Annotated in this window: 36 protein-coding genes (1 of these 36 running past the window's edge); 19 read left to right on the top strand and 17 right to left on the bottom strand. The window is 71.9% G+C overall.

The features are described from left to right. Positions 1 to 383: 383 nt before the first annotated feature. Positions 384 to 2,039: a FumA C-terminus/TtdB family hydratase beta subunit gene (locus ACFY9V_RS16635; protein ID WP_391049208.1), complete on the bottom strand. Its 1,656-nt coding sequence runs from the start codon at positions 2,037 to 2,039 to the stop codon at positions 384 to 386. Between the two features lie 132 nt (positions 2,040 to 2,171). On the opposite strand from ACFY9V_RS16635, the gene ACFY9V_RS16630 reads away from it, so the two are divergent. Further along, complete coding sequence (locus tag ACFY9V_RS16630) at positions 2,172 to 2,867, top strand: DUF1707 domain-containing protein (RefSeq protein WP_355347952.1); 696 nt, start codon at positions 2,172 to 2,174, stop codon at positions 2,865 to 2,867. A gap of 333 nt (positions 2,868 to 3,200) precedes the next feature. Continuing rightward, positions 3,201 to 3,554, top strand: a complete 354-nt coding sequence (locus tag ACFY9V_RS16625; RefSeq protein ID WP_188281299.1) for a WhiB family transcriptional regulator — start codon at positions 3,201 to 3,203, stop codon at positions 3,552 to 3,554. Between the two features lie 138 nt (positions 3,555 to 3,692). Here the strand turns inward: ACFY9V_RS16625 and glpX are convergent, their stop codons facing one another. Beyond that, positions 3,693 to 4,724 (bottom strand): class II fructose-bisphosphatase, encoded by a 1,032-nt coding sequence (glpX, locus tag ACFY9V_RS16620; protein ID WP_355347954.1) that lies wholly within the window; start codon positions 4,722 to 4,724, stop codon positions 3,693 to 3,695. A gap of 164 nt (positions 4,725 to 4,888) precedes the next feature. On the opposite strand from glpX, the gene ACFY9V_RS16615 reads away from it, so the two are divergent. Continuing rightward, positions 4,889 to 5,446 (top strand): DUF4245 family protein, encoded by a 558-nt coding sequence (locus ACFY9V_RS16615; protein WP_391049212.1) that lies wholly within the window; start codon positions 4,889 to 4,891, stop codon positions 5,444 to 5,446. 106 nt (positions 5,447 to 5,552) lie between these two features. On the opposite strand, the gene ACFY9V_RS16610 is transcribed toward ACFY9V_RS16615, so the two are convergent. The 3 genes from ACFY9V_RS16610 to xseA form a co-directional block, all read right to left on the bottom strand. Further along, positions 5,553 to 6,146 (bottom strand): malonic semialdehyde reductase, encoded by a 594-nt coding sequence (locus ACFY9V_RS16610; protein WP_391049214.1) that lies wholly within the window; start codon positions 6,144 to 6,146, stop codon positions 5,553 to 5,555. A gap of 118 nt (positions 6,147 to 6,264) precedes the next feature. Then, the gene (locus tag ACFY9V_RS16605) at positions 6,265 to 6,546 is read right to left on the bottom strand and encodes an exodeoxyribonuclease VII small subunit (RefSeq protein ID WP_355347963.1); all 282 of its coding nucleotides are present in this window, start codon (positions 6,544 to 6,546) and stop codon (positions 6,265 to 6,267) included. Between the two features lie 154 nt (positions 6,547 to 6,700). Further along, positions 6,701 to 7,909 (bottom strand): exodeoxyribonuclease VII large subunit, encoded by a 1,209-nt coding sequence (gene xseA / locus ACFY9V_RS16600; RefSeq protein ID WP_355347966.1) that lies wholly within the window; start codon positions 7,907 to 7,909, stop codon positions 6,701 to 6,703. Positions 7,910 to 7,997: 88 nt separating this feature from the next. Between xseA and ACFY9V_RS16595 the strand changes: the two genes are divergently transcribed. After that, on the top strand, positions 7,998 to 8,996 hold the full coding sequence (locus tag ACFY9V_RS16595; RefSeq protein ID WP_355347969.1) for a 4-hydroxy-3-methylbut-2-enyl diphosphate reductase: 999 nt from the start codon (positions 7,998 to 8,000) through the stop codon (positions 8,994 to 8,996). A gap of 30 nt (positions 8,997 to 9,026) precedes the next feature. Then, complete coding sequence (gene ppgK / locus ACFY9V_RS16590) at positions 9,027 to 9,764, top strand: polyphosphate--glucose phosphotransferase (RefSeq protein WP_355347972.1); 738 nt, start codon at positions 9,027 to 9,029, stop codon at positions 9,762 to 9,764. Here ppgK and ACFY9V_RS16585 read toward each other — a convergent pair. Continuing rightward, complete coding sequence (locus ACFY9V_RS16585; RefSeq protein ID WP_391161686.1) at positions 9,685 to 10,248, bottom strand: DUF6542 domain-containing protein; 564 nt, start codon at positions 10,246 to 10,248, stop codon at positions 9,685 to 9,687. The two genes, ppgK and ACFY9V_RS16585, sit on opposite strands and share 80 nt — an antisense overlap. Positions 10,249 to 10,477: 229 nt before the next feature. On the opposite strand from ACFY9V_RS16585, the gene ychF reads away from it, so the two are divergent. Further along, positions 10,478 to 11,566, top strand: coding sequence for a redox-regulated ATPase YchF (gene ychF / locus ACFY9V_RS16580; RefSeq protein ID WP_355347978.1), 1,089 nt, complete (start codon positions 10,478 to 10,480; stop codon positions 11,564 to 11,566). A gap of 49 nt (positions 11,567 to 11,615) precedes the next feature. Here the strand turns inward: ychF and ACFY9V_RS16575 are convergent, their stop codons facing one another. The 5 genes from ACFY9V_RS16575 to ACFY9V_RS16555 all read right to left on the bottom strand — a co-directional run bounded on the left by ACFY9V_RS16575 (position 11,616) and on the right by ACFY9V_RS16555 (position 18,919). Further along, positions 11,616 to 11,744: a hypothetical protein gene (locus ACFY9V_RS16575; RefSeq protein WP_391161685.1), complete on the bottom strand. Its 129-nt coding sequence runs from the start codon at positions 11,742 to 11,744 to the stop codon at positions 11,616 to 11,618. A gap of 433 nt (positions 11,745 to 12,177) precedes the next feature. Then, positions 12,178 to 12,465, bottom strand: a complete 288-nt coding sequence (locus tag ACFY9V_RS16570) for an RHS repeat-associated core domain-containing protein (protein WP_391161745.1) — start codon at positions 12,463 to 12,465, stop codon at positions 12,178 to 12,180. 87 nt (positions 12,466 to 12,552) lie between these two features. Continuing rightward, positions 12,553 to 12,723, bottom strand: a complete 171-nt coding sequence (locus tag ACFY9V_RS16565) for a hypothetical protein (protein ID WP_391161684.1) — start codon at positions 12,721 to 12,723, stop codon at positions 12,553 to 12,555. A 1-nt stretch (position 12,724) separates the two neighbouring features. Then, a complete protein-coding gene (locus ACFY9V_RS16560; protein ID WP_391161683.1) occupies positions 12,725 to 15,937 on the bottom strand; it encodes an RHS repeat-associated core domain-containing protein in 3,213 nt (1,070 codons plus the stop codon). Next, entirely contained in the window at positions 15,938 to 18,919 is a 2,982-nt protein-coding gene (locus tag ACFY9V_RS16555; RefSeq protein WP_391161682.1) for a hypothetical protein, read from the bottom strand. Between the two features lie 772 nt (positions 18,920 to 19,691). Between ACFY9V_RS16555 and ACFY9V_RS16550 the strand changes: the two genes are divergently transcribed. Both ACFY9V_RS16550 and ACFY9V_RS16545 read left to right on the top strand, forming a co-directional pair. Then, entirely contained in the window at positions 19,692 to 20,249 is a 558-nt protein-coding gene (locus ACFY9V_RS16550) for a hypothetical protein (protein ID WP_391161681.1), read from the top strand. Positions 20,250 to 20,447: 198 nt separating this feature from the next. Continuing rightward, complete coding sequence (locus ACFY9V_RS16545; protein WP_391161680.1) at positions 20,448 to 20,615, top strand: hypothetical protein; 168 nt, start codon at positions 20,448 to 20,450, stop codon at positions 20,613 to 20,615. Positions 20,616 to 20,810: 195 nt separating this feature from the next. Here ACFY9V_RS16545 and ACFY9V_RS16540 read toward each other — a convergent pair whose 3' ends face one another. Further along, a complete protein-coding gene (locus ACFY9V_RS16540; protein ID WP_391161679.1) occupies positions 20,811 to 21,554 on the bottom strand; it encodes a hypothetical protein in 744 nt (247 codons plus the stop codon). A gap of 734 nt (positions 21,555 to 22,288) precedes the next feature. On the opposite strand from ACFY9V_RS16540, the gene ACFY9V_RS16535 reads away from it, so the two are divergent. Both ACFY9V_RS16535 and ACFY9V_RS16530 read left to right on the top strand, forming a co-directional pair. After that, positions 22,289 to 25,141, top strand: a complete 2,853-nt coding sequence (locus tag ACFY9V_RS16535; RefSeq protein ID WP_391161678.1) for a hypothetical protein — start codon at positions 22,289 to 22,291, stop codon at positions 25,139 to 25,141. A 95-nt stretch (positions 25,142 to 25,236) separates the two neighbouring features. Beyond that, positions 25,237 to 26,631: a hypothetical protein gene (locus tag ACFY9V_RS16530; protein WP_391161677.1), complete on the top strand. Its 1,395-nt coding sequence runs from the start codon at positions 25,237 to 25,239 to the stop codon at positions 26,629 to 26,631. A 55-nt stretch (positions 26,632 to 26,686) separates the two neighbouring features. Here the strand turns inward: ACFY9V_RS16530 and ACFY9V_RS16525 are convergent, their stop codons facing one another. Both ACFY9V_RS16525 and ACFY9V_RS16520 read right to left on the bottom strand, forming a co-directional pair. Continuing rightward, entirely contained in the window at positions 26,687 to 27,577 is an 891-nt protein-coding gene (locus ACFY9V_RS16525; RefSeq protein ID WP_391161676.1) for an RICIN domain-containing protein, read from the bottom strand. Positions 27,578 to 27,665: 88 nt separating this feature from the next. Continuing rightward, the gene (locus ACFY9V_RS16520; RefSeq protein ID WP_391161675.1) at positions 27,666 to 29,747 is read right to left on the bottom strand and encodes a hypothetical protein; all 2,082 of its coding nucleotides are present in this window, start codon (positions 29,745 to 29,747) and stop codon (positions 27,666 to 27,668) included. A gap of 474 nt (positions 29,748 to 30,221) precedes the next feature. Between ACFY9V_RS16520 and ACFY9V_RS16515 the strand changes: the two genes are divergently transcribed. Then, positions 30,222 to 31,169, top strand: a complete 948-nt coding sequence (locus ACFY9V_RS16515; protein ID WP_355348329.1) for a GntR family transcriptional regulator — start codon at positions 30,222 to 30,224, stop codon at positions 31,167 to 31,169. A gap of 148 nt (positions 31,170 to 31,317) precedes the next feature. Here ACFY9V_RS16515 and ACFY9V_RS16510 read toward each other — a convergent pair whose 3' ends face one another. After that, positions 31,318 to 32,688 (bottom strand): glycosyl hydrolase family 18 protein, encoded by a 1,371-nt coding sequence (locus tag ACFY9V_RS16510; protein WP_391161674.1) that lies wholly within the window; start codon positions 32,686 to 32,688, stop codon positions 31,318 to 31,320. Between the two features lie 92 nt (positions 32,689 to 32,780). Between ACFY9V_RS16510 and ACFY9V_RS16505 the strand changes: the two genes are divergently transcribed. From ACFY9V_RS16505 to ACFY9V_RS16470, 8 genes are all read left to right on the top strand, one after another. After that, entirely contained in the window at positions 32,781 to 33,866 is a 1,086-nt protein-coding gene (locus ACFY9V_RS16505; protein ID WP_391161673.1) for a DUF4190 domain-containing protein, read from the top strand. A 77-nt stretch (positions 33,867 to 33,943) separates the two neighbouring features. After that, on the top strand, positions 33,944 to 34,696 hold the full coding sequence (locus ACFY9V_RS16500; protein WP_355348321.1) for a GntR family transcriptional regulator: 753 nt from the start codon (positions 33,944 to 33,946) through the stop codon (positions 34,694 to 34,696). 212 nt (positions 34,697 to 34,908) lie between these two features. Beyond that, complete coding sequence (locus ACFY9V_RS16495) at positions 34,909 to 35,382, top strand: RpiB/LacA/LacB family sugar-phosphate isomerase (protein ID WP_391127280.1); 474 nt, start codon at positions 34,909 to 34,911, stop codon at positions 35,380 to 35,382. 4 nt (positions 35,383 to 35,386) lie between these two features. Further along, positions 35,387 to 35,581, top strand: coding sequence for an SPOR domain-containing protein (locus tag ACFY9V_RS16490; protein WP_355348316.1), 195 nt, complete (start codon positions 35,387 to 35,389; stop codon positions 35,579 to 35,581). A 59-nt stretch (positions 35,582 to 35,640) separates the two neighbouring features. After that, complete coding sequence (locus tag ACFY9V_RS16485) at positions 35,641 to 36,033, top strand: NUDIX domain-containing protein (protein WP_391161671.1); 393 nt, start codon at positions 35,641 to 35,643, stop codon at positions 36,031 to 36,033. A gap of 23 nt (positions 36,034 to 36,056) precedes the next feature. Beyond that, positions 36,057 to 36,887 (top strand): alpha/beta fold hydrolase, encoded by an 831-nt coding sequence (locus ACFY9V_RS16480; protein ID WP_391161670.1) that lies wholly within the window; start codon positions 36,057 to 36,059, stop codon positions 36,885 to 36,887. Positions 36,888 to 37,715: 828 nt separating this feature from the next. After that, positions 37,716 to 40,244: a SpoIIE family protein phosphatase gene (locus ACFY9V_RS16475; RefSeq protein ID WP_391161669.1), complete on the top strand. Its 2,529-nt coding sequence runs from the start codon at positions 37,716 to 37,718 to the stop codon at positions 40,242 to 40,244. Positions 40,245 to 40,456: 212 nt separating this feature from the next. Then, the gene (locus tag ACFY9V_RS16470) at positions 40,457 to 43,000 is read left to right on the top strand and encodes a SpoIIE family protein phosphatase (RefSeq protein WP_391161743.1); all 2,544 of its coding nucleotides are present in this window, start codon (positions 40,457 to 40,459) and stop codon (positions 42,998 to 43,000) included. Between the two features lie 37 nt (positions 43,001 to 43,037). On the opposite strand, the gene ACFY9V_RS16465 is transcribed toward ACFY9V_RS16470, so the two are convergent. Both ACFY9V_RS16465 and ACFY9V_RS16460 read right to left on the bottom strand, forming a co-directional pair. Further along, positions 43,038 to 43,754, bottom strand: a complete 717-nt coding sequence (locus ACFY9V_RS16465) for a PspA/IM30 family protein (RefSeq protein WP_391161668.1) — start codon at positions 43,752 to 43,754, stop codon at positions 43,038 to 43,040. A 111-nt stretch (positions 43,755 to 43,865) separates the two neighbouring features. Beyond that, positions 43,866 to 45,894 carry the 3' portion of a TPM domain-containing protein gene (locus ACFY9V_RS16460; protein WP_391161667.1) on the bottom strand. It continues 26 nt past the right edge of the window, so the window shows 2,029 of its 2,055 coding nt (coding positions 27–2,055); the start codon falls outside the window, past its right edge; its stop codon occupies positions 43,866 to 43,868.

Below are 45,894 nucleotides of genomic sequence, written 5' to 3'. Positions count from 1 at the left end.
CTGCGGTTACCCAATGGCGCGCGCCCGCCCCCCGCGGCGGCGACAGCGCGCACCCGTGCAAGCCACCGCCCCGCAGGGCGGTACCCGCTCGTGCCCGCGCCGTGCGCGTCCGCGGCTCGCCGCCACCGCCCCGCGGGGCGGTATCCGCTCGTGCCTGCGCCGTGCGCGTCCGAGCATGCCGCCGCTGCGGTTACCCAATGGCGCGCGCCCGCCCCCCGCGGCGGCGACAGCGCGCACCCGTGCAAGCCACCGCCCCGCAGGGCGGTACCCGCTCGTGCCTGCGCCGTGCGCGCCCGCGGCTACCGCCCCCCCCGCGGCGCGCGCCCCGCGGCGCGGCCCCCCGTCGGGCGGCAGAGCCGTAGGCGGTGAGCTTCCCGCAGGGGTCAGGCGCCTTGGCGGCGGGGGATGGTGGTGAAGGTGGGGGAGGGGGAAGGGTCTTGGAAGAAGTCGTTGCCCTTGTCGTCGACGACGACGAAGGCGGGGAAGTCCTCGACCTCGATCTTCCAGACGGCTTCCATGCCGAGCTCGGCGTATTCGAGGACGTCGACCCGCTTGATGCAGTCCTGGGCGAGGCGGGCGGCGGGGCCGCCGATGGAGCCGAGGTAGAAGCCGCCGTGGGCGGCGCACGCGTCGGTGACCTGCTTGCTGCGGTTGCCCTTGGCGAGCATCACGAAGGAGCCGCCCGCGGCCTGGAACTGCTCGACGTAGGCGTCCATCCGGCCCGCGGTGGTCGGCCCGAAGGAGCCCGAGGCGTACCCCTCGGGCGTCTTGGCCGGGCCCGCGTAGTAGACGGCGTGGTCGCGCAGGTACTGCGGCATCTCCTCGCCCGCGTCCAGCCGCTCCTTGATCTTGGCGTGCGCGATGTCTCGGGCCACGACCAGCGGCCCGGACAGCGAAAGCCGGGTCTTCACGGGGTACTTGGTCAGCTCGGCGCGGATCTCGTCCATCGGCCGGTTGAGGTCGACGCGTACGACGTCGTCGTCCAGGTGCTCGTCGGTGGTCTCCGGCAGGAAACGCGCCGGGTCCGTCTCCAACTGCTCCAGGAAGACGCCCTCTGCGGTGATCTTCGCCAGCGCCTGCCGGTCCGCCGAGCAGGACACCGCGATGGCGACCGGGCACGACGCGCCGTGCCGCGGCAGCCGCACCACCCGCACGTCGTGGCAGAAGTACTTCCCGCCGAACTGCGCCCCGATCCCGATCCTCTGCGTCAGCTCGAAGACCTTCTGCTCCAACTCCTTGTCCCGGAAGCCGTGTCCGGCCGCCGAGCCCTCGGCGGGCAGCTCGTCCAGGTAGTGCGCGGAGGCGTACTTGGCCGTCTTCAGGGCGAATTCGGCGCTGGTCCCGCCCACCACGATCGCCAGGTGGTACGGCGGACAGGCCGCCGTACCCAGCGAACGGATCTTCTCCTCAAGGAACTTCATCATCGACGCCTCGTTCAGCACCGCCTTCGTCTCCTGGTAGAGGAAGGACTTGTTGGCGCTGCCACCGCCCTTGGCCATGAAGAGGAACTTGTACGCGCCGCCGTCCGTCGCGTACAGCTCGATCTGCGCGGGCAGGTTGGAGCCGGTGTTCTTCTCGTCCCACATCGTCAGCGGGGCCATCTGCGAGTAGCGCAGATTGAGCTTGGTGTACGCGTCGTAGATCCCGCGCGACAGCGCCTCCTCGTCGCCGCCCGCGGTGAGGACCTGTTGGCCGCGCTTGCCCATGACGATCGCCGTACCGGTGTCCTGGCACATCGGGAGCACGCCGGCCGCCGCGATGTTCGCGTTCTTCAGCAGGTCGAGCGCGACGAATTTGTCGTTGGGGCTCGCCTGCGGGTCGTCCAGGATGCGGCGGAGCTGCGCGAGGTGGGTCGGGCGCAGGTAGTGGGAGATGTCGTGCATCGCCTCGGCCGCGAGCAGCCGCAGCGCCTCCGGATCGACCGTGAGGAACGTACGCCCGTCCGCCTCGAAGGTGCTGACACCCTCGGCGGTGAGCAGGCGGTACGTGGTGGGGTCCTCGCCGAGGGGAAGCAGATCCGTGTAGGCGAACTCAGGCATGGGGCATTCCTCACTCGGCGGCGGCGCTGCGGCCTCCCGATTCTAGAACGCCCCCGAACGGCCGGGCGGGCCGGACCCCTAGGGGGTACTTCGGGGTAGTCGCGATCTATCGCGTCTGTGTACCGTAGGGACGTGGACGAATCGCAGCTCCAGAAGCGCGCGCAAGAGCAGCCCCAGCCGGTGCGTACGGGCAAGCCCACCGCGGAAGCGGACCTGCGGGCGTCGGACGCGGACCGGGACCGGATCGCCGACATCCTGCGCGAGGCCCTGGCCGAGGGCCGTCTGGACTCGTCGGAGCACTCCGAGCGGCTCGACCAGGTCTACGCGGCCAAGACGATGGGCGAACTGGAGCCGCTGGTACGGGATCTGCCGGTGGGCAGGACCAGCGCGCCGGCGCCCGCCCCCGCGGCCCGCGGCGGTTACCACTACGCCCCCGACCCCAGCGGCGAGAACCCGAACCTGGTCGGCATCCTCGGCGGGGCCGAGCGCAAGGGCCGCTGGCGCGTCGGCCACCGGATCACCGCGGTCGCGATCATGGGCGGTGTCGAGATCGACCTCACCGAGGCCACGTTCACCTCGCCCGAACTGGTCATCCACTGCACCGCGATCATGGGCGGCATCAGCGTCAAGCTGCCGGAGAACGTGACGCTGCGCGGCGGCGGGGTCGTCGGCATCATGGGCGGCTCCGACGTCAAGGCGTTCGAGGCGCCGGACGCCGACGCGCCGGTGGTCCGCATCGACGGCTTCGCCTTCTGGGGCGGCGTCGAGGCGAAGGCCAAGCGCGGCAAGAAGGTCAAGGACTGGACGAAGAAGAACCTCGAGAGCTGAGGCGCGGGACCGGTCGGGGGAGCCTCCGGCGCCGGGGTGAGGCGGCCTCGCGCACGGGTGAGCGGGCAGCGGCGGTTTCACGCCCCCCGACTCGGTAACGGCTGTGATTGATGGTGCGTAAGTGCGCCAAGCATCGTGCGTGTTTCCGCCATCCGCAGGTCACAGGCTTGCGGGGCTCTCGCGCCGGGCGAACACGGTGCGCATGAAGTCGCGTACAGCGGGTAGGGGTTCGAGCACGCCGCCGCACTGCCGCCGTTGAGATCCGCGCCCGCCGGGGGAGTGGTCGGTGACGCGCCAGGGTGGCAATCGCCGAGCCGTCGTCAGGAGTATCCCGTGCTTCAACCGATCGAGCCCGTCACGGACACCGCCTACCCGCCCGGTCATCCGCGGGATCTGGGCGGGCCCTGGCACTCGGAGGCCGCCTGCCGCAGTGACGAGGCGGGGCTGTTCTTCGCCCCGTCGAAGGAGCCCACTGCCGCTCGTCTGTCCCGGGAAGAGGCGGCCAAACGCGTGTGCGCGCGCTGCCCGGTGATGCTCGAATGCCGCGAACACGCCCTGCTCCAGCCGGAACCGTACGGGGTGTGGGGCGGCATGACCGCCGCCGAGCGCCGCGTGGTGCTGGCCCGCCGCCGCCGTCGCGAGGTCGAACTCCAGCGCCCCGACCCGCAGATCGCCGCCGCGGGCTGACCGTACGGCTCAGCGGCTCAGGAGTTTCGTCGGCCGGGCGCCGCCCGCCGCGCCGCATCCGGGAATACGGGGCCCGAGTGCGCCGCGGCAGGCGGCAGCCGACGTACCGAAGGACGTACCGAAGGCGGGGAGCGGGCCTCAGCGCGCCCGGTCGAAGTCGATCGCGCTGTACGCCCGCAGTTTGGACAGCCGGTGTGTGGAGTCGATCTGCCGGATCGTGCCGGACTTGGAGCGCATCACCAGCGACGAGGTGGTGGCGGTCTCCGCGCGGTACCGCACCCCGCGCAGCAGTTCGCCGTCGGTGATCCCGGTGGCGACGAAGAAGACGTTCTCGCCGCTGACCAGGTCCTTGGTGTGCAGAATCCGGTCCAGGTCGTGCCCGGCGTCCAGCGCACGGCGCCGCTCGGCGTCGTCCTTGGGCCACAGCCTGCCCTGGATCGTGCCGCCGAGGCAGGTGATCGCGCAGGCCGCGATGATGCCCTCGGGCGTGCCCCCGATGCCCAGCAGCATGTCCACGCCGGTGCCCTCGCGCACCGCCATGATCGCGCCCGCCACGTCGCCGTCGGCGATGAACTTGATCCGGGCGCCGGTCTCGCGGATCTCCTTCACGATGCCGTCGTGCCGCGGCCGGTCGAGCACCACGACGGTGACGTCCTCGGGCGCGCTGCCCTTGGCCTTGGCGACCCGGCGCACATTGACCGCGGGCGGCGCGGTGATGTCGACGTACTCGGCGGCCTCGGGGCCGACCACCAGCTTGTCCATGTAGAAGACGGCCGAGGGGTCGAACATGGTGCCGCGGTCGGCGACGGCGAGCACCGCCACCGCGTTCGGCATGCCCTTGGCGGTCAGCGTGGTGCCGTCCACCGGGTCGACGGCGACATCGCACTCGGGCCCGGTGCCGTCACCGATCCGCTCGCCGTTGTAGAGCATCGGCGCCTCGTCCTTCTCGCCCTCGCCGATGACGACGACGCCGTTCATCGAGACGGTGTGGACGAGGGTGCGCATCGCGTTCACCGCGGCGCCGTCGGCCCCGTTCTTGTCGCCCCTGCCGACCCAGCGTCCGGCCGCCATCGCGGCGGCCTCGGTGACGCGTACGAGTTCCAGTGCCAGGTTGCGGTCGGGGGCCTCCGGGCTCACTTCGAGCTGGGGCGGCAAATGCTGTTCGGTCATCACGCGCACCTTTCTGTACGAGGACGGCCGGAATATGAGGGTGTTCCGACCCTATCGGTTCGGCGCGAATATGAGCAGGGTGCACGTCACATGAGCGCCTGGGGCCCGGTGTGGGCCGGGACCCGTGGAGGGTGCGGACCCCGGCGTCCGGGGCCGTTCCCGGCATGGGGGACGATGGTCGGGTGGCAGCAGACAAACGTGGCAACAAGACCGTGCGGGACCTGGTGCTGTCGATGGCGGTGATCGGCGCCGTCGCCGCCCTCATCTACGTGTTCATCCCGCACGACTCGAAGGCCGACCCGACCAAGCCGGTCACCTTCTCGGTGGAGCTCGGCCAGGCGCGGCGCGACGCGCCGTACAAGGTGGCGGGGCCCGAGGGGCTGCCCGCGACCTGGCGGCCCACCTCGGTCACCTACAGCGCGGCCGACCCGCAGGCGGTGACCTGGCACATCGGCTTCGTCGACCCCGAGGACCAGTACGTCGCCGTCGAGCAGAGCAACGCCGCGGCCGAGCCGTACATCAAGGACGTCACCTTCGGCGCGCACCGCGACGGCGGCCGTACGGTCACCGCGGGCGGCCTGGTCTGGGAGCGCTACGCGGGGCCGAAGTACAACGCGCTGGTCCGCAAGGAGCAGGGCGTCACCACGGTGGTACTGGGCACCGGCAAGGACGCGGAGCTGACGACGATGGCCGCCGCGCTGAAGGAGCGCGGCGGCCAGTAATCGGTAGCCGGTCATACGGACATACGTCCCACCGGTAGCCGGTCATACGGACGTACGTGTGACCAGGTGCCCGGTCATACGGACATACGTCGGTCCGTCGTACGGATCAGACGGTCGTCACGACCTGCTCGTACGACAGGCGCGGGTTGCGGTCGTACCAGGCGGCCTCGCCCGGCTTGCCTATGTTGACCACGGCCAGCACCGAGTGCTCGCCGTCCGCGAAGAACTCCTTGTTGATGCCGTCGGCGTCGAAGCCGGTCATCGGGCCGGCGGCCAGACCGGCGGCGCGGACGCCGATGATGAAGTAGCCGACCTGGAGCGCGGCGTTCAGCGCGGCGGACTGCTCGCGGACCGGGCGCTCGGCGAAGATCACGTCCTTGGCCTGCGGGAAGACCGGGAGCAGGGTGGGCAGCTCCTCGTGGAACTCGTTGTCCGCGGCCAGGATCGCCACCAGCGGCGCGGTCGACGTCTTCGCCTTGTTGCCCTCGCTCATGTGCCGCACCAGGCGCTCGCGCCCCTCTTCGGTACGGGCCAGGACGACGCGCAGCGGCTGCTGGTTGAACGCGGTCGGCGCGTACTTCACCAGGTCGTAGATGGCCTGGACCTGCTCGTCGGTCACCGGCTCGTCGGTGAACGTGTTGGCGGTGCGGGCCTCACGGAAGAGCAGGTCCTGGGCGGCGGTGTCGAGCACGAGAGTCATGCGGGATCCTCAGGTCTTTCGGTCGTGCGAGGGGCGCGCGCCGGGGGGCGGCGCGTCGGAACACTCCGACCAACCTGGGTGAACGTTCAACCATTCCCTGGGGCAAGTGTGACCCCTGTCACTCCTGTGCGGTCCCCGTGACGTCTTCCGCCTCCTCGTCGTCCTCCTCCGCCGCCAGCGCCGCGTCCAGCCGGGCCCGCGCGCCCTCCAGCCAGCGGCGGCAGACCTTGGCCAGCTCCTCGCCCCGCTCCCACAGGGCCAGGGACTCCTCCAAGGTCGCGCCGCCCGCTTCCAGCCGCCGTACGACGTCCACCAGCTCGTCGCGCGCCTGCTCGTACCCGAGGGCCGCGCTGCCGCTCTCCCGGTCCGCCGTATCGGTGGTGCCTGCCGTGTCTGCCATGGGGGCAAGCCTAGGCGCGGGGTGGGACAGGTCAGGCGACGCGCACACCGGCATCACCGCGTGACGACGCCGAACCGCGCGACGCCGACATCACCGCGCGCCGCCGAACCGCGCGAGGCCGCCGCACCGCGCGCCGCCCACGCCCACCCCGGCATCACTCCGTGACGCGCACCGTGAAGTCGCCCTCGGCCACCCGCGCCCGCAGCGCGTCGTCCGGCGCCACCTCCGCCGGGTCCCGTACCACCGAGCCGTCCTCGCGCTGGAGCACCGCGTACCCGCGGCGCAGCGTCGCGGCCGGGGACAGCGCGACCACCCGCGCCAGGGTGTGCGAGAGATCCGCGTCGGCGCGCTCCAGCAGATGGCGCAGCGTACGGCGGGCCCGGTCCACCCGGTCGGCCACCTCCGCCGCGCGGCCGTCGATCATCCCGTACGGCGCCGCCATCGACGGACGGCTCAGCGCCGCCTCCAGGCCGCGCTCCTCCCGGTCCAGCAGCCCGCGCATCACCCGCAGCGCCCGGTCCCGTACCAGCTGGACGCGCGCCAGCTCCTCGCGCACATCCGGCACGATCCGCTTGGCCGCGTCGGTCGGGGTGGACGCCCGCAGGTCGGCGACCAGGTCGAGCAGCGGCGAGTCCGGCTCGTGGCCGATCGCCGAGACCACCGGGGTCCGGCAGGCCGCGACCGCGCGGACCAGCTCCTCGTCGGAGAACGGCAGCAGGTCCTCGACGCTGCCGCCGCCGCGCGCCACGACGATCACGTCGACATCCGGACGCGCGTCCAGCTCCCGTACCGCCTCGATCACCCGCGGCACCGCGCTCGCGCCCTGCACCGGCACATTGCGCACCTCGAAGCGGACGGCGGGCCAGCGCAGCCGCGCGTTCTCCCGCACGTCCCGCTCAGCCGCCGAGGCGCGGCCGGTCACCAGGCCGATGAGCTGCGGCAGAAACGGTATGGGCCGCTTGCGGTCCAGCGCGAAGAGCCCCTCGGCCGCCAGCGTCTTCTTCAACTGCTCCAGGCGCGCCAGCAGTTCACCCACCCCGACCGGGCGGATCTCCACCGCGCGCAGCGAGAGCTGGCCGCGCGGCCCGTACCACTCGGGCTTGGCGTGCATCACCACCCGCGCGCCCTCGCCGACCACGTCCGCGACCTGCTCGAAGACACCGCGGAAGCACGTCACCGTGATCGACACGTCGTGCGAGGGGTCGCGCAGCGTCATGAACACCACGCCCGCGCCCGGCCGCCGCGACAACTGGGTGATCTGCCCCTCCACCCACACCGCGCCCAGCCGGTCGATCCAGCCGCCGATCAGCCGCGACACCTCACCGACGGGGATCGGCGTCTGCGCCGAGGTGTTCAGAGCCATGCCCGCAGCGTAGTGGGCGCGACCGACACCGCCGCCGAACGGCCGCACCCCCGTACGCCCCCGCGCGTGCGATCAGCGCCCCCGTACGATGGACCCCATGACTGCCGCTACGAGCCCCCGCCGCGTCCTCCTCGCCGCCCCCCGCGGGTACTGCGCGGGCGTGGACCGGGCCGTGATCACCGTCGAGAAGGCGCTGGAGCAGTACGGCGCCCCGGTCTACGTGCGCAAGCAGATCGTGCACAACAAATACGTGGTCCAGACGCTGGAGAAGAAGGGCGCGATCTTCGTCGACGAGACGGACGAGGTGCCCGAGAACGCCATCGTGATCTTCTCCGCGCACGGCGTGGCCCCCGTCGTCCACGAGGAGGCCGCCCAGCGCAGCCTCGCCTCGATCGACGCGACCTGCCCGCTGGTGACCAAGGTCCACAAGGAAGCCGTCCGCTACTCCAAGGACGACTACGACATCCTGCTGATCGGCCACGACGGCCACGAAGAGGTCGTCGGCACGATGGGCGAGGCGCCCGACCACATGCACCTGGTCGACGGCCCCGCCGACGCCGCCAAGGTCACGGTCCGCGACGAGTCCAAGGTCGTCTGGCTCTCCCAGACCACCCTGTCGGTGGACGAGACGATGGAAACCGTGGACGCGCTCAAGGAGCGCTTCCCCAACCTGCTCTCGCCGCCCAGCGACGACATCTGCTACGCCACGCAGAACCGCCAGGTCGCGGTCAAGCAGATCGCCGCCGACGCCGACCTGCTGATCGTGGTCGGCTCCCGCAACTCCTCCAACTCCATCCGGCTGGTCGAGGTCGCCCTCCAGTCCGGCGCCGGCGCCTCGTACCTGGTCGACTTCGCCGAGGAGTGCGACGAGGCGTGGCTGGACGGCGTCACCACCGTCGGTGTCACCTCCGGCGCGTCCGTCCCGGAGATCCTGGTCGACGGCGTCCTGGACTGGCTGGCCGAGCGCGGCTACGCCGATGTGCAGGTGGTGACCTCCGCCGAGGAGTCCATCCAGTTCTCGCTGCCCAAGGAACTGCGCCGCGATCTGCGTGCCGAGGCCGCCGCCGGGGAATCCGCCAAGAGGTGACTTTTTCCCGTCACCTCTAACCTGGGGGCCATGAATATGTTCGGTGTGGACATCGGTGGTACGGGAATCAAGGGCGCTCCGGTCGATCTGGACCAGGGCGCCCTGTCGGACGATCGCTACAAGATCGACACCCCTCAGCCCGCGACTCCGGAGTCGGTGATCGACGGGGTGCACCAGGTCATCGAGCACTTCGGCTGGTCGGGCCCGGTCGGCGTGACCTTCCCCGGGGTGGTGGTGGACGGCACCACCCGTACGGCGGCCAACGTGGACGGCGGCTGGGTCGGCCTGGACGCGCGCGGGATGCTCGGCGACCGCCTCGGCCTGCCCGTGGTGGTGCTCAACGACGCGGACGCGGCGGGTGTCGCGGAGATGACGTTCGGCGCGGGCCGCGGCCGGGGCGGCACGGTCATCATGCTGACGCTGGGCACCGGCATCGGCAGCGCCCTGTTCGTGGACGGCAATCTCGTGCCCAACACGGAACTGGGCCACCTGGAGCTGCACGGGCACGACGCGGAGAAGAAGGCGTCGGTCAAGGCCCGTGAGGACGAGGACCTGAGCTGGGAGCACTGGGCGCACCGGCTCCAGAAGTACCTGGCGCACGTGGAGATGCTCTTCTCGCCCGACCTGTTCGTGATCGGCGGCGGCGTCAGCCGCAAGTCGGAGAAGTTCCTGCCCCTGGTGAAGGGGATCAGCGCCGAGATCGTTCCCGCTGAACTGCAGAACAACGCGGGGATCGTCGGCGCCGCGATGGCAGCCGCAAAGCTCTGATCCCGACGATCGCGGCGGCCAGCACCGTCCCGGCGTAGAGCCAGCCGGTCATCAGCGCCAGCCCGGTGAAGATGCCGAGCAGATGACCGGCCAGGCCGCCGCCCCCGCTGTCGGCGGTCAGCGCGATGCCCACGGCGAAGGCGATCGGCGCCGCCACCGGGGCCGCCACCAGGTCGTACGGGCGTACGTACACCGCCGCCGCCACGGACACCGCGACGAAGACCAGGCCGAAGAAGACGCCGGGGCCGTCGAAGAGCAGGACGTCGATCCCGCCGCCCGCGACCGTCACGGCGGTGGTCAGCAGCCCGGTGCCGAGGCCGGTCAGCCGTGGCCTGGGCCGCTGGGCGGTACGCAGCCGGTGGACGGTCTGCCGTACCGCGGTGGCCATGACGGCCTGCCGGGGGCGCGGGGCGCGGTACACCCCGACTGTGGCCTCTCCGCCGGGTCCCGGAGCGGCACCTGAACGCGCACTGTGTTGGTCCACCTACTTACAGTAGGCACGGCAGTCGGGTGATCGCACGGCGGGACACGCGCTTTGCCCCTCCGGGGCGGGGCGGGGCTTTTTGGCGCGCGCGTCCTCGGAGCGGTCCCCGTACCGGGTGCGGTGACGTCCTCGGGCCGGTGTTCGACGGGCGGCCGGGCGGTACGGCGGCGGCCCGTAGACTGGTGGCCGTCCGAACACCCACCAGCCCACCGCTCCGGGAAGTCTCCACGTGTCGCTCTCCATCGGAATCGTCGGTCTGCCGAATGTCGGCAAGTCGACGCTCTTCAACGCCCTGACCAAGAACGACGTGCTGGCGGCCAACTACCCGTTCGCCACGATCGAGCCGAACGTCGGAGTCGTGGGCGTCCCCGACGCCCGCCTCGGCACGCTCGCGGAGATCTTCGGGTCGGCGCGGGTGCTGCCCGCCACCGTCGACTTCGTGGACATCGCGGGCATCGTCCGCGGCGCCTCCGAGGGCGAGGGCCTGGGCAACAAATTCCTCGCGAACATCCGCGAGTCCGACGCGATCTGCCAGGTCATCCGGGCCTTCAAGGACGACAACGTGGTGCACGTCGACGGCCGCGTCTCGCCCAAGGACGACATCGAGACGATCAACACCGAGCTGATCCTCGCCGACCTCCAGTCCGTCGAGAAGGCGATCCCGCGCCTCACCAAGGAGGCCCGCCTCCAGAAGGAGAAGGCCGCGGTCCTCGCCGCCGCCGAGGCCGCCCAGGAGATCCTGGCCGCGGGTGACACCCTCTTCTCGCGCGGCATCACCAAGGGCACCGAGCAGGGCACCCTCCTCCACGAGCTGCACCTGCTCACCACCAAGCCGTTCCTCTACGTCTTCAACGTCGACGAGGACGAGCTGGCCGACGAGGACTTCAAGAACGAGCAGCGCGCCCTCGTGGCCCCCGCCGAGGCGATCTTCCTCGACGCCAAGCTCGAGTCCGACCTCGTCGAGCTCGACGACGCCGAAGCCCTCGAACTCCTCCAGTCCGTCGGCCAGGAGGAGCCCGGCCTCGCCACCCTCGCCCGCGTCGGCTTCGAGACCCTCGGCCTCCAGACCTACCTCACCGCCGGCCCCAAGGAATCCCGCGCCTGGACCATCAAGCGCGGCGCCACCGCCCCCGAGGCCGCCGGCGTCATCCACACCGACTTCCAAAAGGGCTTCATCAAAGCCGAGGTCATCTCCTTCGCCGACCTCGTCTCCACCGGCTCCGTGGCCGAAGCCCGCGCCAAGGGCAAAGCCCGCATGGAGGGCAAGGAATACGTGATGCAGGACGGCGACGTGGTCGAATTCCGCTTTAACGTGTAGCCGCTTGCGCGGAGGGCCGTCTGACCTGCGGCGGAGGAGGTGCGCGGCCTCAGGGCCCGCACCGAATCCGCAGGCGTACCGACATCTCGTCGCCCTCGTCGGGGCTGTCCGTGTACGCCTTGCCGACGGCGGCGCGGGTCCGTTCGTCGAGAGTTCCGAATTCTCGCTCTTCTTTCATTCCCCTCTCCTTCTCAGTAGGCGATACGTCAACCAGCAGACGTAGCCAATCGCCACTGAGGCAAGCGGAGGTACCCATTCGGGAGAACGCGGCCACGCTGCCCGTATGACCACCATGGACACCATGCAGCAGGTGAACCCGATGAAATTCAGAGGTTCGTTCACCCGCCACCTCCCCTGACTTCTGCTTTGCTTATTTTCCATACGATTGGCCCTCTTTAGTTTTATCGATATTGCCCTGCTCCGACCGCACAGCCAACCAGCAGGGCGCCTGGCAGAAGTTTTTTGGCCACCTTGGTCACTGCGGAAATACCTATTCCCGAGGCTCCGCCCCAGAGGCAGGCCCGGAAATAGTGATTTCGAAAGGCTGTGCTTGTATAGTGCAGGGCACTATTAAAGGGTGCGGGGGAATAGTGACGAGTGCGCTGCTTCGTCTATTTCCAGGAATTCTTGGCAACGCTTCCCCAGTCGCGGTGGAGAGGGCTCCAGCGGCTTACGTGGATCGGGTTGCGCCAGTGCCAACTGCCGAATTTACCGTCGAGGCCGTAGCAGTTGACGGGGTCGCCGTTGCAGTATTCGTAGGCGTTGGCGTTGCCGCCGGGGATGGGGTCGGTTTGGAGGAAGCGGCCGGTGGTGGGGTCGTAGAGGCGGACGCCCATGAGGGTGGCGGCGGTGAGGGTTTCGGGGTTGCCGAATTCGTCGTAGGCGAGGCGTTGGTCGATCGCGGCGGCGCATAGCGGGTCTTCGAACTTACCGAATGCCGGGTCACGCCATGTGGGCGTGACCCGGCACCTGGCCGAGATGGCTTATCAGTCTCGTCGGGAGTTCCGAATCTCCCGCACGGTGCCCACCACGACGAACACCGCCGCCACGCCGAACCCGATACGCACCCACATGTCGTCCGTCGTGATCATGGCGATTGTCGCGATTACGAGGACGAGGCCGCTCAATAGCATGCTGAATGCACTCAGATTGCGCATGTTACTTGCAGTACCCCTTTTTGTAGCTACCTGGAATCAACCCAGGATATCCAAAAGGCCACTTCAGCTTGAGGCATTTGTGGTCCGCGTATGCCCACTGGGCCTTCACCGCGATGGTCCCGGCGTTCATAAAGACCCACTTCGCGATGACCCCGACACCCGAGCCAACGAGAACTGTGGACGCCGCATTGACGATGGTGGCCGCGGTGGCGGCGCGGCCCGCCTTCTTGGTTTCCCTTCTGTTGAGGTAGATCGTCCCGCTGACCCACCCCCAGGTGACCTTGAACTGGCCTGTGAGGTCAAAGGATCTGATCGGGTCCGAAGGGTAGGTATAGGCGTTCGCGTTGCCGCCGGGCACGGAGTCCGTCTGGAGGAAGCGACCCGTGGAGGGGTCGTACGCCCTCACGCCCATAAGCATCACGCCCCCGATGTGATCGCTGCCCCGCTCGTAAGCGCCAAGCCAGCCGTAGGTTGGGGTTGCGGATGTTCCGATGGCGTTGCCGAATTCATCGTAACGGTAGACCGAGAGCGATTGGCTTGCGTCCAAGGGAAGCTGGACAGTGACGTCGCCGTGCAAATCGGTGAGCTGGAGGATCACACCACCGGTCGCGGTAGTGATGGCACTCAACCGACCTTCCAAGTCCTGAACGTTACGGGCGATAGTGCCGCCGCTCTGTGACCAGGTTGGGCTGTCACAACCGCAGCCGAAGTGGCTGACCGTGCTGCTCGTTGCTGTCCAACTGCCATCTGTTTGCTGGGTTTCCACGGTGGACAGAGAAAGCCTGTTCTCAGCGTCGAGACTCCAGCGCTCGCGCTTCCCGCCGATCGTCTCCTGCTGGAGGACGTCGTTCGCGTAGTAGCCGAGGGTAGTGCCGGTGGCCTGGACAGTGGTCCGGCCCAGTGCGTCGTAGACCGTGCCCGCTGTGGAGAGACGGTCGGCGCTGTCGTAGGTGTAGTTGACTGTGGCCGGGTTTCCGGCGGTGCCGTCGGGGTTGTCGACTGTTGTCGTGAGACTGGTGCGGTTGGTGTTCTTGTCGAAGGCGTAGGCGCGGTGGGTGATGGTGGCGTCTTGGACGTCTTCGATGTTAGTCAGCCGGCCTGCGGCATCGTAGATGTATGCCTGGTTTCCGGTGTCGGTGGTGCGGGTGACCTGCTGGCCATGGACAGTCAGGGTGGCCGAGTCAGCCGTGACGATTAGGCCGTCGTTGTCACTGGCGTAGGTGCGTGAGGTGTCGGCGCCCGTTTCGTCCCGAGTGAACGTCACGGTGTAACCGCCTGGCAGGGCCTCTGTGGCCAGGCGGCCGTCGGAGTCGTAGGTGGCGTTGAAGGTGCCTGCGACGGAGTCGGCGCGGCCGGTTTCGAGACCCCGCGGATCACTGGCGGTGTCGTAGGTGTAGGTGGTGGTCGACGGGGCCGAGTCGGTCACCCTGATGGGCCGGTCGAGGGCGTCGTACCAGGTGGTGGCCGTGTTACCCGCACCGTCGCTGTAGGAGATCTGCCGACCAAGGAGATCGTAGGTCTGGCTGGCTGTGTGGCCGCCGGCAGTGATGGTGGCCTGCTTGCCGGTCGCCTGGTCGTAGGACGTCGTGGCACCAGGCACGGCGGTGCCCATTCCTCCGGTCACCGAGGTGCCGATGGTACGTCCGGCCGCGTCATAGCTCGTGGTAGTGGTGCGGGTGCTGCTGCCCGCCGTGTCGGTGACGGTGGCGGTGTTGCCCCACCGGTCGTAGGTCGTGGTTGTGGTGGGCAGTTGCGACGGGTTGGCGCCGCCGCCGGTGATCGCACTGGCCGGGCCGGTCGAGCAGAGCAGGTCGGCCCATTCAGGTCGTCCGTTGCAGGCGCCGGTGCCGGTCGCGGACCAGTAGGCCGTGACGGTGGCCCCCGCGTCGGTGCCCGTGGACTTGGGCAGGGTGGTCTTGATGACGCGGCCCTGAGCGTCGTAGGCGGTGGTCCTGACCAGGTTCAGTCCGGCCGGGTCGGTGACCGTAGTGGTGGGCAGGCCCTTGGACCAGTCGTATCCGGTGGTGCTGGTCCGGGTGTCACCGTCACTGGTGTAGGCGTCGCCCGCGTGGACGTCGGCGCCGATGGTGACGGTGGTCGGCTGGTTGGTCACGGTGGCGGTGCCGTTGGTCGGGCGGCCCTGGTCGTACGCGGTGACGGTGTGCGCACGTGCCGGGACGAAGGACCCTGCGGGCAGGCTGGTGCCGCCCGCGGTCGCGGGCAGGGCCTTGGCAAGGGTGACCATGTGCAGGGGGCCGGACTTCTCCAGCTCCCGCTGGCCGGCGTTGGCCGGGTCGGTGTCCTTGTTCGTACCGGCGTCGGCCGCCACGCTTGTGGTGTTGAACACCGATACGGTCGACAGCAGTTGGGCCCGCTCGGCGGACGGCAGAGCGTCAATGCCGAGTTGTTGCTGCTCGGCCAGGCTGTCGCCGTCGGTGGCGAGGGCCAGTTCACGGTTGGCTGCGGTCAGCTCACGGACGGTGTGACCGTACCGGTCGTACTCGGTGGTGGTGATGTGTGCGCCGGGGTTGGCGGTGTTGACCTGACGGCCCGAGGCGTCGGTGTAGGCGATGATCGCGCGCTGGTAGGCGTTGGCGGTCAGCGCGGCGCCGTCGTGCGACGCGGGTACGGCGTCCGAGGGGAACAGCGCCGTCGCGTCCGAGGGCGCGTCGCTCTGCCCCCAGGCGGTGACGTCGCCGCCGGACATCGGGTAGGGCGCCTTACCGCCGCTCAGCGGCACGTCGTAGACCAGGTTCGTGCTCGCGGTGCCGTTGGTCTGGGTGGCGCTTCCGGGGGTGAGCGTCGGCCGGGAGGCCGACAGCAGCATCCCGTCGCCCGCCGTCGCGGTGTTCCCGGCGCTGCCGTAGGCGAACGTCCACTGCAGTTCACCGGGCGGGGTCAGCGTGGTGATCCGGCCCGCGCTGTCGTAGTCGTAAGCCGTCTTCAGCGACGGGCTGATACGCGGATCCCACTGCTGGCGCAGGCGGCCGGTGGTGTCGTAGGCGTACTGCGCGACCGTGACCGCGGTCGCCGCGGACGCGCCGGGGTCGGTTCCCCACAGTCTGATCTGGGAGACCTGGTCGTTGAAGTTCCCGAACACCGAGGCGGTCGCGGTCGTGGCCGTGGCGTACACGTATTCCAGTACGCGGCAGCCCTTGGTTCCGGGAGTCGTGGTGCAGGTGGACTGCGTCACCGCGGACGTCGGCGCGATCACCTACTTCGGGCGGGCCAGGAACGTATTGCCGACCGGGATCTTCTCCGAGACGACCTGGGTGGTGGAGTTGGTGGTCGGCAGGAACGTCGAGGTCACCTGCCACGTCGTGGCCGAGGGGTCGACCTTCGCGAACGTGGTGGTCGTGCCTTCGCTGTCTTTCAGGGTGAAGGTGCCGGTGAGCAGGGAGCCGGTCAGTGTCAGGTCCTCCGCGCCCGGTTCGGGCTTCCACCCGCCGCCGGAGGCCGCGGTGAACCCGGTCGGATCACCGTCCGCATCGACCAGCGCCACCGACCTGTCCGACGCCTTACGGAGGTAGGACCAGTCCGAGCCGGTGATCTCGGCGGTGGTGCCCGCCGTCCACTGCGGACCGAAGATCGCCGCCTGCCCCTCCTGCGCCGACCCGTTCGTGGGACGGCGGGAGGAGGCGCTACGGGTGACGGTGAGATCGAACCCGGAGGCGTCCGTGGCCGACAGCGAGGCGTCACCGGTCAGGGCGTTCACCGAGGCCGGACCCGCGCTCAGCAAGGGGGCGGTGCCCGCGTTGCGGTCCACGGTAACGGTGTTCACGGGCGAGTTGTCGCTCGTCGTGCCGTCGGTGAACACCGCCCGGACATCGACAGGACCGTCCTGCGTGAACGTGTCGGTGATGTTCCAGGTCAGCGCGACCGGTTCTCCGCCCGGCGCGGCCAGCGGCCAGGAAACGACCGGCGCACCGGATGAACGGACGGTCACATGGGCAGTGGGCACGTTGTGCCAGATGTCGGTCTCACCGATCCGGTACTGATAGGTCACACCGGTCTCGGCGGGCTTGCCCTGCCCGGTCAATGCCACGCGGCGGGCTGGCCGGTCACCTTGCGCCGGGGTCAGCAGCGCCGCACCGGATCCGGCGTAGAAGACGTAGTACGTACCGGAGGCGAGGTTCCCGGCCTTGTCATGGGTCTTCGCGATCAGCGTGTGCTTACCCGCCCTGAACGTCAATGACTTGGTGAACGCGGCGCCTGTGGTGGAGGTGTAGGTCCAGGCGCCATCGTCCAGCTGCCAGGCCACCAGGCCCACGTCCGTACTGGGCGGGGTGAAGGTGAAGGAGCCGGTGAAGTTCCCCGAGGCGTCTGGGGTGCCGGACCAGGCCCCCGCCGGAAAAGCGGTGGAGGACACGGTGGTGTTGGCCGGTGCCTTGGTGTCGATGATCAGGGACTTGGCCGCCGTCCACGCGGAATAGTCGCGGCCGTCGTACGCCCTGACCTTCCACGTGTAGGAACCGTCCGCCAGAGCCGTGGACACCTTCCACGTACCAGCAGTGCCGGAGTTGACGAACGCCGAACTCCCCGAAGCCTTGACGGTGGTACCCGACAGCACCTGGTAGTCAAGACGCACGGTGTCACTGTTGGCGTCGGTGGCCTTCGCCGACAGCGTCGGAGTCGCACTGGCCGCGTAACCGTCGGTCGCCGTCGGCGAGGCCGCCAGCGAAGTCGGCGTGGTGGGCGGGGTGTTGTACGTGATCGACAGTGACGCGGCGCTGGAGAACCGCTTGAACTGCACCTCGTTGGTCTCACTGCTGGCGACCAGCACGAAGCAGATGGTCTGCCAGTGGTTCGCGGCGGCGTTGGTGACCTGGTTCATGAAACTGAACGTCCCCGACGGGCTGGACGTACACGCCGGACCGAAGTTCACCGAGCTCTGCTGGGCGACCTTCCCCGGCGCGTTGGCCCACGTGGTGGAGGCGTCGAAGACATTCGTGGACCACGCCTGGACACCGTAGGACGTGGTGCCGCACGACGCGGAATAGCTCTCCGTCATCTTCATGTCGGCGCTCAGCACCGTGCCACCCCAGATCGCCGAGGGAATGCCGACGCGGTAGTAGGTCCGCTCGATTCCCTTCGGCGAGGAAAACCCCTGGTACCCGACACCGTTGCCGTTCGATGGGCTGGAGTCGTAGTTCGACGTGTTCGGATACGCCTGCTGTACCTCGTTCCAGTGCAGGCGGCTGCCACTGGCCGGGTGCGGCACATAGGCGGGGTCGATGTAGACCGGGAAGACGGTGCTCTTCGCCGTCAACAGCCCACGGTCGGGCGTCAGATGGAGCTTGCGGTCCCGCAACGTGGTCTTCACCGCCGCATGGTGGGCGTGCGAACCCGGCCCCTGGGCGGTGGAACGGGTGCCCGCGCGGGGCTTCGCCTTGTCCGCCTCCGCGGGCGCGAGCCCGGCGATGCTGTTCCCGCCGCCCGCCACAGCGGGCTCGGTACTGGTCGCGGAGTCCCACATCACCGGCGCCGGAGAGTTCACCAGCAGACGGCCGGTGCCGTCGGTCACCGTCAGATTCCCGCCCGCGTCCGTCGCCGCGATGACGCCGTTGCTGGTCGACACGCTCTGCACCAGATCCGACAGCCCCGGGCCGGAGGCCGCCTCGGCGGACTTGACCACCAGCGTCTCCTCCACCCCGCCCTTCAGCGAAGCGGTCAACTCAAGGTCCACGTCCTTCAGCACGTTCGCGTACGTCGCCTTCGCACCGGACAGCACCGGCATCGGCAACGCCGTCGGCCACGTCAGCGACAGGTTCTTGCCGTCGACCGTCAACGAAGCCAACGGCCCCGAACCACCGCCGGACAGCACCAGATCCGCCTCGGCCGCCACCGGCACGACACTGCCATCGGCCCGCAACTGGAGCGTGGGGTCCAGATTCACCCACGAGCCGCCGCGCTGGGTCCACTTCGGCTCCGCGAACGCGGTGTACGTCACCGTTCCGTCGGCGTTCACGAACGTCTGCGAAGCATCCGTACGCTCGCTCAACGCCTCGATCCGCCGGCCCTGCAACCGTGCCATCAGCCGCGCCGACAGCACATCCCGCGCCTCCGCCGCCCCGTACGACGGCGCCGACACGACGGTCCCTTCCCGCTGGGACCGAGGAGCGGCGAACGCCACCCCCGAATCCGCCGCGACCGTCGCCGCCTCAACGGCCAGCGCCAACACCACAAGCACCGACACCCGCCGCAACCACAACGACGAGCAAGACGATGAACGTGCGTGTCTCAGACCGCCCGGCGCGGAACGCCGAGCACCCCCCCAGAACATCCCCACGACCCCTCCTCGTCAGAACCCCCAAGGCGCAGAGCTGCCCCCGCGACTAGAAAACGGTCGGATCTTCACACATCCATCACACGGAGGGGAGTAGTTCAAAGGAACTGCCATGTGGAGCTAAAGGGCAGGCATAGACGACTTGAGTGAGCCGAAGGCTCAGTCGGCTCGCCAAATAACTGCAGACCGTCACGAATCACCGCTTGCGTAGCAACTAAAAGCCGCGTATCGCACCTGAAACACTTGACGAAGTGAGCGTCATCACACCTTCGCCGCCCCGCTGTACCTCCGCAGAAGAAGCCGGGCACTTCCTCGGACGCCGGGAGTTATCCGTTCTGCTGTGCGGCGCACTGCCCTTCATCGCGCCATGGCTGCGGCCTCGAAACCGTCCTGGGCAACGCCTCGGCGGCGCCACCCAGGATGGCGCGTCGCAGCGCGGCATCCGGGACGTTCTCGCGCACCACGCACTCTTCGCCTGGAACGGCTCGGCTGAGGCCGAAAAGGCTATCCCCCCGCCTCCCGTAGTCCGCTTGCGAGCGGCAAGCGGGCATCACCGCATGGCGGCCGTCGCGGCGCGGAAAACCGGTGAGGCGGTTGCCGCTGAAATGCGACGATGTGGCTGTTTTGCAGGGTGGTTGTTCGTTTTGCGTGCGCGGGATGTGGCGGTGAGCTGACCGCCTCGGTGTCGCAAGTTGAGCTGCCGGTCGACGCGTATCAGAGGTACGGGAACGCGGTGCAGCTCCCGGTGCTCATGGCGCGGGGCACGTTCACGGTGGACCCGGAGCCCAGCGGGCAGCCGTGGCGGGGGTGGGAGGAGATCGATCCGTACGAGACGGCGGCCCGGGGCGTCTTCGCGCCGGTCACCGGGCTGTCCTACGGGGTGCCCGGCCCTTCACCGTCGACAGCATGCGCGGGCGCGCCCTTGCGGGGTCCGCTGGTCCTCACCCACTCCCGCTGGGACCGGGCGACGGGCTTCTGGCATCTGCGGGCGGAAGGGGCGTCGGGGATCGGCCACTCGGGCGTCGGCAGGACGCCCGTACCGCAGTCCTCGATCCGGCTGCGGACGACGCGCACCGCGTACCGGCTGGACGATCTCGACCACCGCATCGTGAACGTGGACGCGGGATGGCTCTACCGGGGTGGTTGGGGGACCCGGCTGTCGCCCGCCGGGGCGCACTCGGACTTCCAGCATCCGGAGTCCTCGCATCTGCTGCTTTCGCTCGCTTCGCACTCGCGGTGACTCGGCCGGTGGGCCGGGGGGCGGGGCGGATGGCGGGGAAGTGGAGCGGGCCGCCCGGGGGTTGAGGGCGGAGCTCCTGGCGGGGGACGAGGACGGGGTACGGGCGGTGCGCCCGCGGGGCGGGGCGGCGCCGGAGGGGGCGAAGGGGGACGCGCATTCGTGGGCGGCGCTGGTGATCACGCCGGCGGCGTCGGGGGGGTGCTGACGAGGTTGATCACGGCGGTCAGCGGCTGGCTGGCGCGGCAACGGCCGGACACGACGGTCGTGTGGGAGGTCGGCGGGGACCGCATCACGCTGCCGGGGGCGACCGGGGCCGAACGGGCGCGGCTGATCGGAATCCTGGCCGCACGGCACGACGACGCGTAGCCACGACGACGCGTCGTCAGGAAAGCGGGCGGGAGCGCCAACGCGCAGCCGGGCCAGGGGCGTTCAGGCGGGAGAGCCCGCGCGCTCGAGGCGCAGCGCGGAGACCAGGAAGAAGACCCCGCCGAGGAAGGCGTAACCCGCGAGATCGCGCAGGGAGGGATCGTCCTTGCCCGCCTGGGCCGCGACGTCAGGGCCTCACGCGGGCCTCAATGGGGCTTCCTCTCTTGGCGGTTCGGCGGTGAGGCCCCTGAAGGTGGTGCGGCCCCACTGGGAGGCGCAGTCGACTGATATGCCGTCAGGCGCCAACCGCTCGTTGAGCCGTACGATCCGGGCCTGCAAGGCGCGGCGGGTCATCGGCTCGTCGGCCGCGCCGAGCAGGAGGCACAGGTCGTGGCAGCACCAGGGGCGCGCGGTGGTGCGGAGGATGTCGAACAGGACCTGCTGGGTGCCGCGTTGGGGGCGCGGCGATCCGTGGTGCGGTGCGTCCGGCGGCCGGCGGGGCGAGGACCTGGTGTCGAGCCAGCGCCGTTCGGCGAGGATGCGGCCGGCCAGTTCACGGGGGTCCGTGTCCCGCGGGATGACGTTGGCGGCGCCGGCCAGCAGCAGATCAGCGGAGTCCGTACGGTCGGGCACCAGCACCACCACGGACGACAGGTGGCTGAGGGCGTGGACGCGCTGGCCCAGATCGCCGGTCCCGCGCGGGCTCGGGACGTCCAGCAGGGCGAGGGGGGTCCCGGCCCTGCGCAGCAGCGTGCGGTAGGCGGATTCCGAGCCCCAGGGGTGGCACAGCGCGGGCAGAACGTGGTGGGTGCGCAGGGCGCGCAGCAGGGCCGGGGTCCGCTCGCGGTGCAGCGAGAGAACGACGCTCACGGGATACGTGAACTGCTCCTCGGCCGGGACGGAGCGAATTAACTTCTCGCCAAACAGGTCAATAGGCATGGCAATGCCGCTGACACGGACCTCTCCTGTGGACGGTCACGGGAGCCGGGGACGGCACTCGGGTGCGGGAGGCGGGGGACGGGGGACGGGACGCGATGTTACTGACGGCGATCCCCGATTCCCCGTGGCTGAGCACGGGTTGGTCACCGTCTGAGCACGATCGGGCCCCGTGCTGAGCGTCCGGAGGGGCAGGCGGGAGAAGGGCCGGAAGGCCGGCAGGGCCGTCGGTCGCGGTCGGCCGCCGTGCTCCCGGCCGGGTCATACGGTGGGCGGCCACGCGGCGTTGGCCGGTCCGACACCGTGGTGCCATTGGGGTCTGATATATCTGGATGCCTGAATGACCCAACCAATAGGGCCGATTATCGCTCCACAGGGATAGGCAGTGCACCGGCCGCCGAGCAACGTCGTTCCGGTCGGCCGGGATTGGGCAGGGGAGGGCAGGTGGTGGGGTGTCTCCCACACGTCCGCGAGCGGTACGCGTCCGGTACGGCACGAGGTGACGGACATCGTTGTCCCGTCGCTCCCGCGCTGACACCGCGCGGGCCGGTCTCTCGTGGCGCGAGATGAGGACGCATCCGCCCGGTCCGCGGAGACCCGCCGACGCACGCAGGCTCGCGTGACCGGCCGGGAACGACTCACCGAACGAGGACAGTGATGAGCCAGCAGGGCGCGGGACGGCCGCGGTCGCCGTCGCGCACGACGGCACGGTACGGGGACCACGGGGAGGGCCAGGCATGAGCCGTTGGGCCTCGCGCCTGTCCCGCAAGGGCGGCGGCGCGAGCGGTACGGGCGGCGCGACCCGTACGAGCGCTACGGCCGGTACGAGCCGCGGCGCCGGTGCGGCGGAGTCCGTCCCCGCCCCCCTCGTCGAGGACATCGACGGCGTCCTCCTGGTCCGCTCGGTGGACGACGACTCCTTCCCGATGGCCGTCCTGGCCGAAGTGGCCCACACTTTCGGCGCCGAGGCGGACATCGTCACCGTCATGGTCGGCTCGGAGGGCGCGGGGCAGGGCAACGGCGGCGGCCACTGGCCGCGCCTGGTCACCCTCCTGGACTCGCTGCGCGCGCAGGGCACCCGCCGCGTCCGCCTCGTCCTGTCCGGCGCGGGCGACGACCGGCCGGGCCGCCCCGGCACCGCCCGCAGGATCGCCGACGGTTGGGGCTTCGAGGTGTTCGCGCCGGACGGCGTCGTCCTCATCACGCCCGGCGGCAGCCTCTTCGTCCGGGGCGACGACCGTCCCGAGGGCGGCTGGTGGCGTTTCGCGCCCGGCGAGGCGCCCCGGAAGCTGGGCCCCCGCGCGCCCGCACCGGCCTGGCAGGAGGCCGTCGGCCGCGTGCCCACGCGGACATCGGGCGGCTGCGTGGTCGAGCAGATTCCGGCGGGCCTGGTGATCCGCCCCGCCGACGCGCCCGGGCCGCGCCCCGACGACCTGTGCTTCGCGGTGCCGCTCGACTCCGCGCACGCCGTCGTGCTGGTCGGCGCCCCGCACGCGGAGGACGTCGCCGCCGACGAGGTCGCCGCCGTCCTGTCCGCGCTTCCGGCGGAACACCGCGCCCGCGTGTGCCTCGCACCCGGCGGACAGGCCGACCTGCTGCGTCTGGCCCACACGGTCGCCGACACGCTGGACAGCCGGGTCGACGTCCTGACGGGCCTGCCGCTGCTCGCCGACCACGCGCCGCCCGGTGCCGTACCCCGCCCGACCCTGATCGGCCGTGACGGCGAACCGAGTTGGCAGCCGTACGTCACCGCCGTCGCGTGCCTCCCGACCGACGCGCGGGGTAGAACGCCCCTGCCCCGGCTGCTCGGCAGCCTCCCGCCCGACTGGCTCCCCGGCGGCACAGAACCGGGCACCGTACGGCTCACGGACGGCTGGCAGGCGACGGTGACGCGCTCCGGCCTCGCCCTGTGGGCCCAGGGCACGCCCCGCCCCCCGCTCGTGGGAACCGCCGTCGACCCCGAGACCTGCGCCATCGAACTCGGCGCGCCCGGACAGCGGTTGGACGCCTCCCTGCTCACCGCGCTGGCCCGCCTGCTCACCGGCCTCGGCGCCACGGCCCGCGCCAGGACCACCCTCCTCGTGCGAGGACGGCTCACCAGCGGCGAGGCCGAACTGCGCCGTCTGGCGGCGGAACACGGCGTACGCGGCATCCGCTACGTCACCGCCGCCCGCCCGGCCCCGCCCCCCTGGCAGACCCCGCCCCGCCCGAACCAGGACCGCCCGGGACCGGACCGCCCGGCACCTGACCGCCCGAACCAGGACCGTCCGAACCAGGACCGCCCAGGACCGGACCGCCCAGGACCGGCAGCGCCCCCGCGCCCTCCCGCGCCCGTGGCCGTACCGCCCGACGCTCCCCGTGAACGACCTTCCGCTGTCGTGGAGTTGACCGGTACGGCACCTGCTCCGGCGCCGGGTGCGGAGCCCGTACGCCGTCCGGCCGCCGCGAGCGTGCCCACCGACAGCGCGTCCCCGGCCGGGGACAGCGGCGCTGACGGAACGCTCGTCCGCACGCCGACGACGGAGACGGATGTCGCCGCGCGCGACCGTTCCGCGCAGGGCGCTCCGGGGGAGCGGGGCGGTGAACGGCCCGACGGTACGGCCGAGGCGGGCCGTACGGTCGCCCCCGGCCCCCGCACGAACAGCCGGGGACACGGTCCGACGCGGTCGGCACCCGCGATCACCGCGCCCCTGCGGGGCTCCGCACTCGTCCGCGCACTCGTCGTCTCACCTGGCCCCGAGCCTGACCCCACCCCCGAGCCCGACCCCGCACCCGTCGCTCAGCCCGAACAGCCCGAACGGCCCGAACAGCCCCAGCCACCGGCCCCGTTGGCCGTCAGGCGGGAGGAGCCCCGCCTCGTGCTGCCCGGACACGTCAGCACCGCCGCGCAACGGGCGGCGTTCCGCGAGCTGGTGGGGGACGGCTGGGAGGGGCACGCCGCAGCCGTGGACGGGCTGTTGAAGCGGAAGCTCGCGCTGCGCGGGGACGAGCGGGAGGCGGCGCGGCTCGATCTGGTCGCGGTGCGCGCGTATCTGTCGGCTGACGAAGGGCCGCTGAGCCAGCGGGAGTTGGCGATGGGCCTGCGGGCGGGCGAGGCGCGGTCGCAGGCGTACGCCGGGTGCGTGGCGTCCGGGCTGCGGCGGCTGCCGTCGTACCGGGGCGTGGCCCTGCGCGGCGGCGCGGCGGGCGGTGCCGAGCCGAGGTTGGGCGCGCTGCTCCAGGACCCGGCGCCGATAGGGGCGTTGGCCCGGATTCCGGCGGCGGGCGGGACCGCCGTGCGCTACGCGATCTGGTCGACGACCGGCCGCGAGGTGGGTGATCTGGCGGCGGCGGACGGTGAGATCGTCTTCGCGCCGGGCACCGGATTCCGCGTGCTGGGGACGTGGACCGCACCCGCCGGGACCCCGGTCGTACTGCTGCGGGAACTGCCCGCGCACGCGACCACGTACATGGACGGAGCACGGGAGTTGAGCCCACGGGACCTCACCGCGCTCGCCGAACTGAAGGACGCGCTCGCCGGTGGTCCGCCCGCCGAGGAGGGCCGGAGCTGGCCCGAGCGCTGTGTCGGGCCCGTGGGCGGCAGCGGGTAGCCGCCCGCACCGCACATCCGGGCCGCACGCCCGCCGGCACGCAGGGCAGGACACCGCGCCGCACGACCGACTGACCACCAGGCCGAAGGAGAACCATGAGCAGCCGTCAGACCCGACCCGACCCCGACGGAACGCCCCGCGCCACCGAAGGCGGCGCGAACTCGGCTTCCTCCAGGGGCGGTTCGTCCGTGCGCCGGGCGGTCACGCTGGGTCCCGTGGCGGCCGATCCGGGCGACGCGCTGACGCCCGCGGTGCCGCGGACCACCGGCGCGGCGGCGCCCCCGGCCCCCGACACCTCCTCGCGCCCGGGTACGTCGTCCGCCCCGGTGACGGCCGCCGCCGCGCGGCCTGAGCCCGCCGCGGGCGGTACGGCGGAGGCGGGCGGTACGTCCGAGGAGCCGACGCTGCCCGGAAAGGGATCGGCCGAGGAGACCCCGGCCCCGGCCCCGACCCCTGCCTCGGCCCCGACTCCTGCCTCGGCCTCCGCCCCGACCACGGCGCTGACCACCGCCTCGGCCTCCGCCCCGGCCACCGCGTCGGCCCCCACCACCGAAGCGGGCGAAACACCCGCCGAGACCCCCGACGCGAAGGCCACCCGCGAACTCACCCGCGAGACCGGCCCCGGAGCCGCGCTCCCGGCCGAGCGACCGCCCTCCGGCCCGTCCCGCAAGCCGCTGCTCGCCGCCGTCGGCCTGGTCGGCGTGGTCATCCTCGCGGTGCCCCTGGTGGCCTGGGCGACCAGCGGCTCCGGGCACAAGAACGACCATCTGACGACGGCGGCCAGCACCGCCGGGCGGATCACCGACCCGCCCGCGACCGTCCCGCACATCCCCCTGCCCCAGAAGTCCTCGGCGTCGCCCGCCGCCAAGCCCACGACGAAGCCCAAGGCCAGGACCAAGGCCGTGGCGCCGCGCCCGCCCGCGCCGCCGAGCCCGACGGCCCGGCCGACCGCGACACCGACGAGGAAGGCGACGACCCCGTACCTCGGCCCCGGCCCGCAGATGCCCGGCGACGACAGGACCGCCTCGGCCACGGTCCTCCGGCTGGCGGCGCGCGAACCCGGCCGCCACATCTGCTACCGGGTCTACGTGGCGACCTTCGGCTGGCAACTCGCCGTCTGCGACGGGTCCGTGGCGGGCTCCGAGGTGGACGCGCGGAGCATCAAGGCCATCCAGATCGCCGTGTCCGGCACCAAGGGCACCTCCGCCAACGCCTACTTCCAGGCGAAGGGGTGGGTGAACAAGTCGTGGGTCACCGTGGAGGACGGCGCCGATCTGACCCTCGGCGCGGCCAGGCAGGACGCGCCCAACATCTCGGGCTTCGGCATCAGCGTCGGCAGGGCGACGGGCACCGTCTGCCAGAACACGTACAGCCGCGGCGGACCGTGGGGCAGCATGGCCTGCGACACCCCGCAGACCGCCGACAACTACATCTTCGGCGGCACGCTGGACGAGACGCGCTGGCTGGACGCGGTGCGGTTCACCGTCTGACGGGCGCCGGCGGGCAGGGGACGGCCGCACGCCGGCCGTCCGCCGGCGGTCCGGGTCAGCCGAGCAGCCGCCAGCGGCTGTCGTCGTCGGTGCCGCACGAGCCGATCATGAGCCGGGCGGAGGGTGCCTTCTTGTCGGTGCCCTCGACGCGCAGGCACAGATGGTTGCTCGCGTAGTTGCGTATCCACACGGTGTCGCCCCCGGCCGGGGCGAGCCACCACAGTTGGTTGTCCGCCAGCGTCCCGGTGCAGTTCGCCTCGGACAGTTCGGTCCCCGACGGCTGCGCCCCGCGCTCCGGCGGGTCGATGCACAGACCGTCCATCGTGTTGGAGAACTGCACGAGATCGGTGCCGCCGGGACCGCTCGCGGGGAGCTTGACCGTCATGTTCCAGAACTGGTTGTCCTGGTCGGTGCCGTCGCAGTGGTACTGGTCGATCTCCAGGCCCAGTTGGCCCGGTCCGTTGTAGGGGATGTCGACGCACATCCCGCTGTAGGCGTTCATGATCAGCACCTTGCGGTCGTGCGCGGTCAGCGCCCGCGGGTCCTTGCCGCCCGACCCGGCCGTCCGCTTCGGCGTCGGCGTGGTGGAAGGGGCCCTGTGCGGCTTGGGCGAGGCGGTGTGCGGGACGGGCTTCCCGGTCCGCTTCGGCACGGTCTTCGTCGGCTTCGGGGTGGGCGACGGCGACGCGGAGTGCGCGATGTTCGCGTACGCGGCGGTCCGTTGGGCCGCCAGGTCCCGCTTCTTGTCGTGCTCGTCCGCCTGGTGGCTGCGCCAGGCGCCCATGCCCAGCGTGGCGCCCGCGACGAGGGCCAGTACGGCCACGGCGCCCGCGACCCTGCTGCCCACACGCGAGTGCTCGCCGGGCTGACGGGTGTGCGTCGTCAACGCCTCGACGAACCGCGCCCGTTGCCGCCGCTTCGCCTCGTCGTGGTCACTCTCGCTCAACGCCGCTCCCCACTCGCGGAAGGTCCAACTGGCAGGGTACGCAGATGCGTTCGCGCCGCCCGCTCACGCCGGCCGGGACGGGCGCGGCTCACCGCGACGCCGATCCGTACAGCTCGCGCTCGCGCAGCACTTCCGCCGCCGTCGCCAGCGCGGTGGACAGGCGGCGCCGGTAGGTGCTGAAGGACAGTCCCGCCCGGCTCGCGGCGGCCTGCTGGCTGCGCGGCCCGCTCAGATACGTGATCTCCAGGACGTTGCCCAACTGCCGCCGTCCCGGCTGCGCGCGCAGGTACGCCACCGTCTCGGTCAGCACCTCGCGCAGCGCCGCCGCGTCCCCGTCCGGCGCCACCAGCCGGGTGCCGAGCAGCGAGCTCTCCGCGAGCTGCCGCGCGTCCTGGAGGCTGCGGTAGGCGTGCTTGACGGCTTCGGCGAACTCCGGCCACGGCATGGCGGCCTCCGCGGTGACGGTCACCGGCGCCGGGCCCGGCGCGGGCTCGTCGGCCAGCAGCCGGACCCGCAGATCCACCGCCCACCGGTCGAAGGGCGCGCTGCGCCAGTCCTGCACGAAGGCCAACATCCCTTCGCCGTAAGCCCCTTCGCCGTACGGTCCTTCCCCGTACGGTCCTTCGGCCGGTGCCACCCGCTGCTGCCCGTACAGGTCGAGCAGCGAGGCGAGACCCGGCCGGTCAGGGGCCGCGCAGGTCCAGCTCACCGCGAGGTTCGGTGTGGTCGCCCACAGCGTGGTCAGCGCGAAGGCCGCGGCGGCGGCGCCGCCGGTGCTCCACCGCGCCAGCAGCAGCCGCTCGGCGCGCCGCAGCGGCCGGTGGCCGGCGGTGTACTCCAGCGCGGCACGCGCCGTCGGGTCGTCGGGCATCCCGGCGGCCCCCGGGTCCAGGCAGGGCGCGACGAGGGCGGCGGTGACGCCGCGGCGGCCGTCCTCGGCGACGCAGAAGGCGCCCGGCTGCCGGTCCCACCACTGCCGGGCCAGAGCGGCGGCCTCGTCGCCGTGCTCCTTGCCGATCGCGGCCAGCACCTCGTCCAGATCCTCCGGGCGGGCGGTGCGCAGCCGCAGCCGGTCCGTACCGCGCCAGTCGACCGTCTCCCGCGGGAAGCGGCCGGAGCGCCCCAGATAGGCCAGGCCCGCGCCGAACGCCCAGCGGCTGCCGGTGCGGCACGCCAGTTGCTCGGCCAGATGCGCGTGCAGCCGGGTGAAGAGCCGTTCGTACGCCGACAGGTCGCGCCAGCGCAGCTCGACCAGGAGCGCCTCGCGGACCAGCTCGTGCGGGACCAGGCCCTCGGCGGTGCTGCGGACGAAGGAGAGTCCGCGCAGCCAGGCGCAAAGCTTTCCGGCCTCCGCTGACGGCACGTCGAGCGTGTGCCGCAGCAGGTCCTCGGTGGTGACCCGGGCCAGCGCCAGGACGTGCAGCGCTTCCGCCTGACCGGGCGACAGGCTCTCGCGCAGCAGCAGGTGCAGCAGTTCGCCCACCAGGTCGGGGGAGTCGGCCAACTCCCAGGCGGTGCGCGGCTGCACGGAGTCCGTGGCGCGTTCGCGCGCGTCGGCGAAGAGCGCCAGGGCGAGCGGCACGCCGTGCGCGGCCCGCACGATGTCGGGGATGTCCGCCTCCGGCACGTCCCGGTTGCGCAGCAGCTTCGTGGCCTCCGCGGTGTCCATGCCGCGCAGTTCGACACTGCGCAGCGCCTGCCACCACTGCACGTCGGCCCGCCACTCGGCCGACGGGGGCCGCCGACTGCCGACCACCAGGAACAGGTGCGAGGGCATCCGCGGCAGGAACTCGTCCCGCAGCCACTGCTCCAGCGGCCCGAGCGCCTCACCGGAGTCGATGAGCAGCAACTGGGCTTCCTGTGAAGGGCCTTGCGCGTCGAGGGCGGCCAGGAACGCCTCCGGTGTCGCGGCCGTGGCGCGCATGTCGACGGTGCGGACCGTCCTGCCGTGCGCCTCGGCCTCGTCGGCGAACCGGTGCAGCAGGCTGCTCTTGCCGAAGCCGCCCATGCCGTGCAGCCACACCACGAAGCAGGAGCGCCGGTCGCTGAGCATCAGGTCCCGCAGCAGCCGCAGTTCCGCGGTCCTGCCGGTGAACACCGCTCTCCTGCGGGCCGCCAGCGTGTACCCGTGGGAGTCGGCCGGCAGGGGTGTGGGGGATATGCGCATCATCTATTGATGAGTCCTCGGGAGCGGGTGCGGTTCCCCCGGGCGCCGGGACGTCCGGTCCCGCGCCGGTCTCCGGTGCCGTGGGCTCGAACGAGAAGGGTCACTGATCGCTCCCGTCGCGGGTGGGGGGTGGGTGCCACAGGCCGGCGCGACCGGGGCCGTCACTCGGCGGCGGGGTACTGCCTACCCTGGTGGGTCGATGTTAGACCCCTCGATTCACGGACGGGCGACGGCCAGAGATATATGTCCCGTTGTGCTGTTGCGGCGCATTTGCGCAGGCGAAGCGGGGTGCGGGCGCTGTCGATCTCCGCCGGGGCGGGACGGCCTGACGTGCTTTCTGCCTAGCCGGTTGGGCCAATTCAAGCCGAAGACAAGAGGGCGCACGGGGCATGCTTGACTGCCTCCCGCGTGGATAAGGTGGTTTGGCTGAGATGCGCAACGGGGAAGGCCGGGCACCTGGTGGACAGCGACGTGCAGGTGAGTCGTCACTCGGACGTACCCATCTACCGGCAGATCGTGACCCAGGTGTCGTTCATGATCGAGACCGGCGATCTCGCGGTCGGCCAGACCCTTCCCAGCGCCCGGCTGCTGGCCGACAACCTCCAGATCAACCGCAACACGGTGGCCCGCGCGTACGCGGAGTTGAGCGAGCTGGGCCTGGTCGAGAGCCGGGGCCGCAGCGGGACGACCGTGGTCGGTACGGGCCTGGCGCGTACGAGTTCGCCCGCCAGGGACCGGGCGTGGGCGGTACTGGACGCGGCGGCCAGGGAGTGCGTCGCGCTCGGCCTGTCCGCCGTCGAGATCCAGTCACTCGTGACGAGCCTCGCCCTGCGCGCCGAGGACGACGTCCTCAAGGTCGCGTTCGTGGAGTGCAACGCCGACCGGGCCGGCTACTTCGCGAGCGAACTCGGCCTGCACCTCGGTCTCAAGGTCAAGCCCCTGGTGCTCGGGGACTTCTCGCCCGAGGAGGAGCACGACGACCTCGCCCTCACCACGTTCTTCCATCTGGCCGAGGTGCGGCGGCTGTGGCGCGGGGAGCCGACCGAGGTGGTCGCCATCGTCGCCGCGCCGCATGTGCAGACGCTGGTGCGGATCGCCTCCGCCGCCAGGAGCGGCACGGTGGGCATCTGTTACTCCACCTACGGCCAGGCCGTCAGCATCCGGGACTCCCTGACGCAGTCCGGGATCAGCAACGTCAGGGTGCTGCACGGGGACGAGGGGGAGGATGTCGGGGACCTCGACCTCGTCGTGATCCCCAGCGACATGCCGCAGTTGAAGGCGCGCTTCGAGGAGCGGGTCGAGGTGGTCGAGTTCGGCAATGTGCTGGACGCCGCGTCCGTCCGGATGGTGACGCAGGTCGTCGGCGACATGCAGGCGGCCAAGCTGGCCGCCAAACGGGCCGCCGCCTCCGCCGCGCGCGGCTGACGTATCCGCCGCGCGTGGGGAGGCCCGGTGCTCCCCCGCGGAGAGGGAGGGCTGGGGAGCACCGGGCGTGAGGGGCGGGGTTACCCGAGGCGCCGGGTCACCCGAGGAGCGGGGTCACTTGGGGATGCTGGCCACTTGGGGGTCCGGGTCACCGGTGGTGCGCGGCGAGGCCCTGGTGAACGGCGTTGATCAGCTCGCCGTCCGCCGTGTCGCCGTCCAGGGACCAGACCATCGCGCCGCCCAGGTGGGCCCGCTTGATGTAGGCGGTCTTCTGGGCGATGACCTGCGGGTCGTCGTAGGTCCAGAAGTTGGTGCCGTCGTAGAGCCAGGCGAAGCCGTTCCGCACGTCCCGGTGGACGGTGTAAGTGCCGGAGGAGGCAAGGGCCTTGAGGGCGTGGTAGTCCTCGTTGCCCGCCTGCCAGGTGGCGGGGGCGGGGCCGGTGGACGGCTGGAAGAGGCCCGCGGTGCCGCCGTCGGGGACGCCGGTCCAGCCCTGGCCGTAGAAGGGCACGCCGAGGACGAGCTGCCGGGCGGGTGCGCCGCGCTTGAGCCAGTCGCCGACCGCCTGGGTGTCGCTGAAGTCGTGCGGGACGGGCGAGTTGCGCGGGGCCTTGAGCGCGGACTGCTGGTTGGTGGTGGCCTCGTAGGGGCCGTGGAAGTCGTAGCCCTGGACGGTGCCGAAGTCGAGGTACTTGAAGATCTTCCTGACCTCGAAGCCCGCGTCGATCTTGGCCGGTGCGGCGGGCAGGAAGGCGCTCAGGTCGTAGTGCTTGTGCGCCTTGCGGCCCAACGCGTCGAGCTGGCCGCGGAATTCGGCCGCGAGCGCGGTGAAGTTCCGCTTGTCCTCGGGCCGGTAGACGGTGTCGACGTCACCGGAGGAGCCGGGCCACTCCCAGTCGATGTCCACGCCGTCGAAGAGCCCGGCGGCCGAACCGGGGCCGCCCTTGCCGTCGAGCAGCGGCAGATTGCCCTTGACGAAGATGTCCAGGCAGGACGCGACGAGCGCCTTGCGCGAGGCGGCGGTGCGGGCCGCGTCGGAGAAGTGCGTCGACCAGCCCCAGCCGCCGATCGAGATCATCACCTTCAACTTCGGGTTGGCGGCCTTCAGTTCGCGGAGCTGGTTGAAGTTGCCCGCCAGCGGCTGCTCGGCGGTGTCCGCGGTGCCGTCGACCGAGGAGGCGGCGTCGAGCGGGCGCTGGTAGTCGGCCCAGGCGTCGCCCTCGCCGGCCGCGTTGGCCTCGAAGCACTTGCCGTCGGCGCCGATGTTGGCGAACGCGTAGTTGAGGTGGGTGAGTTTGGCCGCGGTGCCCGAGGTCTGGACGTTCTTCACCTGGTAGTCGCGTCCGTAGACGCCCCATTGGGTGAAGTAGCCGACGCTCTTGTACGACGAGGCGGAGGAGCCGTGGTCGTCACGGCCGTGCGCCTGGGCGGCGGAGCCGCCCGTGACGGCGGGCAGGACGGCGACCAGGGAGAGGGTGGCTGCGGTTGCGGCCATACGGCCGAGAATTCTTCGACGCATGCGCGTGAAGGTATTGGTCTGGACCAATAAGGGTCAAGGGGGACGGCACAACCCGTTCACAACCCGTCGGCGCAGAACCGTAGGATCCCCCAGTGGACATACCGCCGCCGCCCCCGCCTCCGCCGTCCTCCGACGACGCGCCCCCGTCCCAGCCGCCGCACGACGCCCCCACTTCGCCGTACGCCGGGCTGCCCTCGTATCCGCAGAAGCCGTACGACCAGCAGGGCGGACCGCCGTACAGCGGTCCGGGACAGCCGACGTACGGCGGCCCGTCATCGGGCGGGCCCGGCCCCTACGGCTCCGTGCCCCCGCCCTACGGCGGACAGCAGCCCCCCGGCTCCGCGCCGCCCTACGGCGGGCAGGCCCCGTATTCCGGCCAGGCCCCGTATTCCGGGCAGCCTCCCTACGGCGGCCAGGGTCCGCACGGCGCTCAGGCCCCGTACGGCGGCCAGGCCCCCTACGGCGGGAATCCGTACGGCGGGCAGAATCCGTACGGTCCCCAGCCGTATCCCGGCTATCCGCAGACCGCCGGCTGGTACAACCCGCAGGCGAACACCAACGGCATGGCCATCGCCTCGCTCGTGGTGGGCTTCACCTGCATCCCCGTCCTCGGGGTGATCTTCGGCCTGGTCGCGCTCAGCCAGATCAAGAAGCGCGGCGAGCGCGGCAAGGGACTGGCCGTCGCGGGCCTGATCCTCAACGGCGTCGCCACGGTGCTTCTCGCGGTCTTCATCGCGCTCGGCGTGGCGGGCGCCTTCGACGACGGCAACACCCGCGTCGACCGGATCAGGGTCGGCCAGTGCTTCAACACGGTCGACAGCTCGCTGGGCGACTACGGCGGCGACGGCGCGCGCTCCACCACCGTGGACGTCGTCGACTGCTCCGAGGAGCACGACGCGGAGGCGTACGCGATCTTCACCGTCGACGCGGCGGACGACGGCGGCTACCCCGGAACGGATCGCATCTCGGCCGTCGCGGAGTCGAAGTGCGCCTCTTACGCGGACGACTACGCGGACGGCACGCCCTGGGAGAAGAGCGCCGACGTCTACTACTACATGCCGCCGCCGGACGGCTGGCGCCGCGGCGACCACAAGGTGACCTGCTTCTTCGGCGCCACGCACGGCTCGATGACCGGCTCGGTGAAGGACGGAGGCACCAACTCCGGATTCGGAGTGTGATGCTCGGGGGAGGGCTTGCGGACGGGCACCGACGGTTGTCAAGCTGTCGCAGACAGTCAACCCCTTGGGAGGGGCACGTGCCTTTCGGTGAGCAGCCCGCCTACCTTCGCGTCGCCGAGGATCTGCGGCGCAAGATCCTCGACGGGACGCTCCCGCCGCACGCGCGGCTGCCCTCGCAGGCCCGAATCCGTACCGAGTACGGGGTCTCGGACACCGTCGCGCTCGAAGCGCGCAAGGTGCTGATGGCCGAGGGCTTCGTGGAGGGCAGGTCCGGCTCCGGCACGTACGTACGGGAGCGGCCGAGGCCGCGGCGCATCGTCCGCAGCGGCTACCGGCCCGCCGGGACGGCCAGCCCGTTCCGGCAGGAACAGGGGGACGAGGGGTGCAAGGGCACCTGGGAGTCGCGCAGCGTCCAGGACCACGCCTCGCCCGCCGTCGCCGAGCGGCTGCGGATCGAGCCCGGCGACCGGGTGATGCGCACCCACTACCTCTTCCGCACCGAGGGTGAGCCCTCGATGCTCTCCACCTCCTGGGAGCCGCTGGCGCTGACCGCCCGCACACCGGTGCTGCTGCCGGAGGAGGGGCCGGTCGGCGGCCAGGGCGTCGTGGAGCGGATGGCGGCGATCGACCTGGTGGTCGACCACATGGCCGAGGAGGTCGGCGCCCGGCCGGGGCTCGCGGAGGAGACGGCGGCGCTCGGCGGAGTGCCGGGGCACATCGTCATCGAGATCCAGCGCACGTACTACTGCTCGGGGCAGCCGGTGGAGACCGCGGACGTCATCATCCCGGCGGAGCGGTACCGGGCCGTCTACCACCTGCCGGTACGCTGACCCGCCGTCAACTCCCTTACAGCGCCTGGCAGTACTGATGGTCCGGGCGGTACGGGCGCTGGTGTCCACTCCGGCGTGCGCCCGGCGTGACCGCCGGGGGCGTCGGAAACGTGTGACCTACAGTCAACTTCTGGTCGAACACCTGGCCGGAACGGTACCTCTTCGTGTCATTCCGTGCCCGCGCCGTGAACCTCGGGCGTAGGGTCGGGCATATGCGCATCGCCGTTTCCTCGGACATGGATGAACCGGTGGCCAGGCAGGTCGTCGACGAGCTTCGTCACCGTGGTCACACGGTGCTCGCCTACGGCGCACTGCGCCCCGGAGACCGCAAGGACTGGGCCTGGAGCGCGGAGGCGGCGGCCCGCGCGGTGGCCGAGGGCGCGGCCGACCAGGCGGTGGTCTGCTGCTGGACCGGCACCGGCGCGTCCATCGCCGCGAACAAACTCCCGGGCGTCCGGGCCGCGTTGTGCGCCGACGCGTACACCGCGCGGGGTGCCCGCCGGTGGAACGACGCCAACGCGCTGGCGCTGAGCCTGCGTTCGGTGTCCGGCGCCGTACTCGGCGAGATCCTGGACGCCTGGTTCGACAGCGCCGCGAGCGACGCGGCGGACGACCGGGACAATGTCGCGCACCTGGCGGACCTGGAAGCCGGTTCCGCTGCCGCGACCTCGCCTGAGGGGGCCTGAGCTGATGACGACCGACCTCGTATGGCTCCTCATACGGCAGGACGAGAGCGGCAACCGGTACCGGGTCGGGCGCTACGCCACCCGCGCCGAGGCCGAGCGCGTCGCGGCCACGCTGAACGGCCCCGGCCTCAACCGGGACCAGCAGCAACGGCGTTACGTGATCGAGCGGTTGACGCCGCGCGCCGTGCAGTCCTCGTAACGGGTTCGCGCCGCGCGCTGTGCGGGTCGCGGGTCTCCGTCTTACGTATCCTGCGTCGCATGACCGAACGTGTGGTGGTGGGCGGGGCCGTGCTCGACGCCGGACGGCTGCTGGCCGCGCGGCGGACCGCGCCGCCCGCGCTGGCGGGACGCTGGGAACTGCCGGGCGGCAAGGTCGAGGCGGGGGAAAGCCCGCCGGACGCGCTCGTGCGCGAGCTGCGCGAGGAGCTGGGCGTCACGGTGGAGCCCCTTCAACGCGTCCCCGGCGCCTGGCCGTTGGCCAACGGCCTCACCCTGCACGTCTGGACCGCCCGCCTGGTGAGCGGCACGCCCCGCCCCCTCCAGGACCACGACCAGCTGCGCTGGCTGCTCCCCGCGCAGACCTCCGACGTCGACTGGCTCGACCAGGACCGCCCGGCGGTCGAGTGGGCGACACGCCTTCTGGTCGGCTGACGGCCTGAGGGTAGGGTTTTTCGGTGTCCGCGAACGAGACGGGGGATTCGATGCTGGTGCAGGTGGAACGCGACGGTGTGGTGCTGGTGCTCGGCCACCGGGTGGGCGAGGGCAGGCCGCTGATGATCGTTCCCGGGGTCATGGCCGACGCCGTGTCGTGGCAGCCGGTGGTGGACGCGCTTCCGGCCGGCCGGCCGGTGTACGTACTGAACCGGCGCGGCCGACGGCCCAGCGGTGAGCTGGGTGACGGATACGGGGTCGGCACCGAGGTCGCGGATCTGCGGCGGGTGCTCGACGAGGTGGCCGGGCGGCACGGCGGCGACGGCGGGGTGGACCTCTTCGGCTGGAGCTACGGCGGCCTGATCGCGCTGGAGGCCGCGACGCGGCACTCCGGCGTGCGTTCCCTGACCCTCTACGAGCCGGTGGTGCGGCCCTTCGGCGCGCAGGTGCTGGACTCGCTGCGCGCGGCCGACGCGGCCGGTGACCTGGACCGGGCCGTGGAGATCGTCAACCGGGACGTGTCCGGATTCTCCGCCGAGTACGTCGCGGAGCTGCGCCGGAGCCCGGCCTGGCAGGTGCTGCGGCCTCTCGCCGCGCCGCTCGGGCGCGAGCTGACCGCCCTGAACGAGCACCACGCCGACCTGGCCGCCTACGGGAAGCTCGACATGCCCGTCACCCTGCTGATCGGCGGCGACAACGACGGCGTCGGGCCCTACTGGGAGCCCTTCGCCCGCATCGCGGGCGCCATGCCCCGCGCCCGCGTCCACGTCATTCCGGGCCAGGGCCACCTCGCCCACGTCCAGGCCCCCGCCGCCCTGGCCGCCGCCCTCACCCAAGCCCTAGCCCTAGCCTGACGGCCCCCCCCCCCCCGGCCCGCCCTCGCCGCACCAGCCCCCGGCGGGACCCCGCCGCACCTGCCCCCGGCGGGACCCCGCCGCACCTGCCCCCGGCGGGACCCCGCCGCACCTGACCCCGTGTCCGCTCTCGCCGCACCTGCCCCGGCGCGGACCCCGCCGCGTCCGGGGCTTTCCGTGCCACCGACCCCGACCCCTGGTCGCATCTGGCGCCTGCGCCTGGCCAACCCGGCCACCCTCGGCCTCCAGCCGGCCCTGGCCGACTCCCGACCTCGGGCTCCCGTCGCTAGCGCCGCTCCAGGCGCTTCCCGCGCCGCTGGCTTCGCCCCCGCCGCGCCTGGCCGGCTCCGGCCGACTCCGGACCCCGGTCGCCTCCAGCGCCCGCGCCGCGCCGCGCGCTCCCCGCTGGCCCCGGCCTCCCGGCCGACCCCGGCCGACCCCGGCCGCTACGCCGTCTCCCCGTGGCCCGCGCGGTATCGGGGTGTTTGGGGGAATATCGGGTAAGAGGGATAATTCCCACTGACAGTGGCCGGGGCGGAACCGGCCCGACCCGGTCGGGGGTGACGCATGAGCGCCAGCGGCGGCGATGGCCCTGAGGCGTCCCCGAACCGCGCCCCGGACCCCGCCGCAGGCGGTCCCGAGGAAGGCGGCCAGGCTCCCGCCGGTGGCGGTCCCGCCGAGGCCAGCCCAGCCCCCGCCGCAGGCGGACAAGCCCCCGCCGCAGGCGGCCAGGTCCCCGCAGGGGAGAGCCACCCGGCGGGGGAGAGCCACCGGGCCGGGGAGGAGGAGGCGGCGGTGGGGCGGCCGCATCGGCATCATCATCCGGATATGGATCCCGATCCGGAGTCGTGGGGTGAGGGGCGGGGAAAGAGCACGGGGACGCTGCTCGACACGCTGCGGGTGGCGGTCGTCATGCTGGACACGTCGGGGCGGGTGCTGCTGTGGAGCCCCCTGGCACAGGAAGTGCTGGGCTGGGCGGGGGAGCACATCGTGGGCCGCCGGGTGGGCGGACTGTTCGGGCCGCCCGAGAGCCCGCCGGGACACTCCCCGCGGCGCGGGCCGGACGAGATCCCGCGGATGCCGGACCCCAGCCCCGCCGAGCAGATCCTCGCCGACCTGCTGCGAGGGGGCCGCTGGGACGGCATCCTCTCGCTGCGGCACCGCGACGGCCACACCGTCCAGGTGGAGACCCGTGCCTCGCTGCTGGTCGACGGCGACGGCCGCCCCTTCGTCCTGGCCTCGATGGTCGAGACGAGCCGCCTGCGGACGCTGGAGCACGACCTCGCCGCCCTCGACTCGCTCTTCGATTCCTCACCTCTCGGCGTCGCCATCTTCGACCGCGACCTGCGCTACGTACGGCTCAACGAGGCGCTGGCGGCGATGAACGGCAGGCCCGTCGCCGACCACATCGGCCACACCGTGCAGGAGGTGCTGGACGAGCGGTCGGCCGCCGACCTCACCGCGCTCCAGCGGGACGTCCTGGCCACCGGACGGCCGGTGATCGACCTGGTCACGTACGCGCCGCACGGCCGCGGCCACCGCTCGCTGTCGTACCACCGGCTGGTCGACCGGGCCGGGCGGGTGCTGGGGATCAGCGCCACCGTCATCGACGTGACCGAGCGCGTGCAGGCCGCCGCGAAGGTCGAGCGGGCCCGGCGGCGGCTGGCGCTGCTCAACGACGTGGGCACCCGGATCGCGAACGTGCTGGACGTCCGCCGGTGCGCCGAGGCGCTGGCCGCCGCCGTCGTGCCGACCTTCAGCGACTACTCCGGGGTGATCCTGCACGCCGAGGTCGCCGACGGCGGCGAGCTGCCGACCGCGCCGTACGGCGACAACACCCCGATGCGGCAGCTCGGCACGGGCGCGGTGCGCTGGGGGCCCGAGGTCGAGCGGATGATCCTGACCGGGCAGCCGATCCGCTTCACCCGCAAGTCGATCTTCGGCACGGTGCTGATCACCGGGCAGCCCCGGATGGTGAGTTCGGAGGAGGAGCTGCTGGCCACCACCTTCCCCGGCGACCCGAAGGTGCGCGCGGCCATCGCGCTCGGCGTCCACTCGCTGCTCGTGCTGCCGCTGCGGGCCCGCGGCGTCGTCCTCGGCCTGCTGGTGGTCAGCAGGGCTCGCGAGCGCGAGCCGTTCGACCACGACGACCTGGCCCTCGCGATGGAGCTGGCCAACCGCGCGGGCGCCGCCCTGGACAACGCCCGGCTCTACGTCCGCGAGCGCGAGGGCGCCCTGATGCTCCAGCGCAGCCTGCTCCCGCAGAGCGTCGTGGAACCGCCCGGCGTCGGCGTCGCCTTCCGGTACGTGCCCGGCAGCAGCGGCGCGGAGGTCGGCGGCGACTGGTTCGACGTGATCCCGCTGGCCGGGGGCCGGGTCGCCTTCGTCGTCGGCGACGTGATGGGCCACGGCCTGGGCGCGGCGGCCACCATGGGCCGGCTCCGTACCGCCGTACGGACGCTCGCCGGGCTCGACATGCCGCCGGACGAGCTGCTGCGCCGGGTCAACGAGCTGGGCGACGACCTCGCGCAGGGCCAGGCCGAGGGCTGGATGGCCACCGCCGTCTACGCCGTCTACGACCCCTCGACGCGCCGGATCGCCATCGCGCAGGCGGGCCACCTGCCGCCGGTCCTGGTCGAACCCGTCACGCGGGCGCCGGGCGGCGAGGAAACCGGCGCCCACCCGGACGAGTGCCATGCCCGACTGGTCGAGCTGCCCTCCGGCGTCCCCCTGGGCGTCGGCGGCGTCCGCTTCGAGACCACGGAGCTTGCGGTCGCCGACGGCACGGTCCTCGTGCTCTACACCGACGGCCTGGTGGAGACCCGCGGCCAGGACATCGGCGAGGGCCTGGAACGGCTGCGCCAGACGCTGTGCCGCCCGCTGCCCTCACTGGAGGACTCCTGCGACGACGTGCTCGCCATCATGCAGCCGGGCCGCGAGCCCGACGACGTGGCGCTGCTGATGGCCAGGCTCGGCGGGCTGCCCGCCGGATCCACCGCCTCCTGGACGTTCCCCGCCGAGCCCAGCGCCGTCCGGCTGGCGCGCCGCCGGGTCCGTGACACCCTGGTCGAATGGGGTCTCGCGCAGCTCACCGACGTCACGATGCTGCTGGTCAGCGAGCTGGTCACCAATTCGCTGCGGTACGCGCACGGACCGATCGGTGTACGGATGGTGCGCGGCGGCTCGCTGCTGGTGGAGGTCTCCGACCCGCTGCCGGACCCGCCGCGCGAGCGGATCGCCACCCTGGAGGACGAGGGCGGCCGTGGTCTGCAACTGGTCGCACGGGCCTCACGGCGCTGGGGAACGCGTCACGGACCGTTCGGAAAGACCGTCTGGTTCGAACTGGCTCTGCCGTGACGCGCGCGATGATTCACGGGAGCTGTGCCGGGTATGCCGAAGACGCGGGAGCGAGGGGTGTGACCGCGCTGTCCCGGGGACGGTCCCCGTACCCCAGGAGCCGAGATGATGCTGTGATCGACAAGACCGTGTGCTGGACGGTCCTCATGCTGAATACTCGGCTCCAACCGGTCCATGTGTGCTGAGCTGGAGGGGTCGGGCGAGTGAGCGACATGCCAGCGAGGGCGGTACCGCCCCGAGACGACACGGACGCGGTCGACGCGGTCTGGCAGTCGAGTCCGCCCGGTTCGCTCTACGACTACATACGCGTGGCGTCGTTCTCGCTCGACGGTGACGGCCGGATCGACCAGTGGAGCGCGCGGGCCGCGCAGTTCTTCGGCGTACCGGCAGAACGCGCGCTCGGCCGCGACCCGGTGAACGCCTTCGCGCCCGAGCACGTACGCGAGCGCGCGCACGAGCGCCTCGCGGAGATCCTCGACGGCCACGAGTGGACCGGACTCGTGCCGTACCGGGACGCCTCCGGCGGCCAGGGCCTGGCCGAGGTCTACGTGATGCCCGCCGACCACGGCGCGCTGTGCATCGCGGTCGACGTCGCCACGCTGCGCCAGATCGAGACCGATCTGGCCGCCTCCCAGGCGGTGTTCGGGCAGTCGCCGATGGGCTTCGTGCTCTTCGACACCAGCCTGCGGCTGATCCGGGTCAACGAGCGCTTCGCGACCGTCTTCGGCCGTGAGGCCGAGGAGAACCACGGCCGCGGCCCGCACGACTTCCTCTCCCGCGTCGAGGCCGACCGGCTCAGCGCCGCGCTGCGCCAGGTGCTGGAGACCGGCGAGCCCGTCCTGGACATGCCGCTGGTCGGCACCGTGCCCGGCGATCCGGGGCGGCGGCGCTGGTCGATGTCGCTGTACCGGCTGCACAGCGGCACCGGGCGGCCGATCGGCGTCGCGGGACTCGCGATGGACGTCACCGGACGTCAGCGAGCCGAGCGCGAGGCCGCGCACGCCCGCCGCAATCTCGCGCTGCTCAACGAGGCGGGCGCCCGTATCGGCACCTCGCTCGACCTGGAGACCACCGCGCGCGAACTGCTGGACGTCGCCGTCCCGCACTTCTGCGACATCGCCTCCGTCGACCTCTACCAGGCCCTGCTGTCCGGCGCCGAGGATCTGACGGGCACCACCGACGGCAGCGGGGACGTGCGCCGGGTGGCGTTCGCCAGTTCCGTGTCGGACGCGCCGATAGCGATGGCCGGGGACGACGACGATGTGGCGGACGGCCCGGTCGCGGTCGGCGCCGTGCACCGCTACCGCTTCAGCTCCGCCAGCGCGCGGGCGCTGCGCACCGCGCAGCCGCAGGTGATCGACGGCGACGGGGGGCCCGACCTCGGCGGCACCCTCGTGCAGTCCACGCTCGTGGTGCCGATGGTCGCCCGCGACACCGTACTGGGGCTGGTGCAGTTCTCCCGCGCCAAGGGCAGCGAGCCGTTCGTGGACCGCGACCGGATGCTCGCCGAGGAACTGGCCGCCCGCGCCGCGGTGTTCATCGACAACGCCCGGCTCTACCGGCGCGAGCACGAGCGCGCGCTGATCCTCCAGCGCAGCCTGCTGCCCCCCGACGACCCCGAGGCCGCGGGCCTCGACATCGCCTGCCGCTACCTGCCGGGCAGCATGGAGACCGAGGTCGGCGGCGACTGGTTCGACGTCATCGAACTGCCGGGCCACCGCACCGCGTTGGTGGTCGGCGACGTGATGGGCCGCGGCCTGCGCGCCGCCGTCGCGATGGGCGAACTGCGCACCGCCGTACGGACCCTGGCCGCGCTCGACCTCGAACCCGCCGAAGTGCTGGGCGCGTTGGACGAAGTGGCCAACGGCCTCGGCTCCCCGAACCAGGGCCGCACCCGCCGGGCCAAGGACCGCGGCGGCGCCGACCTGTCCGAGGTCTACCTGGCCACCTGTATCTACGTGGTCTACGACGCGGTCACCCGGCGCTGCACGATCGCCAACGCGGGCCATCTGCCGCCGGTCGTCGTGGAGTCGGGCGAGTCGCCGCTGCTGCTCGAAGTGCCCAGGGGAGTGCCGCTGGGCGTCGGCGGCGAGCCGTTCGAGGAGATCGAGGTCGAGCTGAACGAGGGCGCGCTGCTCGCCCTGTACACCGACGGTCTCGTGGAGTCCCGCAACCACCCGCTGGACGAGGGCCTCGACGCCTTCCGGGACTCGCTGGCCGGGCCGCCGAGGCCGCTCGAGGACATCTGCGACCACGTGCTGGCCACCCTGGACACCGCGCACGGCGAGGACGACATCGCCCTGCTGATGGCCAGAATCCGCGGTCTGCCCGCGGAGCAGGTCGGCGACTGGACGCTGGAACCGCGCCCCACGTCGGTGGCCAGGGCCCGCGAGCTGGCCCGCGAGCAACTGCTGAGCTGGGGGCTCGGCGACCTGGTCGACACCACGGAACTGCTGGTCAGCGAGCTGGTCACCAACGCGCTGCGGCACGGCTACGGCGACATACGACTGCGGCTGCTGCTGGACCGCACCCTGGTGTGCGAGGTGTGGGACAGCGCCCTGGTGCAGCCGCGCCGCCGCCGCGCCCGTGACACCGACGAGGGCGGGCGCGGCCTGCAACTGGTCACCATGCTCAGCGAGAGCTGGGGCAGCCGCCGTACCCACCGCGGCAAGACCGTCTGGTTCGAACTCGCCCTGCCCGGCGAGCAGTCCCACTCCAGCGGTCCTTCGGTGGACGAACTGCTGAGCATGTTCTAGCGCCTGCCGCGCGCGGCAGGCGGACGGCCCTCGGCGGTCAGGCCGCGCGGTCCTTGAGCTTGGCCAGTCGCGCGTCGATCTCCGCGCTGTCGCCGAGCGCGTCCAGCGACTCGAACTGCGCGTCGAGCGAGGACGCGGCCAGCTCCTCCTTGCCCTTGGCCCTGGCCTCCTCGCGCCGCACCTTGTCCTCGAAGCGGCCCAGCTCGCTGGTCGGGTCGAGCACGTCGATGTTCTTGACCGCGTCCATCATCTGGTTCTGCGCCTGCGCGGACTTCGCGCGCGCCACCAACGAGTCGCGCTTGCCCTGGAGTTCGCCCAGCTTGGCCTTCATCGAGTCCAGGCCGGACTTGAGCTTGCTCACGATCTCGTTCTGCGAGGCGATCGTCGGCTCGGCCATCCGCGCCTCCTTCTCGGACTGGAGCTGACGGCCCAGCGCGATCTTGGCGAGGTTGTCGAAACGGTCGGCCTCCGCGGCGTTGCCCGAGGCGCGCTGCTCGTCGGCCTTCTTGCTGGCCGCCAGCGCCTTGTCGCCCCACTCCTTGGCCGCCGCGACGTCCTCGGCGTGGTCCTGCTCCATCAGCCGCAGATTGCCGATGGTGGTGGCCACCGCCTCCTCGGCCTCGCGGATGTTGGTGGTGTAGTCCCTGATGAGCTGGTCCATCATCTTCTGCGGGTCCTCGGCCTGGTCGAGGAGGGCGTTGATGTTGGCCTTGGCGAGCTGGGTCACCCGGCCGAGGACGGTCTGCTTCGTCATGGTCGTACTCCTTGCGTGTCCGTATCCGTGAGCCAGAAAGGGCCGGAAAGAGGGGCCGGAAAGTAGGGGGCCGGAAAGGAAGGGGCCGGATAGAAGGGGAGTCAGGGGAGTTCAGAAACGGCCGCCGCCGCCCATCCGGCCGCGGGTCTGGCCGCCGCCGAAGCTGCCGGGCCCCGAGCCGCCGCCCCCGAAGCCCCCGCCGAAGCCGCCGCCTCCCCGGCCGCGCCCGCCGCCGAGGATCTCGCCGAGGATGATCCCGCCGAGCACCGCGCCGCCCATGCCGCCGCCGGAGCGCCGGCCGCCGGGCCCGCCGAAGCCCCCGCCGTACCCGCCGACGTCCCGCCGGGCCGCGTCCTGCGCCTGCCGGGCCAGCCGGTCCGCCTCCTGCGCGTGCGCCAGCGCGCCCGCCGCGTCGGAACCGGCCAGCGCCTCGGCCTGCTGGAGCCGCCGTTCCGCCTCGGTGAGCCGGGTACGGGCCTGGCTGCCGACCGCGCCGCGGTTGGTGGTGACCATGTCGCGGGCGGCGGCCACCTCGCTGCGCGCCCCCAGCAGCGCCTGGTCCAGCAGCCCGCGCGCCCGCTGCTCGCTGACCTCCCGCTCGCGGGCCCCGGCCAGCGCCTCGTCCAGCGCCGCGTCCGCCTCCTCGACCCGGCGCAGCCCGGCGATCGGGTCGTAGCGCCCCGCCGCCAGCTCCTGCCGTACGTCGGCCACGACCGTCTCGGCGCGGGCGATCCTGCCCTGGAGGTCGGCGGTGGAGACCCCGGCGGCGGTGCCGTCGAGCAGGCCGCGGGCCTCGGCGAGGTCGGTGTCGGCCTCGGTCAGCGCGTCCCGCAGCTTCCCGTCGGCCTCCGCCAGCTCCTGGGCCCTTCGGGTGACGGAGTCGGTGAGCATGACCGCCTGGTCCAGCGCGCCCTCGGCGGCCCGTACGTACACGGCGACCTTGCCGTGGTCGGTGCCGACGGCGGCCCTGGCCTGTACGAGGCTGGCGTGGGCGAACTCCAGCCGGTCCCTGGCCTCTGCCGGGTGGCCGGTGACCGGGTCGAGCGCGGCGTCCGCGTACTTCTGCGCCAGCGGCGCCAGGGACGCCTCGGCGGTGTCGATCCGGCTCGGCAGCGCCGCCGCCTTCGCCTCGGCCTGCTCCAGCACCTCCGGCGCGTTCGCCTCCAGGGCGCGCAGCCGGTCGAACGCCTCGGACTCCGCGTCCAGCCGCCGGTTGGCCTGGGTGCAGCGGGACAGGATCTCGTCCAGCATCTGCCGGCGGGTCGCGTCGTCCTCGGGTATCGCGTCGTCGAGCTGCTGCCGCAGCCGGAAGGCCGCGGTCAGCTCGGTCTTGGCGTACTCGACGGCCTCGGCGAACGGCCGCGCGGCCTCCTCGCCGAACTGCGCCGCCGCGAAGCCCACGTCCTCCTGGCTGGTGCGGACCGCGTCGTCGGTCTCCACCAGCAGATGCTTGGCCTGCGAGTCCAGCTCGGGCAGCGGGGTCGGCTGCGGGGCGCCCCAGCCGCGCTCGCCGGGCGCCGGGCGGGCGGGCTGCCGCGGGCCGCGCTTCCTGCGGAACGCCCACACCCCGACCGCGCCCGCGGCGCCGACGGCCACCACCGGAATCCACAGGTCGGCCGCGGAGTCGCCCGGGGGCGCCCCGCTGCCGCCCGGGTCCGCGGTGCCGGGGGTGATCGAGGGGACGGTCACCGGAAGGCCGCTGAGGACCGCGTCGTAGCCGGTGGCCGCGCCGATCGCGGCGCCCGCCCAGTCGTTCTGCCGCAGCGCGGGCTCGACGGCCTGGCTGCTGACCTCGTTGAGCTGGGCCGCGGTCAGGCCGGAGTCCTGGTCGGCGGAGACCGCGTACTGCCGGTCGTGGGTGGCCACCGCCAGCAGGACGTCCCGCTGGCCCAGGCCGTTCTTGGTCGCGGTCGCGTTCGCCCAGTCCTGCGGAGCGCGGCCGGAGAAGGTGCGGACGTACGCCACGAAGAGCTGGACGCGCTGCTTCTGGTAGAGGCCGTCCAGCGCCGTGACGACCTGCGGCTGCCGGTCGCCCAGTGCGCCGACCTTGTCGGTTATCTGGCCGGACCTGGACAGCGTGATCGGGTCGTCCGCCCGTGCCGACGGCGCGCCGGACAGCAGCATCAGGGCGCCGAGCGCC

It is taken from the genome of Streptomyces sp. NPDC008317 (assembly GCF_042955955.1).
Lineage (GTDB): Bacteria > Actinomycetota > Actinomycetes > Streptomycetales > Streptomycetaceae > Actinacidiphila.
The sequence above is the reverse complement of the archived record's forward strand: the minus strand, read 5'-3'. Positions and strand labels throughout refer to the sequence as shown.

Bases quoted from the DNA above. Each gene is read 5' to 3' on its own strand.
- ACFY9V_RS16635 (WP_391049208.1), bottom strand. From the start codon at position 2,039: ATGCCTGAGTTCGCCTACACGGATCTGCTTCCCCTCGGCGAGGACCCC.
- glpX (WP_355347954.1), bottom strand. From the start codon at position 4,724: ATGACCGAACAGCATTTGCCGCCCCAGCTCGAAGTGAGCCCGGAGGCC.
- ACFY9V_RS16615 (WP_391049212.1), top strand. From the start codon at position 4,889: ATGGGGGACGATGGTCGGGTGGCAGCAGACAAACGTGGCAACAAGACC.
- ACFY9V_RS16610 (WP_391049214.1), bottom strand. From the start codon at position 6,146: ATGACTCTCGTGCTCGACACCGCCGCCCAGGACCTGCTCTTCCGTGAG.
- ACFY9V_RS16605 (WP_355347963.1), bottom strand. From the start codon at position 6,546: ATGGCAGACACGGCAGGCACCACCGATACGGCGGACCGGGAGAGCGGC.
- xseA (WP_355347966.1), bottom strand. From the start codon at position 7,909: ATGGCTCTGAACACCTCGGCGCAGACGCCGATCCCCGTCGGTGAGGTG.
- ACFY9V_RS16595 (WP_355347969.1), top strand. From the start codon at position 7,998: ATGGACCCCATGACTGCCGCTACGAGCCCCCGCCGCGTCCTCCTCGCC.
- ppgK (WP_355347972.1), top strand. From the start codon at position 9,027: ATGAATATGTTCGGTGTGGACATCGGTGGTACGGGAATCAAGGGCGCT.
- ACFY9V_RS16575 (WP_391161685.1), bottom strand. From the start codon at position 11,744: ATGAAAGAAGAGCGAGAATTCGGAACTCTCGACGAACGGACCCGCGCC.
- ACFY9V_RS16565 (WP_391161684.1), bottom strand. From the start codon at position 12,723: ATGCGCAATCTGAGTGCATTCAGCATGCTATTGAGCGGCCTCGTCCTC.
- ACFY9V_RS16540 (WP_391161679.1), bottom strand. From the start codon at position 21,554: ATGCCTATTGACCTGTTTGGCGAGAAGTTAATTCGCTCCGTCCCGGCC.
- ACFY9V_RS16535 (WP_391161678.1), top strand. From the start codon at position 22,289: ATGAGCCGTTGGGCCTCGCGCCTGTCCCGCAAGGGCGGCGGCGCGAGC.
- ACFY9V_RS16530 (WP_391161677.1), top strand. From the start codon at position 25,237: ATGAGCAGCCGTCAGACCCGACCCGACCCCGACGGAACGCCCCGCGCC.
- ACFY9V_RS16520 (WP_391161675.1), bottom strand. From the start codon at position 29,747: ATGATGCGCATATCCCCCACACCCCTGCCGGCCGACTCCCACGGGTAC.
- ACFY9V_RS16510 (WP_391161674.1), bottom strand. From the start codon at position 32,688: ATGCGTCGAAGAATTCTCGGCCGTATGGCCGCAACCGCAGCCACCCTC.
- ACFY9V_RS16495 (WP_391127280.1), top strand. From the start codon at position 34,909: ATGCGCATCGCCGTTTCCTCGGACATGGATGAACCGGTGGCCAGGCAG.
- ACFY9V_RS16490 (WP_355348316.1), top strand. From the start codon at position 35,387: ATGACGACCGACCTCGTATGGCTCCTCATACGGCAGGACGAGAGCGGC.
- ACFY9V_RS16485 (WP_391161671.1), top strand. From the start codon at position 35,641: ATGACCGAACGTGTGGTGGTGGGCGGGGCCGTGCTCGACGCCGGACGG.
- ACFY9V_RS16475 (WP_391161669.1), top strand. From the start codon at position 37,716: ATGGATCCCGATCCGGAGTCGTGGGGTGAGGGGCGGGGAAAGAGCACG.
- ACFY9V_RS16470 (WP_391161743.1), top strand. From the start codon at position 40,457: ATGCCAGCGAGGGCGGTACCGCCCCGAGACGACACGGACGCGGTCGAC.
- ACFY9V_RS16465 (WP_391161668.1), bottom strand. From the start codon at position 43,754: ATGACGAAGCAGACCGTCCTCGGCCGGGTGACCCAGCTCGCCAAGGCC.